Annotated in this window: 42 protein-coding genes, 4 tRNA genes and 1 riboswitch (2 of these 47 only partly in view); of the genes, 9 read left to right on the forward strand and 37 right to left on the reverse strand. The window is 59.1% G+C overall.

Annotated features, from left to right (window positions below; all coding sequences use genetic code 11):
• Positions 1-197 carry the 5' end (the start) of a helix-turn-helix domain-containing protein gene (locus tag ODJ80_RS04275; RefSeq protein ID WP_263041065.1) on the reverse strand. 889 nt of this gene lie to the left of the window's left edge, so 197 of the gene's 1,086 nt are visible here — the first part of the coding sequence; its start codon is at positions 195-197; the stop codon falls past the left edge of the window.
• 297 nt (positions 198-494) lie between these two features.
• Positions 495-656: riboswitch (M-box (ykoK) riboswitch) on the forward strand.
• A gap of 457 nt (positions 657-1,113) precedes the next feature.
• Here ODJ80_RS04275 and mgtA point away from each other — a divergent pair.
• Positions 1,114-3,816 carry a magnesium-translocating P-type ATPase gene (mgtA, locus tag ODJ80_RS04280; protein WP_263041066.1) on the forward strand — a complete coding sequence of 901 codons (2,703 nt, stop codon included), beginning with the start codon at positions 1,114-1,116 and terminating at the stop codon, positions 3,814-3,816.
• Between the two features lie 104 nt (positions 3,817-3,920).
• On the opposite strand, the gene ODJ80_RS04285 is transcribed toward mgtA, so the two are convergent.
• Complete coding sequence (locus ODJ80_RS04285) at positions 3,921-13,478, reverse strand: S-layer homology domain-containing protein (protein WP_263041067.1); 9,558 nt, start codon at positions 13,476-13,478, stop codon at positions 3,921-3,923.
• A gap of 298 nt (positions 13,479-13,776) precedes the next feature.
• On the opposite strand from ODJ80_RS04285, the gene ODJ80_RS04290 reads away from it, so the two are divergent.
• Positions 13,777-14,991 (forward strand): IS110 family transposase, encoded by a 1,215-nt coding sequence (locus ODJ80_RS04290; protein ID WP_263041068.1) that lies wholly within the window; start codon positions 13,777-13,779, stop codon positions 14,989-14,991.
• Positions 14,992-15,084: 93 nt separating this feature from the next.
• Here ODJ80_RS04290 and ODJ80_RS04295 read toward each other — a convergent pair whose 3' ends face one another.
• The 20 genes from ODJ80_RS04295 to ODJ80_RS04395 form a co-directional block, all read right to left on the reverse strand.
• Entirely contained in the window at positions 15,085-15,435 is a 351-nt protein-coding gene (locus tag ODJ80_RS04295; protein WP_263041069.1) for a hypothetical protein, read from the reverse strand.
• 421 nt (positions 15,436-15,856) lie between these two features.
• Positions 15,857-16,666: a hypothetical protein gene (locus tag ODJ80_RS04300; RefSeq protein WP_263041070.1), complete on the reverse strand. Its 810-nt coding sequence runs from the start codon at positions 16,664-16,666 to the stop codon at positions 15,857-15,859.
• The gene (locus ODJ80_RS04305; RefSeq protein WP_178862814.1) at positions 16,663-16,875 is read right to left on the reverse strand and encodes a hypothetical protein; all 213 of its coding nucleotides are present in this window, start codon (positions 16,873-16,875) and stop codon (positions 16,663-16,665) included. The genes ODJ80_RS04300 and ODJ80_RS04305 overlap by 4 nt, the downstream gene beginning before the upstream one ends.
• Complete coding sequence (locus ODJ80_RS04310; protein WP_178862812.1) at positions 16,872-18,368, reverse strand: TRAFAC clade GTPase domain-containing protein; 1,497 nt, start codon at positions 18,366-18,368, stop codon at positions 16,872-16,874. Before ODJ80_RS04310 ends, ODJ80_RS04305 begins: the two co-directional genes overlap by 4 nt.
• A 6-nt stretch (positions 18,369-18,374) precedes the next feature.
• Positions 18,375-19,403 carry a transglutaminase domain-containing protein gene (locus ODJ80_RS04315; RefSeq protein WP_263041071.1) on the reverse strand — a complete coding sequence of 343 codons (1,029 nt, stop codon included), beginning with the start codon at positions 19,401-19,403 and terminating at the stop codon, positions 18,375-18,377.
• 138 nt (positions 19,404-19,541) lie between these two features.
• Positions 19,542-22,193 carry a GAP1-N2 domain-containing protein gene (locus ODJ80_RS04320; RefSeq protein ID WP_263041072.1) on the reverse strand — a complete coding sequence of 884 codons (2,652 nt, stop codon included), beginning with the start codon at positions 22,191-22,193 and terminating at the stop codon, positions 19,542-19,544.
• Between the two features lie 32 nt (positions 22,194-22,225).
• Positions 22,226-22,699, reverse strand: a complete 474-nt coding sequence (yidD, locus tag ODJ80_RS04325) for a membrane protein insertion efficiency factor YidD (protein ID WP_263041073.1) — start codon at positions 22,697-22,699, stop codon at positions 22,226-22,228.
• Between the two features lie 59 nt (positions 22,700-22,758).
• On the reverse strand, positions 22,759-22,980 hold the full coding sequence (locus ODJ80_RS04330; RefSeq protein ID WP_263041074.1) for a DUF4177 domain-containing protein: 222 nt from the start codon (positions 22,978-22,980) through the stop codon (positions 22,759-22,761).
• A gap of 51 nt (positions 22,981-23,031) precedes the next feature.
• Positions 23,032-24,243 (reverse strand): hypothetical protein, encoded by a 1,212-nt coding sequence (locus ODJ80_RS04335; RefSeq protein WP_178862804.1) that lies wholly within the window; start codon positions 24,241-24,243, stop codon positions 23,032-23,034.
• Positions 24,244-24,254: 11 nt separating this feature from the next.
• A complete protein-coding gene (locus ODJ80_RS04340; protein WP_263041075.1) occupies positions 24,255-27,269 on the reverse strand; it encodes a zinc ribbon domain-containing protein in 3,015 nt (1,004 codons plus the stop codon).
• A gap of 37 nt (positions 27,270-27,306) precedes the next feature.
• Positions 27,307-29,409: an Hsp70 family protein gene (locus tag ODJ80_RS04345; RefSeq protein ID WP_263041076.1), complete on the reverse strand. Its 2,103-nt coding sequence runs from the start codon at positions 29,407-29,409 to the stop codon at positions 27,307-27,309.
• Positions 29,410-29,493: 84 nt separating this feature from the next.
• Positions 29,494-31,143, reverse strand: a complete 1,650-nt coding sequence (locus ODJ80_RS04350) for an Hsp70 family protein (protein ID WP_263041077.1) — start codon at positions 31,141-31,143, stop codon at positions 29,494-29,496.
• The gene (grpE, locus tag ODJ80_RS04355; RefSeq protein WP_263041078.1) at positions 31,136-31,915 is read right to left on the reverse strand and encodes a nucleotide exchange factor GrpE; all 780 of its coding nucleotides are present in this window, start codon (positions 31,913-31,915) and stop codon (positions 31,136-31,138) included. Before grpE ends, ODJ80_RS04350 begins: the two co-directional genes overlap by 8 nt.
• A gap of 24 nt (positions 31,916-31,939) precedes the next feature.
• Positions 31,940-33,418: a TRAFAC clade GTPase domain-containing protein gene (locus ODJ80_RS04360; RefSeq protein WP_263041079.1), complete on the reverse strand. Its 1,479-nt coding sequence runs from the start codon at positions 33,416-33,418 to the stop codon at positions 31,940-31,942.
• 81 nt (positions 33,419-33,499) lie between these two features.
• Positions 33,500-33,703 (reverse strand): hypothetical protein, encoded by a 204-nt coding sequence (locus tag ODJ80_RS04365; RefSeq protein ID WP_178862792.1) that lies wholly within the window; start codon positions 33,701-33,703, stop codon positions 33,500-33,502.
• Positions 33,704-33,774: 71 nt separating this feature from the next.
• Positions 33,775-34,407, reverse strand: coding sequence for a Crp/Fnr family transcriptional regulator (locus ODJ80_RS04370; protein ID WP_178862790.1), 633 nt, complete (start codon positions 34,405-34,407; stop codon positions 33,775-33,777).
• A gap of 350 nt (positions 34,408-34,757) precedes the next feature.
• Positions 34,758-35,930 (reverse strand): aminotransferase class I/II-fold pyridoxal phosphate-dependent enzyme, encoded by a 1,173-nt coding sequence (locus ODJ80_RS04375; RefSeq protein WP_263041080.1) that lies wholly within the window; start codon positions 35,928-35,930, stop codon positions 34,758-34,760.
• Positions 35,931-36,155: 225 nt separating this feature from the next.
• Entirely contained in the window at positions 36,156-37,457 is a 1,302-nt protein-coding gene (locus tag ODJ80_RS04380; protein ID WP_263041081.1) for an MFS transporter, read from the reverse strand.
• 185 nt (positions 37,458-37,642) lie between these two features.
• Positions 37,643-38,848 carry a LuxR C-terminal-related transcriptional regulator gene (locus tag ODJ80_RS14080; RefSeq protein WP_317619861.1) on the reverse strand — a complete coding sequence of 402 codons (1,206 nt, stop codon included), beginning with the start codon at positions 38,846-38,848 and terminating at the stop codon, positions 37,643-37,645.
• Positions 38,849-39,020: 172 nt separating this feature from the next.
• The gene (locus tag ODJ80_RS04395; RefSeq protein WP_263041082.1) at positions 39,021-39,803 is read right to left on the reverse strand and encodes a MerR family transcriptional regulator; all 783 of its coding nucleotides are present in this window, start codon (positions 39,801-39,803) and stop codon (positions 39,021-39,023) included.
• 214 nt (positions 39,804-40,017) lie between these two features.
• On the opposite strand from ODJ80_RS04395, the gene ODJ80_RS04400 reads away from it, so the two are divergent.
• The 6 genes from ODJ80_RS04400 to ODJ80_RS04425 all read left to right on the forward strand — a co-directional run bounded on the left by ODJ80_RS04400 (position 40,018) and on the right by ODJ80_RS04425 (position 44,484).
• Positions 40,018-40,197 carry a hypothetical protein gene (locus ODJ80_RS04400; RefSeq protein WP_263041083.1) on the forward strand — a complete coding sequence of 60 codons (180 nt, stop codon included), beginning with the start codon at positions 40,018-40,020 and terminating at the stop codon, positions 40,195-40,197.
• A gap of 1 nt (position 40,198) precedes the next feature.
• Positions 40,199-40,861, forward strand: coding sequence for a DUF4097 domain-containing protein (locus tag ODJ80_RS04405; RefSeq protein WP_263041084.1), 663 nt, complete (start codon positions 40,199-40,201; stop codon positions 40,859-40,861).
• Between the two features lie 79 nt (positions 40,862-40,940).
• Positions 40,941-41,618: a response regulator transcription factor gene (locus tag ODJ80_RS04410; protein WP_263041085.1), complete on the forward strand. Its 678-nt coding sequence runs from the start codon at positions 40,941-40,943 to the stop codon at positions 41,616-41,618.
• Between the two features lie 82 nt (positions 41,619-41,700).
• Positions 41,701-42,615, forward strand: coding sequence for an ABC transporter ATP-binding protein (locus ODJ80_RS04415; protein WP_263041086.1), 915 nt, complete (start codon positions 41,701-41,703; stop codon positions 42,613-42,615).
• The gene (locus ODJ80_RS04420; protein WP_263041087.1) at positions 42,608-43,510 is read left to right on the forward strand and encodes an ABC transporter permease; all 903 of its coding nucleotides are present in this window, start codon (positions 42,608-42,610) and stop codon (positions 43,508-43,510) included. Before ODJ80_RS04415 ends, ODJ80_RS04420 begins: the two co-directional genes overlap by 8 nt.
• 101 nt (positions 43,511-43,611) lie before the next feature.
• Positions 43,612-44,484 carry a sensor histidine kinase gene (locus ODJ80_RS04425; RefSeq protein WP_263041088.1) on the forward strand — a complete coding sequence of 291 codons (873 nt, stop codon included), beginning with the start codon at positions 43,612-43,614 and terminating at the stop codon, positions 44,482-44,484.
• 123 nt (positions 44,485-44,607) lie between these two features.
• Here ODJ80_RS04425 and ODJ80_RS04430 read toward each other — a convergent pair whose 3' ends face one another.
• The 8 genes from ODJ80_RS04430 to ODJ80_RS04465 form a co-directional block, all read right to left on the reverse strand.
• Entirely contained in the window at positions 44,608-45,060 is a 453-nt protein-coding gene (locus ODJ80_RS04430; protein ID WP_263041089.1) for a low molecular weight protein-tyrosine-phosphatase, read from the reverse strand.
• Between the two features lie 199 nt (positions 45,061-45,259).
• Positions 45,260-45,335: transfer RNA gene (locus tag ODJ80_RS04435), tRNA-Gln, on the reverse strand.
• Between the two features lie 52 nt (positions 45,336-45,387).
• A tRNA-His gene (locus tag ODJ80_RS04440) sits at positions 45,388-45,464 on the reverse strand.
• 5 nt (positions 45,465-45,469) lie between these two features.
• A tRNA-Arg gene (locus ODJ80_RS04445) sits at positions 45,470-45,546 on the reverse strand.
• 330 nt (positions 45,547-45,876) lie between these two features.
• Positions 45,877-45,950 (reverse strand) — tRNA-Gly (locus ODJ80_RS04450).
• 147 nt (positions 45,951-46,097) lie between these two features.
• Positions 46,098-48,371 carry an ATP-dependent Clp protease ATP-binding subunit gene (locus tag ODJ80_RS04455; RefSeq protein WP_263041090.1) on the reverse strand — a complete coding sequence of 758 codons (2,274 nt, stop codon included), beginning with the start codon at positions 48,369-48,371 and terminating at the stop codon, positions 46,098-46,100.
• Between the two features lie 115 nt (positions 48,372-48,486).
• Complete coding sequence (locus ODJ80_RS04460; RefSeq protein ID WP_263041091.1) at positions 48,487-49,134, reverse strand: CDP-alcohol phosphatidyltransferase family protein; 648 nt, start codon at positions 49,132-49,134, stop codon at positions 48,487-48,489.
• A gap of 111 nt (positions 49,135-49,245) precedes the next feature.
• A complete protein-coding gene (locus tag ODJ80_RS04465; RefSeq protein WP_263041092.1) occupies positions 49,246-49,944 on the reverse strand; it encodes a CvpA family protein in 699 nt (232 codons plus the stop codon).
• A gap of 197 nt (positions 49,945-50,141) precedes the next feature.
• On the opposite strand from ODJ80_RS04465, the gene ODJ80_RS04470 reads away from it, so the two are divergent.
• The gene (locus tag ODJ80_RS04470; protein ID WP_263041093.1) at positions 50,142-50,894 is read left to right on the forward strand and encodes a 4Fe-4S binding protein; all 753 of its coding nucleotides are present in this window, start codon (positions 50,142-50,144) and stop codon (positions 50,892-50,894) included.
• Positions 50,895-50,963: 69 nt separating this feature from the next.
• On the opposite strand, the gene ODJ80_RS04475 is transcribed toward ODJ80_RS04470, so the two are convergent.
• The 7 genes from ODJ80_RS04475 to glmM all read right to left on the reverse strand — a co-directional run.
• Complete coding sequence (locus ODJ80_RS04475) at positions 50,964-52,253, reverse strand: DUF5711 family protein (RefSeq protein ID WP_263041094.1); 1,290 nt, start codon at positions 52,251-52,253, stop codon at positions 50,964-50,966.
• A 42-nt stretch (positions 52,254-52,295) separates the two neighbouring features.
• Positions 52,296-53,036 carry a tRNA pseudouridine(38-40) synthase TruA gene (gene truA / locus ODJ80_RS04480; RefSeq protein WP_263041095.1) on the reverse strand — a complete coding sequence of 247 codons (741 nt, stop codon included), beginning with the start codon at positions 53,034-53,036 and terminating at the stop codon, positions 52,296-52,298.
• 12 nt (positions 53,037-53,048) lie between these two features.
• On the reverse strand, positions 53,049-53,867 hold the full coding sequence (locus ODJ80_RS04485; protein WP_178862758.1) for an energy-coupling factor transporter transmembrane component T family protein: 819 nt from the start codon (positions 53,865-53,867) through the stop codon (positions 53,049-53,051).
• Positions 53,864-54,730, reverse strand: coding sequence for an energy-coupling factor transporter ATPase (locus ODJ80_RS04490; RefSeq protein ID WP_263041096.1), 867 nt, complete (start codon positions 54,728-54,730; stop codon positions 53,864-53,866). Before ODJ80_RS04490 ends, ODJ80_RS04485 begins: the two co-directional genes overlap by 4 nt.
• A gap of 33 nt (positions 54,731-54,763) precedes the next feature.
• The gene (locus ODJ80_RS04495) at positions 54,764-55,615 is read right to left on the reverse strand and encodes an energy-coupling factor transporter ATPase (protein WP_178862754.1); all 852 of its coding nucleotides are present in this window, start codon (positions 55,613-55,615) and stop codon (positions 54,764-54,766) included.
• A 593-nt stretch (positions 55,616-56,208) separates the two neighbouring features.
• Positions 56,209-57,081, reverse strand: a complete 873-nt coding sequence (locus tag ODJ80_RS04500) for a class I SAM-dependent methyltransferase (RefSeq protein WP_178862752.1) — start codon at positions 57,079-57,081, stop codon at positions 56,209-56,211.
• A gap of 55 nt (positions 57,082-57,136) precedes the next feature.
• A protein-coding gene (gene glmM, locus ODJ80_RS04505; RefSeq protein ID WP_263041097.1) for a phosphoglucosamine mutase crosses the window boundary here: on the reverse strand, positions 57,137-57,671 show its 3' end. The gene runs 818 nt beyond the window's last position; only the last 535 of its 1,353 coding nucleotides appear in the window; its start codon lies off the right edge, out of view — the gene reads right to left on this strand; its stop codon occupies positions 57,137-57,139.

Raw genomic sequence — 57,671 nt, forward strand, 5'->3', positions numbered from 1 at the left:
TAGCCCAAAAGCACGTCCACGCTGGTCTCGAAGAAATCTGCCAGCTCCAAAATAATGCTGATATCCGGGGTGGAGGAACCGGACTCCCACTTGGACACTGCGCCCACGGTGACGCCCATGGCCTCTGCCAGCTGCTCCTGGGTGAGGCCCCGCCTCTTGCGGAACTCCCGCAGCTTTTGGGCTAACAACACTTTCATACCGCACTCTCCTTTCTGGTTACAGCCCCAGTATACCGCCTTTTGGGGCCGTTGAACAGGGAGAAATCTTCCATTTAGGAAAGTTTTTATTTTACCAATCGGAAAATTTTGAAAGCCTTCTGCGGGTTCTTCCCGCCCAAGGGGCAAGGTGGGAACTGGAACGCCCCTGTGCCGCACACCTCTTGTGGGAAACTTTCCGCCTTTTGGGATTTTCGCTGCAGCCCGGATCAAACGGTGTGGATGATAGGGCTGGAAATCTGAAAAGGCCTTGACAAGCCAGTAAAACCATGCTACAGTAAAATCGTTCGGTAGGTAAGGCTCCTACAGGGATACGGGCTGTTGCCGCGAAATGGTGGAGACACCATCAGCTGGTTTGAACAGGGTACATCGAGCGCAAGGTGTATCATAACACAGCTTCACCGCCCTGCAGAGTTAAAGCTCAAACGAATGTACACGAGGCATCTGGCTCCCGTATGTTCACCGGACATACGGGAGCTTTTATTATTCAAAAAAGGAGGCGCCAGCAATGGAACACAGTTCACGCAACAGGATTTTTTCAAAACGATGGGGACCCAGCAACCGCGGGCGCCTGCGCCCGTAGCGGATTTTCCGCTTTTACCGGCCATCGTTTTTGGGGATTCCTAAAGGCGGTGGCCTTTTTCTGCCCTTTTTGGGGAAAACAACGCCCTGCGGGCGATGAGATAGATACTTTTTTACAAGTGAGGTGAAAGGAATGGACACGGGAAGCAGTAACAGTGCAACCACGCTGGAACGAAGAGGGGAACCCCGCAGGAGGGCCGGGCTTTGCCGCCCGTTCCTTTCCCTGTAGGCCGCCAAAAAGGCGGGCCCTTCTTCCCTGCACTGTACCCCTTCCAATGCGCACCGCGCAAATTTTTCAATTTGGAGGTACAGAACCATGAAGAAGATTGTGAAGAACGTATGGATTGCGGGTGGCAGCGGGGCCAGGGGCCGGGCTAACACCATTTATGAGCGCCTTTTCTGGGCTGCCGCCCAGGAAGAAACTGCGCTTCTGGCTCGGTACGGCACTGCCGCCACCGGCCTGACCCCCGAACAGGTGGAGCGCTCCCGGGAGGAGCACGGCAGCAACGTGCTCACCTATGGAAAGCGGGAATCCGTGGCAAAGCGCCTGTTTTCTGCCTTTATCAACCCCTTTACGGTGATTCTGCTGGCGCTGGCGGTGATTTCCGCCGTCACAGACATTGCCCTGGCCAGCCCGGGGGAGAAAAACTACGCCACGGTCCTTATCATCGCCACCATGGTGCTGCTCTCTGGGGGGCTGCGCTTTGTCCAGGAGACACGCAGCGGCAACGTGGCGGACAAGCTGCTGGGGATGCTCCACACCACCGCCTGCGTGGAACGATCGGGCCAAAAGGCGGAAATCCCCCTGGAGGAAATCGTGGCGGGCGACCTGGTGTACCTCTCCGCCGGGGACATGATCCCCGCTGACCTACGGATCCTCTGCGCCAAAGATCTGTTCCTCAGCCAGTCCGCCCTGACAGGGGAGAGTGAGGCCGTGGAAAAGCTGGGGACAGCCGTTTCACAGAAGGCGGCCTTGACAGACACGGCAAACCTGGCCTTTTTGGGAAGCAACGTGGTCAGCGGCAGCGCGAAAGCCCTGGTGCTGGCCGTGGGCAACAACACCATGCTGGGGCGGATGGCCAAGGAGCTGAACACCAAGCCCCCCAAGACCACCTTTGAGAAGGGCGTCAATTCTGTTTCCTGGGTGCTGATCCGGTTTATGCTGCTGATGGTACCGGTGGTGCTGCTTGTCAACGGGTTTACCAAAGGGGATTGGATGCAGGCTTCGCTGTTCGCCATTTCCATTGCTGTGGGCCTGACTCCGGAAATGCTGCCCATGATCGTCACTGCCTCCCTGGCCAAGGGCGCCCTGGCCATGAGCAAGCAGAAGGTCATCATCAAAAATTTAAACTCCATCCAGAACCTGGGCTCGATGGACATTCTCTGCACGGACAAGACCGGCACCCTCACGCAGGATAAGGTGGTGCTGGAGTACCACCTGAACGTGGACGGAAAAGAGGACGACAGGGTGCTGCGCCACGCCTTTCTGAACAGCTACTTCCAGACGGGGCTGAAAAACCTGATTGACCTGGCGGTCATCCAGAAGCAGGAAGAGCTGGGCGCCCATGACCTGGTGGAAAAGTACACCAAGGTGGACGAAATCCCCTTCGATTTCCAGCGCCGCCGGATGAGCGTGGTGGTCCAAGACCGGGAGGGGAAAACCCAGCTGGTCACCAAGGGCGCCGTAGAAGAGATGCTGCAGTGCTGCGCTTGGGCCGAGTGCGGCGGCCGGGTTCTGCCCCTGGAAGAAGGGGTGCGCCGGCGGGTGCTGGCAAAGGCCGGCGAGCTGAACGGCCAGGGCATGCGGGTCATTGCTGTGGCCCAAAAGACCAACCCCTCCCCGGCGGGGCAGTTCTCTGTGGAGGACGAACGGGGCATGGTGCTCCTTGGCTTTCTGGCCCTGCTGGACCCGCCTAAGGCCACCGCCCAAGCGGCCATTCAAGCCTTGCAGGAATACGGCGTCTCGGTGAAAATCCTCACCGGGGACAACGAGAAAGTCACCCAGGCCATCTGCCGGCAAGTGGGGCTGCCTGTGGAGCGCATCCTGCTGGGCACGGATTTAGAGAGCCTGGACGACCAAACGCTGGGGCGGCTGGCGGAGGACATCACAGTGTTTGCCAAGCTCTCTCCCGAGCAGAAGGCGCGGGTGGTGCGCATCCTGCGGGAAAAGGGCCACACTGTGGGCTATATGGGCGACGGCATCAACGACGCGGCTGCCATGAAGGCCGCAGACGTGGGCGTCTCGGTGGACACTGCTGTGGACATTGCCAAGGAGACCGCCTCGGTAGTGCTGTTGGAAAAGGATCTGATGGTGCTGGAGCAGGGCGTGCTGGAGGGCCGGAAGACCTATGCCAACATGATGAAGTACATCAAGATAACGGCCTCCTCCAACTTTGGCAACATGTTCTCCGTGCTGGCGGCCAGCGCCTTCCTGCCCTTCTTGCCCATGGCCTCTTTGCACCTGATTTTGCTGAATCTGATCTATGATGTCTGCTGCACCGCCCTCTCTTGGGACAACGTGGACCCAGCATATCTAAAGGTCCCCAGAAGGTGGGAAGCCAAGGGAATTGGCCGGTTTATGCTGTGGATAGGGCCGATTAGTTCCCTGTTTGACATTGCCACCTATCTGCTGCTGTACTTTGTACTGTGCCCCCTGGCCACCGGCGGCCAGCTGTACACCCAGCTGGCGGACCCCGCCGCCCAGGCGCTGTATGTGGCCCTGTTCCAGACAGGGTGGTTTGTGGAATCCATGTGGACCCAGACGCTGGTCATCCACATGCTGCGCACAGAGAAACTCCCCTTTGCCCGGAGCCGGGCCTCCGTGCCGGTGGCGCTGCTCTCCTTGGCGGGGATTGCCCTGGTGACGGCCATCCCCTTTACGCCCCTGGCGGCTCCCCTGGAAATGGCCGCCCTGCCCCCGGTGTACTTTCTGCTGCTGGGGATGGTTGTGCTGGGATATATGGCGCTGGTGACGGTGGTAAAGAAAAGGTATATCCGCCGGTATGGCCAGTGGCTGTAGCCGCGGCGCTGCCACAAATTTCACCCGCGCGGGCTGCCTAGCCCCCTACAAAAGCGAAGGCCGGGATTGCTCCCGGCCTTCGCGCGTTTCATTTGTTTGGGGTCTCAATCTTCCACAACTTTCAAATCAAAGTTCTTCATAATGCTGGCCGCCTGGGCGCGGGTGGTATTGCCCTGGGGATCAATGGTGCCATTGTCATGGCCGTTGATCAGGCCCTTGCCATTTGCCCAGCTTAGGGCGGTCTCCGCCCAATCGCTGATGGCTCCCGCATCCGGGAACTGGGTCAGGTCTCCTCCGGCGGTCAAGTCATAGCCCTTAAACTTGGCGTAGTTGTACATCATCTGGGCGAACTCCTCGCGGGTGACCAGCTTCTCCGGCCCGAAGGTGCCGTCATCGTAACCGGCCACCACGTTGTTCTGAGCGGCCCAGGCAATGGCCTCCAGGGCCCAGTGGCCGGCGGTATCGGTAAAGGGCGCCTCTGCGGTTTCTTCCGGTTTGCCCTCCAGGTTGTGCAGAATCTGCACCACCTGGCCGCGGGTCAAGCTGCCGTTGGGCTGGAATGCTGTGGCGCTGACCCCCGCCATAATACCATGCTCCACCACATAGTCCACGGCTTCATGGTACCAGGCGTTCAGCTCCACGTCTGTCAGGTGTGCGGAGGGGCACAGCTCGCCGCCGTCGCAGCGGAAGGTGACGGCGATGGTCACGCTCTCACCGGGCTGGGTGAAGCCCCAGATGCCGTCGCTGTTTTCCGTGAGTTCCACCTGGCTGCCGTCGGGCCGGGTGACTGTGACCTCCCCCACTTCATAGCCCTCGTCGGGCTGGGCGGTGATGGTCACTGTATCGCCCTGGCGGGGATGGGTGGGATCGACGGTCACGGTGCCGTGCTCGGTTTCGAGGATGGTGGGGGGATAGGTCGTTTCCCCGCCGCCACCGCCGCTCCGGGTCAGATGCAGATGGTACGTCTTTTCCCCCATGGTCACCGTGATGGTGCTGCTGCCGGTGGGGATGGGGACTTGGACGCTTCCCACGCCGGTGCTCTGCTCTTCTCCGTTTATTGTGACCTTTTCGCTGCTGCTGAAGATCACGGTCGTGGAAGCGGGGGCATCGCCCTGCAGGGTGTAGGTGTATTCATTGGATTTATCCGGATCTTCCTCAACAAAGTCGCTCAGATCCACGTCGATGTTGGAGAATTGAAGCTGGGTCTCTGTGCTTCCCGCGGGAACATACAGCAGGATCACATCGGTGCCCTTCTCCTGGAAGTCCACGGGGATCTGCTTGTTTTGCTCGCAGGTGAGCTTTGTGTCCTCTGTGACTGTGTGGGTATCCAGAGTGTTGCCGTTCTCGTCCAGCAGGAGAGCCACCAGGGTGCCGCTATCCGCCTGGTCCTGGAGGGAGTTGTTCTTCAAGGTCACGGTGGCTGTGGTCGTATCATCGCTGTTGTCCAGGACCACATCCAGCGCGGTCATTTCCCCTGTGCGGGCATAGGCGCCCGTGAGCAGGACGGCCGACTGATTGTCGCCGCTGTGGTACTCGGGCAGGCGTTTGCTCCCGCTCTGGGTCCCAATCGTCCCCTCTGCCCAGGCGTCGGCGTACAGGTAGACGCCGCTTTCCGGGATCTCCTTCTCGCAGAGGGTGTCTTTCACATAACTGCCCACGTCGTAGGTCAGCACCAGGGTGTAGCTGCCTGCGTCGATGCGGGCCAGATCATTGCCGGAGATCGTAATGGCGTCGCTGGTAGTGCTGCCGTTATAGGTCACGCTGGCTTCTTCCTCCAACATGCTGTCGGTGTAGAAGCCCACCTTGACCGTCCGGCCGCTGTCTGCCAGCGGGGCGTCGGAGGTGTTGTAGAGGGTGACAGCAATGGTGCGCTTGCCCTCGTTTTCCTCCAGCACCTTCATCTGGGAGATGCCGATATCCGGGTAGTTCAGATAGACGGTGCCGCTCTGGTCAGTGATATTGTTCCCGGCAATGGTGTACTTCACATTGCTCACAGCCTCGTCAATCCCGTGGTACACCGTCAGGGTGGCGCTCTCATTGGGGGCAAGGGCCTCCTCCAGAGTGGCGGTCTCCTCTTCTTCTTCCAGGGTGACAGTCAGGTCCGTCACCTCGTTCACGCCGGTGTTGCGGACGGTGAACTGGATGGGGGTCAGGCTCTCCGCCATCAGGTTGGCGTAGTCCACCCCGATGGCCTCCACCTCCAGGCCGTAGGCCTCGAAGTTGTGGGTGGCGGTGTAGAGCTTGGTCTCCTCGCCGGGGAGGGTGACGGTGCCTTCATCGCTTGGGATAGTTTCCGGGTTAGTCTGGTCATAGTAGGTGGCCTGGATTACCGCCTTGATGGGATGCTGGGAGTTATCGGCATACGATGTCTCCACATAGGCGTCGAAGTGGTCCAGCAGGGTGTTTTCCGGCAGCTCCGCCACCACCTGGGGCGCAGTCAGCCAGAAGTCATCCACAATGTAGTCGTCATCCGTATCCTCCGCCAGCAGGCGGACCGCCTTCAGCTGGCTGTGGGCCGCTGTCATCAGGCGATTTGTAGTCTCGTCGCTGACGGTCTCGCTCCACAGGATGGTCAGGTTATCTACGTAGCCACTGCCTGAGGTGCGGCTGGTCCACACGCGGGCAAAGCGGAAGTCGCCGCCGATGTTGGCCTGGCCGCTGCTGGTGAGGGCGGACAGGGAGGCAGGGAAGGTGTTGGACATGACGCCATTCTCATCCACCGCCAGCAGCTGGATGTCGCTGACGCCCTCCCGCTGGCTGTGCCAGCCCAGGATGAAGCGCTGATCGGACATTCCTGAAGTCAAATGCAGGGAGAGTGCCGCCACCTGGGGGTTCTCGTCCAGAGTTTTGTCGCTGGTGACCAGCATGGAAGTGCCCAAGCTGCCGTCGCTCTTCACGATGGTGTAGCCGATCTCCTGGCCGGAGCCGTCCGACGCTTCGGTATTGCGGTCCAAGGTGTACACCGCCATGGCGGTGCCGTCGTTCAGCATGGCGGCCTGAAGACCCTTGACGGAGCCGTTGGCGCCGTTGTAGAGCATCTTAGGCTCGCTCCAGGTGCCGTCATAATAGCTGTACATGATCTGGTCCTGGGAGGAGAAGTCCATCAGGCCGCCCTCCGGATCGGCGCTGTACACGCTGCGCCAGAACACGATGGCGTTGCCTTTGCCGTTGACCGCTACCGCGGGGGCCAGGTCGGGGGTGGCGTTGGTGGTCAGGCGGGTAGTGGTCCAACTGCCGTTGTCGTAGTAGCCTTGCCTCTTTGACCAGACCGAGACCATGATCTCGGAGCTGTTCATCAGCAGGTTCTGCTCCTCCGCTGTGATCTCAGCGCCAGCGTCCTTGCCGGGGATCTGAGCGCTCTGGCGCACCCAGGCCGCTGCCGCGGTGGCGTTGCCGCCTGTGTAGTCCGTTTTGAGGACGCCCGCGATATCCACGTCGCTGTCGCCGTAGCCCTCAAAGCCGCCATCAGGGAATTCCTGAGAAGTGCCGTAGCTGCCGTCATCGTTCAACAAGCTGTAGTGGGCCCGGCTGTCGTAAATGCTGTCGCTGTTGCCGTCGCTGATGTAGGCCAGCACCTTCCCGTCGTCGCTGAGTTCGGGGAAGGAGGCGGGGTTTGCGTTGGTCTGGAGATTTTTTACTCCGTTTTTCTCATCCAGGCTGAACAGGGACATACGGGCTTGGGTGTTGCCCCAAGTGCGGGCGTACTGCTCCAGGTAGTCCCGGCTCTGCAGGGTGGCGGTGGAGGACACCTCCCGCAGGCCGCTTGCCGCGGCCGCGTACTGGCGGCTCTGGCTGTCCAGGCCGGTGCCGGTGTTCTCCCAGTAGCTGTCGATCTCATTCCAGTCATTGAAGGGCTTCCCATAGCCAAAGGAGCCGGAGGCCAGCACCTTTTCGTAGGAGATCAAAGCGAACACGGCCTTGAACTTGATGCCCACCTCGCTCTGGATATCCAGATATTGGCCATTGGTCTGCCGCTGGGCTTCCTCCGCCAGATACTCCCGCGAGAGGAAGCGGTTCTGGCTGTTCACGTCCAGCTTGCCGAACAGGCCGATCTTCAGGGCGATGAGGGAGTAGTCGAAGCCAAAGCCGCCGAAAGCCTCCACATAGGCCCGCAGACGCAGCTCGGTGAGGAAATCGGTGACAGCGGTGGCCTCGGAGTCGCTCCACTCCAGGCCTTCCTGTTCACTGTACCGGGTGGCGGCCTGAAGGCTCAGCTGCATGGCGCCGCCCACCTCAAAGCTGCCGGTGACCGGCACGATGCCCACCACGGTGTTCACGTTAAAGCCGAATTCCATGCCTACACCGGCGGTAAAGCCGCCGCCTTTGGTGTAGACCTCCCAATCGCCGGAGGTCCGGTTATAGCGGATCTCCGCCTCGTAATAGCCTTCCAGCTGCACACCGAAGTCAAAGCCTGCCACATCGGACAGCCGGTTGCTCTGGTAGGGATCGTAGGCGGCCATGGGGTCATAGGTGCCGTTGGCCATCTGCTGGAGGTCGCCCACACTGGGCATATCCGTCTCCAGGCCCTTGGTCATAAAGTTGGCGCTGACCGCCACGCCGTTCTTGTACTCCACATCCTTCAGGTCCAAGCTGTCATAGCCAGCCCAGATGAGGGCGTTGAAGACACTGGGGTCCTCGCTGGGGGTGATGAGCATTTGGAACACGCTGGTGTTCACGGGGCCTGTCAGCTTTCCCAAGTCGCCCATCAGGGTATCGAGAATGCTGCTGCCGCCGTTGCCAAAGTTGATATTGTTCGTGTCCCAGCCGCTGGAGTCCATCAAGGTGGCCACCATGCCGGTGACGTTCTCATCCTCTTCCACAGATTTAACATCGGTCAAGTCGATGGCCCTAAAAGGCATGGTGCGCTCCTGCACCAGGGCGCCGTCCTGGGTAAGGCGTGTCTTGAGGCCCACGTCTTCCCCATCGGGGATCCACCCGGAAGTGGTCATGGTCTCCTCAGTGAGGGTCAGGGTGTTCTCCACCACGGGCATGGAGGTGAAGGGGTAGCGCTCCGCGCCCGTGGGCACCTGGGCCTCGGGGCTGTAGTCGTTCTCATCCACCATGGTCAGGGAGTAAGAGGCCCCGTCGCCGCTCTCGCCCCACAGGAGCATGTCGGTGGTGAGCACCGCTTCTTGGAAGTTGTAGTTGGGGCCCACAAAGCCCGTGGAATAGCGGGTGTCGATGAGGGTGCCGTCCTCCAGGTCATAGTCGATGACCTGCCGTGCCACAAAGGGTTTGTTCGCCTCGCCCTGGGGCACTTTCTCCAGCACCACCACGCCGGAAGCGGTGCGCATCTCCTGCATGGGGCTGACGGTGCCGTCCACCATCTGGAACAGGGGGTAATAGGCATCGTCCGCAATGTCGCGGACCTCCAGCACATACTGGATCTTGTCCTCGGCGGTGGGAAGGCTGTCCTTGGTCTCCCCCGCCTCTTCGGACCAGAACTGGGTGAAGTCGAAGTAGACGGTGAGCTTGCCGTTTTCGTCGGTGGTGAACTCGGTGTCCTGCTGCTCCTCTCCGGCAGCACCGATATCGTTACGGGTGGTGCCCAGGCCGGCGGTCTCGCAGAAATACCCGTTCTTGTACACGCCGCCCCGAACGATCACTTCAGAGCCGGCCAGGGGCGAACCATCGGGCTTTACGAGGGTCAGCTCTGCCTTGGCTGCCTCCCGCAGGCGGAAGGTGTTCAGGGGGTAGAGCTGAAGTTTTCTGGCGTCTCCCTCGCCGGACTGGAGGTCGTAGTTGTAGATGGTGCCCAGGTACTCCGTGATCTCGCCATCCTCAGTGACCTCAGAGTTGAGCCACACGTCGCTGGCGATGCCGCTGGGCTCGTAGAGGGCCAGCACGCCTTCGCTGTTGGTGGTCACGGTCTGCTCCTCGTCATCGCCGTTGGTATAGCGCAGGGTGGTCTTCACCGCCGGGGTCACCTGGAACAGGTAGAACTGGTCCCGCAGCGTATCGGCTGTGACCTTGATACTGGCCTTCATGTCCGTGGCGGCGTGGGTGGCAGTGATGGTCGCCTCGCCGCCCTCCACGGTGGCGATGCCCATTTTCAGCTCGGGCAGGTAGGTGTCAAAGTCGAAGAGCTGGATGTCCTCGTACAGGCCGCCCTGCTTGTAGTTGACGGAGATCTCCTCGTTGTCAGTGGCCCACTGGATGCCGTCCTTAAAGGAGTTCCAGTCGTAAGCGCCGTAGTTGATGCCGATGTAATCCAGCAGGCCCAGCTCCTGCCGCATGGACAGGATCTCCTGGGTGGTCTTGGAGGCAACCGTTTCGTTGTTCTCCGCAGTCAAATCCTGGACCTTCTCGGTGTTGTCCAGCGTCAGGGAATCAATTTCCTCATCCTCGCTGTTCACGATCTGCAACGCGTCGGCGTTGTAGACATACAGGGGGAAGGAATCGGTGCTGGGGGACTCCTCCCCGGGATTTGTCACCGACAGCATGACCTGGTAGGTGTCCTTCAAATTGCCCTCAGCCACTTGGCTCAGGTTCAGCGTGTAGGTGCCGGAACCGCTGGAGAGGGTCTCATTGCAAACCTTCTCGGAAGTGCTGTCCTCCGTCACCCGCAGGATGGTGAGGGTGGCAGTCTGTCTGGTATAATTTTCCAGAGACCAACCGATCTCCACAGGGCCCTCATCGTCCTTCAGGTAGAGGCTCTCGGGCCGGGTGAGCACTGCGGTGGCGGGCTCGGGATGTACCACGATCCACGCCAGGGCGGAAAGCCGGACGTCCTCGCCGGACCCATTGGGATGGGGCATGGACACCCGCACGGTGTAGGCGGGGGTTTCCCCCGAAGAGAGCTGGCTCAGCACGTTCTCCGGGATCAGGACGCTGTTCTGGTCCTTGGCGGCGGTGTAGGTCTGGACCGCCGTTTTGCCTTCAAGCTCCGCTTCCGTTTTATAATTGCCATAGAACACCTCAATGGTGTACTGGAAGTCCGCGCCCGGGGCAAACTGGGACGCGTTGGAGCTCCACAGCACGGTGGCGGCGGCCTTCTGCCGCACCACGATGGTGGAGGCCCCCTGCGGGATTACTAGGGCAATGGATTCGCCCGCAACGACCGTATAAGTTTGGGATTTCCCGGTTTTATCGTCACTGTCATCATCCGGCGTGCCGTTGTCAGCGGTGAAGGTGAAGGTCACCTCTCCCACCTTCCGCCCCGTCAGGGTGACTTTGCCGGAGTAGTCGTCTTCCGTGGTGATGGTGGCGATGGCCGTGTCGCTGCTGGACCAAGTGCCGCTCTGGCTGCTGGCCAGGGTGGAGCCGTCGGGGCCGTACACCGTGGCTTTCAGGGTGGGGCGGACGGTATCCGCCAGGGAGAGCTCGTAGTCTCCCCCGCTGTTATCCGTGACCGTCACGGTGGCAGCCTGCACAAGGGCGGACACGGAAAAGCTGTCTTGCAGGGCCGTGTTGTAGGACAGGTCCACCCAATTCGGATCTTCCCGCGTGCCCTCGTTGGCCTGGAGGGTGACGGTGTAGGTCATTGCGTCGTTCTGGGCCGCCACGGCGAAGGGCTGGGTGGCAAAGCCGTCCTCGTTCACATAGACCTGCTGGATTTCAGTCACCTTCCCATTCCCATCGGTGACCACCGCCTGGAAGGGCACTTCTTGGGCCTCGCCGCTGGCGTTCTGATGATAACCGGCGTATTTGTTTTTATACGCCTCTTCCTCCGACAGGGTGACGGTCACGGTGGCCTGGCCGTTTTCATAGGCGGCGCTGAGGCCGGTGGCCGCGTCCCGCATCCGGGCGCTCTCCAAGGTGGCACCAGAAGCGGGCTCGCCGATGATCTCCGCCGCATTGCCGAAGATATCCGTGATGCCGGTGAGAGAGGTGATGGTCACCTGCTTGCCGTCCACCTTCTGCACCGGGTACCAGAACATCAGCTGGTTGCCCGCCTTGCTCATGTGGAGGTCATTGGGGGTGAACTCCTTGTCGTTGATGGTGATTTTGGCATCGTCTTTTACATACACCAGCTCGTCAAAGGTGAGCACCACCGGCACCAGCTGGCCGGGGCGGTAGGTGCCGGACGGGGTGGTGGCGGATTTCAGGGTGGGGGCTTTCCCGTCGTTTATCAGCTCCACCGCGGTGTCTCTGAGCATTCCGTAATTGTATACCTCCGCGCCATACCCAGCCCCAGGATAAAATATGCCGCCTCGCACCTCCAGCCTTTCTGGTACGGCATTCGTTCCCAGTTTGGTGGAGGCTTCGAATTGCAGGGATGTTGTTATCTGGTCAATATTATTGACATTGATATCTTCAGATGAATAATCCATGCCATAGTTGATAGTTTTCAGGTCGACCCGGTCGACACCCTCTTCCCCTCCTTCCGGCAGGAAGTACATATTCGGCGTATAGCCCTGGGAACTACCTTCATAGTTCCACGCCCTCGCAGTTATGGTGCTGTTACAGCGCGCAGACAAGTTCCCCACCGTAAGGCTGAACTTCACAACGTCATCGCCAACAGCATCGACACTGGTATATCCCTTCGCTCCCTGGAGAAACCCGATAAACTCATTGATCGTCTCTATGGTGGCGGTGGGCTTATCATTTGTAATACCCAGTGCCTCGTTGGAACTGCTGCTCACTTCAGTCAGGAACTCAAAGTAGACATCTGCGCTCTTGTGATTATTCTGATTTTCAACAGTGTCAGAGTATAGACTTAGCGGCGATGTCCACTCAGCCTGCATCCACTTGGTGGACAGGTCGGGAACATCCACGGTTTTGGTCAGCCGCAGGGTGTGGGAATCGGATTGCTGGCCGCCGCTCTCAAACACAAACCCCTGGGCATTGGAGAAGTGCACGGCCCCGGCCAGTTCGCCGTAGGCATAGTCGGGCACGTCCGGTGTGCTGCTGGATACATTAACCGTTAACGGCACGCCTTTGTAAACCGATTGGTCATTTAAGGTTGCCGTGTAGGTCAGCGTAGCCGTAGGATCGCTTTCGCTCAGTTGGGCAGTTACCGATTGGGTGACGCCCGTCATGGTGGCGCCCAGGGTCACATTGACTGTGATCCCTTCCAGCAGGCCCGGGTCCAGCGTGACGGTCACGGAGTATTCTTGATTCGCTCTGGCCGGTATGGACAAAGTCTGTTCCCCGGAATCCACATCAGCTGCTGTAAAGTTATTTACGTTTACAGATGGCACATTGGCGTGGGTGTCCCCCACCGCTGCGCTTTGAAACGCGATGCCGGCGGTCTGGAGCTGGGTGACCAGGCTGTTCAGGTTTTCGCGGGCCTCCCCATCAAAGGTCTTTCCGGAGAAGTAGGTCTCCTGAAGGTGCTGCAGCTCCCGCTCAATGGCGATCACCGTCTTGAGGTCCCCCAGGGCAATGGGCACGCCGTCCGCATAGGCCACCTGGCTCAAGTCGGCAGAGGGGTCCTCCAGCAGGGCCTCCATCTCCTCCAGGGTGTACTGCTTGCCGTCCAGGTCGATGGTCTGGTCGGTAATCAGGTTTCCGTCTTCATCCAAAAGGCCCATGCTGTCCAGCAGCGCCAGGGCTTCTTCGGGACTTTCGCCTGTAAAGCTTTGCAGCTTTTCAAGCAAGGTTTCGTTTTGCTCTGGCGCGTTGTTCAGCAGGCCGCCCACAGCGGCCAGGGCCGATACCGGAAGCATGGTAAGCACCATGCACAGGCACAGCAGCACTGCCAAAATGCGCTTTTTCATTCTTTCTTCTCCTCCTATTACAATATATTTACGGTTCAAGGCACGGCAGCCAGCCGTGTTTTTTTCCGCATCGTTGCCAAAGCTGTTAGAATGAGAGCGTCTTGGCCTGATGCTCACCTCCAAGGACCAAAGCGTCCGCAGAAAAGTCCGTCAGCCAGCCTCTCATTCGCAGCGTTCGATTTATGCAGGTTGTTGGCCACATTGGTGCGCCCGTGTCATCAAATAGATTGTACCGGCAATGATGGAAAAGGCTGGTCGCCAAAGACAAATCCACGATGAGGAGCGAGGAGCGATTCGCATGAACAATGTGGCAGGGATCGATGTTTCCAAAGGCAAGAGTGTAGTATCTGTTCTCCGTCCCTTTGGGGAAGTGGTGGCAAAGCCGTTTTCTGTTGGTCACACCGGCAGTGAACTCAAGGAGCTGGCAGACTACTTGAAAAGCCTGGACGGTGAGACGCGGGTAGTCATGGAGCACACCGGGCGCTACTATGAGCCGGTGGCCCGCTTTCTCCATGAGGAGGGCATCTTTGTTAGCGCGGTCAATCCTAAGCTCATTAAAGACTACGGAAACAACACCCTGCGAAAAGTGAAAACAGACAAGGCAGACGCCAGGAAGATTGCCCGCTATGGGCTTGACAACTGGGTGGAATTGCGCCAACATACACCCATGGACACGATTCGTATGCAGCTGAAAACGCTGAACCGGCAGCAAGGTCTGTACTCCAAAACCAAGACGATGATGAAAAACAACCTCATCGCCCTCCTGGATCAGACCTATCCCGGTGTTAACGCCCTGTTTGACAGCCCTGTCCGAGAGGATGGCAGCCAGAAATGGGTGGACTTTGCCATGGCCTTTTGGCACGTGGACTGTGTGCGGGCTATGAGCCTCACTGCCTTTTCCGAGCGCTACCGCAAGTGGTGTAAACGCCACGGCTACAACTTCAGCCAGAGCCGGGCCGTGGAGATCTACACGGACGCCCAGGATCTCATCGCCATGCTCCCAAAAGACGCCTTGACCAAAACCATAATCCGACAGGCCATTGACGCGCTGAACGCCGTTTCCAAATCTCTGGAGCAGCTCAAGGCTGAAATGCGTACTCTGGCCGCCCAGCTCCCGGAATATCCCGTTGTTATGGCTATGCGCGGCGTAGGCGATTCTCTCGGCCCCCAACTCATGGCGGAGATTGGGGATGTGACCAGGTTCACACACCGGGGAGCCATTACCGCCTTTGCCGGTGTTGACCCGGGCGCTGACCAGTCCGGCGCCCACGAGGCCAAAAGCAACCACACTTCCAAAAGCGGGCCGCCGGAGCTACGCCGCGCCCTGTTCTTGGTTATGGACTGCCTGCTGAAAACACAACCGGAAGACGACCCGGTGTACCGCTTCATGGACAAGAAACGCTCAGAAGGCAAGCCGTACCTGGTCTATATGACAGCCGGGGCCAACAAGTTTCTGCGCATCTACTACGGCCGGGTAAAGGAGCATTTGGCTTCTCTGGAAAACGCTGATTGACCACTTTCATTCTCTTTCAATTTGACCGGCGCTTGCGCGGCGGTTCTTTTCTCATACCCTTTTTTCGCCTTCTCCTGTGCCTGCAAATTTTTCTCATTTTCCTATTGATTTTTTATTTGCAGACTTTTCTGGAAGTACCCTTCGCAGGGCCGGGTGGCCACACACACCCAACAGCGTGCCGGGGGTCTGGCGGTAATAGTTGCAAGAGCCGCAGTCCTCCATTCCATCCGGCTGCAAATCCGCATGGGGGCAGGCGTCCTCAATGGTCAGTAGCACCCGTTCTCCCGCCGGGGTGTAAACCGGCTTTTCAATCAAATCCGGGAACGCGTCCAGATAGACTCTGCACCTCTGGTCATAGGTTTGGGGTACATCAATCAAGGCGCCCTCGATGTTATACCGCCAAATTCTTTTGGCCGCTGCCATTTCATCGCCTCCTTTGCGCATCGGCTGGCCCTTCCCGCCGCGTCCGGCTTTACGGCGCGTTTTGGGCAGGGAAACGCCACGGCTCCATCTTTCAGGTAAAGTATAGCAGAGAAAAAATCATTGCGCTATTACCCATTTTCCCCCCTAAAATGGGGGGAGGCCCGCAGCAAAATCTGCGGGCCTCCCCCTGTTTGTGAAAGCTCTCCTGCGGCTTATCCAGAACCCTCCCGCCCCGGGGGCAAAGCCCCTGCGCCATTTCGCCCCGGGATAGGCTTCTCCGGCGGTTTTTCGCCGCGGCGAGATAATTTCACAGTTCATTCTTCACCAATATTTGATTTTTTATTTATTATGCGGAATAGCGCACAGTTTCAGGGGTTGCCAACAAGGCGCTGGAAAAATATTTTTTTCCAGCGCCTCCCCTTCTGCCCCTTCCCGCAGTGGATTAAGCGGGCTGGGCTTTCTCCTCTTTCACGGTAAGGACCGCCTTTTCAAACACAATGGCAAAGCCCAGCACTGCCAGGAAGATGACCCCATCCATGGCAAACTGCGACAGGTAGCCCAGAACGCCCTCCACTGTGTAGGGAAGCTCCTTGAGCGGGGTGCCATAAACCATCATCTGTGCCAGGGGCACCAAATACACGGCCACCCGCAGGAACATGTGGAAGCCGAAGTACCAAATCCATCCGGTGTAGAAGTACTTCCGCCCGCTGATTACAGCGCAGACAACCGCCGCCAGCAGCACCCGCATGCCCAGTAAAATTAGAGAGAGGCGGCCCATGTGGGGCAGTACCATGTAATTCAGGAAGGAAAGGGCGCCGTGCGTGGCCAGGCCAAACAAGAAGGCGTAGCCCGGCGTTCCCCGGTAGCAGGAGCAGATCACCAGCGTGAGCAAAAAACCAGAGATAATGTTATCCGGCGCGGGGAACAGCAGCTGATAGCGCGAGTATGTGACGCTTTGATGAAAGACCCCGTTGAGGAAGTCCATCAAAATGCCGCAGCTGTTGATTACCGCCACAAAGGGCACCACCTTGAAAAAGCCCGTGCGCTTGTCCCCTTCCTTGCCGGTGGCAAAGAATACAATTGCCAGGAACGCAAGGCCCACCAGAAACCCTGTAACCGAAAAATATGTGGTGAACAGCCGCTCATAGTATTCCCCGGTGATGAAGTAAGCGTGCCCCAAAAGATAATTGCGGGCAAGGGCCTCCAGCTGTTCCAGCAGCCCTTGCAGCCGCGAAAGGATGGACTCCATCATTTCTTTTTCCTCCTCCCATACACCGCCTTATACACGGAAAACGTGTTGCGCACCGCCACGAAGAACCCCACTAAAATCCCCACTGCCACCATCAGCACAGCAGCCAGGGGGATGACCGCTGAGGCAAGATCGTACAAGACGTGGGTACCAACCATAATAAGGCCCGCCACCACGACAAACAGCACAATCATAATAATTGTTTCAATCATGCCTGCGCCTCCTTTCCGGCCAGCGCTCTCTCATCAACCGGTGTTTTGCCATATTGCCCCGAAACCCACAGCGAAGCCAGCCGTTTGTCCGCCAGGGAACAAATCCACTCCACAGGCTCCAGCACCCCCTTGGGATTGTAGGGCCCGGCGTTCCGGGTGTGACCGATGGCGCTTGCGGCAAAAAACCGGTTTTCCGAAAACTTCATCTCAATGGCGTTTACAAAACCGCCCATCTCGTTTTCCCGCAGGAATTTCCGGCAGAGGTAATCCACGGCGTCGTTCGCGTTGAGCTGGGCCTGGGGATAGAGCATTTGCAGCTCCTCCACCTTTTCCTCTGAAAAGTTCTCCGCAAGGTTTGCGGAATCCGTCTTTCCGATAACCACCGCCAAGGGCACCTTGGCCATTTTCTGGTCAGAGAGGCCTGTGACCTCCCGCAGCTTATTGAGGAAAACATTGATTACACCGTTGATATCGGCCTTGCCGATTCCCGCCCGGTCCTCTGGGGTCAGCTGGGATTCATACTGGGCCCGCACCGTGGGGATGGCAAAGGGGTCAATCATAAAAATAATCCCCTGGCAGTATTCGTACTGCTGCTGCACCTCATTTTCATCGTTGTTCGTGAACACCTCTCCGGCGATATCATAGATATGCACCAGCCGCTCGGGCTGCAGTGATTTATGCTTGATAAAGAAGCTCAGGGAAACAGAGCTGGTCTGGGAAAGATCTTGCGGGCGGGCGGTCATGCGTGTACTGCCATGGGCAAAGTCCGCCTTGATTTCCCCATAGATATCCTCCTTGGCTTGGTTATAAAACTCAATTTCCAGCCCTTTCTGCGGCGCCACAAACTCAATAAAGCGCTTGGCAAAGGCGGTGATATAGGCCGTCTTTCCCACCGAGCGTCCCCCCACCACAGGGATGCACAGGGGCCGGCTCTCACGGTCGTTCAGGTAGGTGGTGCGGCCCCGCTGCAAACAGTTGGGGCAGATTGCCTGCAGCTTTTTCCGCCCGTTGAAAAAGGCCGTGGGCAGCTTGCGGCCGCAGGAACAGGTGCGCCGCAGAATCCCATACATGCCCGGGGTCAGGTTGGTGTGCTGGGCCCCGCAGTCCGGGCACAAGTAGGTGGGAATAAGAAACTTGCTCTTGCACTCGTTGCAAGCTGTAAAGATCTTTTTCCGCATGAGATAGAGCCTATCGAACAGCCATACCGCAGAAAACCCAATGTATACCAGCACAAAGAACAAACTGACCACAGCGACCATCACCAGGCTGATGAGGGCGAAAAACACCGTGCCGAAAGAGACCACCGAAAGGGCGCAGAACAGCTTGAATATCCCCTTGAAGGACATCAGGCCCTTCTCAGTAAAAGAGTCATAATATTTTTTCGCCGTAGATGCATTTTTCCGCCAGGAAAGGCGTATGGCGTCCCCAATGTCCTTGTATCCCTGGCCAAAAAAATAGCTCTTTTTTGCAGGCTGCGCATTTTTCTTACTCATTGTTTTCTACACCTCTTCCAATTTCCCAAAAAAGCAGCGGGTGCTCCCATTCCATCGGAAGCGGACCGCCCCCCGGCGGCCTGCAGCGGCAGCGGAACGGGAAAGCATCTGCCCTAAATACTGCTCTGCCGGTTCAGGGACAGGGATTCCCGGGGCCAGCCTGGCCCGCACAACCCGCTGCCTGCTTCGGGCAATGCGGGTAAAGAGCTCCTCCAGCTGGGTCAGGTTATTGGCGTAGCAGCGGCTCCGCCAATAGTATGACATATCTCCCCGGGGACAGAGGGGCGCCTCCGCCGGGTCCCAAAGATGATCCCCGCTGACGGTGTCATCGTCCACACAAAAGTATTCATAGGAATACTCGCCGCTTTTTTCTTTCTTGTTCAGATCCCAGGTGGGGTCCACATGGTAATAGCCGCTTCGCAGGCGGATGATGTTCCAGGCGTGATTACCATATCCCTCCGCCGCAAAAGTGGCCCTCCCTCCCACCACCGTGCAAGGGAAGCCCATGCGCTGGGCCAGCAGGCAGAACGCAGCGGCGATCCCATCGCACACGCCCTTTCCCTGGACCAACGTCCCATAGGCAGTGTGGGCCATGGGGCTGGGACCTCTTCCCAAGCGGCGGCAAGCCTGCAGTTCCCGCAGATCGTAGGCCATAGTGTCCTGCATGTATTCGTAGATACACAGAAGCCTGTCGTAATCTGTCAGGGGGTTCCACCGGTCAATCCGCCCCAAGGCAGCCCTCACCCGGCCCTCCAGCTCTTGGGCCATCCGCATTGCACGTTGGGGAGGCACCGCTCCGCACAGGCGGATTTCCTGCCCTCCCAGAAAGGTGGATGTCACCCGCAGCTGGGTTTTATCAAAATAAGCGATATGGGGGGTATCGCCCAAAACAGCCTGTGCCACCTTCATCGCGTCCACCCCGCGGCCCTCTTCTCCCAGCTCCACCCTGTCACCATATCGCGCGAAGACCTGTTGGAAGTGCCGGTATACCTGTTGCTCCCCTGGGGAGAGCAGCCCATATCGAATTCTTTCCATAAACACCCCCTGCCTGCGGTGCAAGCGGCTGCGCCACAGCTCCGCCCCGCCGTCCTCTCCGACAGACCTGCACAAACAAGGTTCATTCCTTCCAGGGCCAGGCGCAGCCCCTCTTCCATCCGCCCCTTCCCTGGAAAACTAAGGCTTGTCCTTTCTCCATTTGAACAGGTTGGTCAAGTTTTCCAGAATGGGGCTGGCAGAAGCCGCCTCTTCCCGCACCCTCTCCCACATGCGAATAGAGGCCCTGTCCCGGCCATACACCGTCCGCACAGAATCATCCAGCTCAGCCAATTTCTGCTTGTTCAACCGGCCCACTGCCTTGCCCACGCTTTGCAGCACCTGAGGGGTTCCCCGCTGGAAAACCAAGCTGAGAAACACACAGAACATGGGGTAATCCCGACTGTCCCGGCCGCTCCGGCCCTGCTTTAAAAAAATCCGGGCGCACTGGGAAAAGAACAGGGGCTCCACCGCCGCAGGCATGCGGAACAGCCCGAACAAGTCTTGTATATCCCGGCCATTCCCGCACATAGAGCAGCCTCGGGGCAGCACCCAGCTGAAATACTCCTCTGCCTCTCTCTGAGAAAGCCCCCCCAGGTCTGCCCCGCCGGTCTGGAGCATCTGGCACAGGGTATCCTTTGCCTCGCCAATCTGCCCCGGCTTTCCGCAGGCTTCCAGCACCATTCCCGCCAGCAATAGGGAAAGCCGCCCCTCTATGGGCCTGCCCATCCGGTGGAGGTAGGTGTAAGCTGTCTGGATAAAGCGCTCGTTCTCCCGGGAAGGACCGGCAAAGGGAATCTCGCACGCCAGCTCCTGTACCAGCCGCTCCCCAAAGGGCGCCCCGCTCCCAGAGTCCGCCAGTGTCTGAAACAATTCCACCGCGGCGGCGCGGCTTGCCTTGCGGTCAAACCGGCGCAGCCGCTCGTAGTAACACTCCATCACCGGCCCGGCATAGGCGGCATAGGCGGCATAGGCAGAACCTTGCGCCACGAATTCCCGGTAGTGATCCTGGAAAGTACGCTGGCATTCTTCCAGCTCCCGCGCCTGGGCCATAGCTTGGCTGTAAAGCTGGAACACCATCTCGTACCGCTGCTCCCTCATCAACAGCGCCATAGCCTGCCTCCGGCCCTCTGCCGGCGCCCCGGCCATTCGCTGCTCCACGTGGCGCCACATGGCCTCTGCGCCCTGCTCTCCGCCGGGCTGGTCCAGCAGGACCCCTTCCAAATTCAGGGCCATGCTCACCAGATGATCCCACTGGCCGGCAAAGCCGTCCAGAATCTGCTGGACAAGGTATTGGCCGTTCGCGGCGCTTTGGGCAGCCACCACCTGCACCAGACCGCAGTAGGTTTGGCCCAGAGGGGTGTCGGGCAGCAGCTGTTCCACAGAAAGGTCCTGATCCTTTACATAGGCCGTGACAACCCGGGGGATAAAGGCCAGCTTCCACAAAGCCCCGCTGTCCTTCATAGCGGCGAACAGCTTTTCCCGGTTGCTCTCTTCCATCAGCTGGGTAGCCAGGGAGAACCCTCCCCCCTGGCAAAGGGAGTCCAACGCCTGATAGAAGGCCAAAAAGCCCTCCTCTCCCTCTTGGCTGTACAGAAAATCCCACAGCACCCGGTCCACAAGCAGCTCTCGGATTTGGGCGCGAAGCCCCTCGTCCACGACAGAGTAAAGGCTCATGGAAAAGCGGGCCGCCTTTAGCAGCAGGGGCGCCTCCAGCTCCAGCAAACATTCCCTTTGAGAGAGAATATTTTCCAACACCTGGGACTTTTCGCCGGGCAGCCCATATTCCACGGCAAATTTCAAAGCTCCTTCTAGTTCCTCCCCGGCCAGGCTTGTCAGCCCATCGGAAAGCAAGGTGTACAGGCAATAGGCCTCTACCAACTGGCTTCCTGCTTTGGCGTAGGAGTAGCCCTCGGTCAGAAAGCGGTGGAAATCCTCCAGGCTGTCGTAGGAAAAGGACAGGGAGGTTTCCAAAAAGTCATAATAGCGGCCGTCCTTCTCAAGTTCTGGGCAGCTATCCCCCAACAGGTCAAACACAAAGTGCTGGCGGGCGCTTTCCGGGCCAAACCGCGTACCCTGAGGAACCACCCCGCAGATCTGCGAGGCGGAAAGGGAGGGGTCGAAGGCATAGGTGGTAAAATTCAAATCCAGTGCCGCGGGAAGGGGAAGCGTGTACTCCACGGCGGCAATCCAAAGGAGAATGTTCTCCGGCTCATCGCAGATGAGCAGCCGCTTTCTCTCTGTCTCAAAGGAAAGCACTGCGCACACCATATTTTTCAGAATCTCCATCCGCCCTTCCACGCCCAGGAACTCCACCACACGGTCTATGTCCACCGCATAGCCGCGCTCCAGTACCGGGGCAGGCAGATACTCTGGCCGCTGGGGATTGTTTACCTCCTCATACTCCATGTGGTCCCGCAGCAGGCCGCTGCCGTAAAACTCGCAAGGATAGTGGAGCATATCCTCCCTGCCAGCCACCACCACATGGCTGAGATGGTTTCCAAACCGCCCGGCACTACCCATATAGTCCCGTCCCAAATAGGTGTTCAGGGCCAGGGCGCAAGCGCCGTTTTCCAGCCTGCGATAGGTAAAGGAACGAGGCATGGTACGGGCCAGCTCTTCTGTCATCACCACGCCAGGCTCCAGCGCCGGCGGCTGATAGGTGAACAGGCTCTTCACCTCGTCACTGCCGGCCCCTTGAAAGCCAGCATCATAGGAATACACCTGCTGGCCGTCATTCACGCCGTCAATGCCCCGCATGCACGAGGTATAGATAATTTGATGAACGCTCATCGCATTTCCCCCATTCCGGTTTTGATATAGGGTCAGGGATCGTCAAATCCGCCTCCGTGGACATTGCACCGGCGTAGGCGGTCCACTCCCTTTCGCAGGCCTCTTATCAGGCCATATTTTTCCAGGGAGAGAATCATATATTGAGAGCAGGAGGGCTCGAACCGGCACTTGTTCCGAAGGCAAGCAGGGGCATAGCGCTGGTAAATGCGGATTGCCCCGATGATCCCCCGTTTTAGGCAGGCCAAGCCATACAAAGCCAGCAGAACCGCCCCCAAAACCAGGCAGGCTTTCTCAGAAAGCCCCAAACTGTAGGCCAGGCCCAGCAGGGCCGCTGTAAAAACAAAGGGCAGAACTGTCCAGGCAAAAACCCTTCCCCAGTGAACCGGGGGCCGCTCTAAGACGCGGACATAGGCGCTGCTGCGGGGATCCCGCTCATCCTGCCACAGCTCTCGGGCAAGCCCTTCTATATCGCTCAAACGCTCCTCTCCAAACTCAATGGCTTTCAAAAAGCAAATCCTCCTTCAAAAAAAAGAAACCCACACATAAGCCCAGTCAGACGGTGTTTTTAGATGTCCTTTTCAAAAATGAGCATGTAGTAATTCACGGGGATAGCCTGTTGCAAGCAGCCGGGCTTTTCCGTAACGGTAATCGTCTCCATGGAATGGTAGGCCCAGCCGCCGGCGGCCTCCCGGTTGATAATGTCTGCGAACAGATTGAACGCGCTCTGGGTATCACCCTTGCCAACATTGATATTTTTCGGTCCTGCAACTGCTTTGTACTGTTTCATAAAGAAATTCCTCCCTTTTCCGACGGGCTTATGTGTGAGGTCCTAGCAGTATTACTTGGCCTTAATGACCCCATTCTCCTTTAAGATCCACAAAAACGGGTCTTCAATTCGGTGGGGGCGGGGCCGCTGGATCTTTCCGGATTTCTCCTCCGGATTATTGTGCAGCCCCAAGGCGGAAACCGCAAAGTATGAAAAATCGCTGTAGTTCGTTTCCAGCTGGGAGATAAAGGCATCTGCGTCCCACTCGTGGAGCAGGGCCTGGATTTCTGCGTTGACATTGTGCCAGTCCGCCATATTGAACCGCTTTTCCGCGCAATGGGGGCTGGGGCTGTGCACGGTGCAGTCCTGGGGGACAAGGGCCTGGATCGCGTCGAATTTTGAGAACACCGCCGCTACGGGAATGTCAATCTTCGCGGTCTCGGGCAGGCTGCGGTCATGGCGGATCAGGTTGGAAACACGGGTCATAATATCGTCGGCCTTGGCCGCCTGGTGCCAGTCGATGGCAGCCGCCCTTCGCACCGTGGATTCATCCAGCTGAGAGACCACCGCCGGAATCTGCATGGGGTCCAGCAGAAAGACAATGCCGGCCGATTTACAGATATACTTGTTCACCGTGCTCATGGTGTCCTCATCGTTCAAGTCCTCGCCGGCCGTATCGAAAAACACAAATGTAAAGCTTTCGATGGCCTCCTTGAAAAGCCCCTTGTGCTTTAACTTCAGTTTAAAGATCAGTGGGCGGTAGGCACCATTGTCCACATTCTGCACGCTGCTCTGGGTCAGGCCCAGCTTTACGTTGTTGTCATAAAGGCTGCTGCCAAAGTTGGTCTGCCATCTTTGGTAGCTGTCTGCAAAACCCTCCAGAGAGCCCCCAAAACTAACTGCGATGCGGTCGCGCAGCTCCTTGATGATAACGCCGACAAAATGGCTCTTTCCCGTGGCGCGGGACCCCACCACCGAGATAATCATGTCCTTCCCGGTCAGGGTGCTTTCCGGCAACTCGTTGTGGCAGGAAGGGCACACCCGCTTGTAGGTAACTGTCCCGCACTGGGGGCACTTTGCCGAAGGCGTTCCGTTGTATCCGTTTGGCGGAGAGAACACCGGCTTGCCCCGCTTGGGCATTTTCAGATTGCCATTCTCATAGCGGGTCATTTCCACGTCGTCCACATCGTTGCAGCGGCGGTTGATGCAGCGGAACTGCACCTCGCTGAGCTTGTGCTTTTCAAAACAATAGGGACAGATAAAGGTGGATTTCATAAATCCCATAGGTGATCCTCCTAACTGATTTTATAGCTGGAGCCCAGCTTGATTTGAAGCTGCCCCCGGTTTGTTTCGGCCTCGTCCCTAAAAAACGCCTTTATATAGGTATCCCGGGAAAGGCCCTTGGGAAGGGGGACCTGAACCCGCAGGGAGTCGTTGACATGCTGTGAGGGGATGGCATGGAACAGCTGGGCGGAAGCCTTGAACATGGGGGCGTTCCCCACAGCATACATCACGTCGATGTCCGGCAGGTCAAACTCCCGCCCCCCTGCGGTAAACTCCAGCTGCACGCTGCTGCCTCCGAAGATTTTTCTGCTTACGGCAATAGAATAGGTAATGCTTGTGCGGGGGCTGTTGTCAAAGAGGTAATCGGCCCCAAAAGAGTAATCCTTTTCCCCATCCCGCTTAAATTCGGCGAAAACAGAGAGGTAGTACTTTCTCTCGTCCATCGTATCCAACACCAGGGAGCTGGTGAGCTGATACTGCTTTATGGGGATATACTTGCGCACCGTCTTTACATCGCTGATATCAGTGGGAAATTGGTCGAACCGGTAGAGCACCACAAACCCACTGGCATCTTTGGGAGGGTCGATAAAAATATGGATCTTCCCATTGATGGGCCGCGCTTCCCGTACGGTCACCGTCTCCCCCAGGCTTGCCCGGGCCAGGGAGCCGAACACCGCCGAACCGGACATGAGCACTACCGCCACAAGATACAGCAGCCCGCCGCCCTGGTGGCGGAAGCAGGCGCCCCGCTCCCCGGCCTTCAGCTTCTGCTGGGACGGGCGGGAAAGGGGAAGCAGCTGCAGAGGCTGCATTTCCCGTTCCAGGGCTTCTAAGGAGACCACGTCCCCCAGCTCATAGGACGGCTTTTGAGCGGCACAGTACAGGCGCACCTCCATTCCTTCCTCCTGATACCAGTAGGCTTCAAAATTCCCGTCCTGAGAGGGCTTCACCCGGAGGGAATCCACCGGCTGGGGCGGACGGTCCGGCACCCCGGAAACAACCACCCCGGGGGTCACGCATTTCTTTCCATTTACCCCATAAGTCAGCCGCACATGGAACTGATAGACCGTGCCGTTTTGCAGGCCGGACACCAGGTAGCCGCCTGCCTGAGAGGCGGCTAAAAGCGCTTTGCCAGGTGGGGAGATTTGGCTGATTTCGGCAGTTGCCCCTTTCGGAAGAAGGTCCCAATTGAGCTGCAGTGTGCCGTCCGCAGCCGCCGCGGTGACATTCTTCACCTCAAACAGGTTGACAGCCGGCTGGAAGTCCCCCTTGGCGCCCTGGGAAAAAAGCCCCGCACGTTCGGCAAACACGTTGTAATAGTAGGAAACGCCGGGCAGAATGTCCTTGTCCGAATAGGAATCCCCGCTGCCCCGGAAGATCACCTCGCCGTCGGCCAGGTGCTGCACCCAGCCACTTTCGCTGCGGACAACAGTATATTTGACAGACCTGTCGCTGCCGCCCACCCAAGAAATGATATTGACCCTTGCCCGTGGGTCTGTCCGCACGGCAAAGCCTGTGGCAGGGGCTGGCGGCGGCATCAGTTCCCGCACACCGGGCAAATCCACGCACAGCTCATATGCCTGGGCGCAAAGCTCCAGGACATCCCGCTCCAGCTTGGCGGCTTTGGCCTTTTGAAGCAGGAGCTGGGCCTTTTCCACGGCCTGGGCAATCTCCTCCTCCATCCCGGCGTCCTGGTATCCAGGGAAAAGCTTTTGAAGGGCGGCGTACTGCCGCTGGGCTTCCCAATAGCGGCGGTCCTTCATGGCGCTGCGCAGCTTGGCCACCTCGCCGCCCACCCGCTTCTCATATTCTGCCAGCTGGCCTTGCAGAGCCTGAATGCGGCTGTTGCCCGGCCAATACCGGTGAGCATCGGAGAGGTGGGCCCTTGCCACGGGAAAATCCAGCGTCCGCATGGCATACTCAGCCTGTTCGCACAGGGCCATGGCCTTGTCCAGATTTTCAAAGCGGAACCCGCATTTGCACACGTTGATGCTGGCATCGTTTTCTGCGCCGCACTTGGGGCATTTGATCATCAGCTCCAATCCGCAGCTGCTGCAAACCTTCCTCCCATCGGAAACATCGTTGATGCAGCCGCACCGGCACACCTTGATATTCCCGCTCTTTCCGGAACTGGCCTCCGCCAGGGAGAAAACAAGTTTTTCCACCTTGCAGAAAGCCACAAACAGTTCCTCCGCCTGAACCCTGTCCCGGAAGATTTGGGTCAGCTGGCCCACATAATCCCTGCACTGCTCCTGGGCAAGCTCACCGGAGATATCCGCTACGCTTTTGGCCTGGTCGAGAATCGCCTTGCGCTGGGTATATTCCAAGTATCTGTCATAGGTCTCCTTGCTGGTTTCATCGGCAAAGGTCAGCTCGCACTGGCCACACAGCTTAGAGCCCGTGCCGCTGACGCTGTCGTGCTTTTTAAACTCCCCTTTCTTCTCAATAGCACGCTGCTTCAGCTTATCATAGGGGAGGCGGTTGGCATCTTTGATCGTGGTGCCCATGTAGAGGAACTGGTACAAATCCCCTGCGTGGAAGGTCTCAAGCATCTGCCGCAGCCCATCAAAAACCGCCGCCTTTGGCGGCTTTGTCTTGTAATACTTGTCATAAACAGCCTGATAGTCCTTGCCGGCCGCAGCCGCTTCCAGCCGGATCCCCAATTTGGCGGCTCGGCCCTTTACCACATCGGGAGAGAGTTTTTTATTTTTTGAGAGCTTATCCACTTCTGTGGGGGTAATATATCCCTTGCGCCCAATCGTCTTAAGCAGCTTGTCCACCGGGCCATACACAATGTCACAGGCTTCGGCGGCCAACTGCTTCCGGATATTGGCTGGGCCGATCATATCCTTGCGGATCTGGGGAATCGCCTGGTTCCAGGCCCGGCACTGGGCCCCTATTTTAAAATCGTTGAAATGGGCCGACCAGAACTTAGAGCGCTCTATCAGCCTTTCCTCGATCTTCTGTTCATCCTCCACTGGAGGGTCAAAGCTCAGCTCCAGAACGATATACCAGTTTTCAGCCATAGAAACCCTTCCTGTTCTTTGAGAAAATCGCAAAACCTTACAGCACGCTGAGCCCGGCCGAGCCCTCCCCAATGGCTTGGGCGATCTTAGAGAAGGTGCTGCCCAGCTGAGAAAGATCCGTCAGCGCGGCAAAATCGTCTGTTGAGGCAATCTTCTTTAGAAAATCATAATCCGCGCTTCCAAAGCCCAGCGCCATCACTTCCATTTCGGAGCGATGGCACCTTTCCGCAGCATCCACCGCGTATGAAGTGTTGCTCCAGCAGCCATCTGTAAGCACCACAATATACCGCACGTCGCTTTCCCTTTTCCGCAGCATGCCGTAAGCGGCGGTAAAGGGCTGCGCCTCGTTGCACACGCCCACATCCACCTCCGCCAGGCCGGAAATAACCTGCCTCACCCTGCCGAAATCCCCGGTTAGGGGAAGCACCTCCCGCACTTGGTCGGCAAAGGCGACAATCCCAATGCGTGCGGTGTCCTCATCCATCTGATCCACAAAATCCTGCATGGCCGCAATGGCCTTGCGGGTGGGGTCGCCGCACATACTGCCAGAGAGGTCAATCGCCAACACCACATCCACCGCCGGCGCCTTTCCCCCGCCTTGGTGCTCCCGGGGGGAGAGGTCGGTCCAGCTCATATTCTCCGGGACGGGCTCCACCTTGACGGGAAGCGTTTTTCCCGTTTCCTTCTGCCGCGCAGAAACCTGCACCACTCCGTCCGCCGTGTACTGGTAGGTCACCTCGATGACAGAGTTGGGCGGGTCTGTGCGCTGGATTTTAGAGATGACATACTTGTGGAGAATGGTGTTGTCCAGGGGGCGGCGGAACTCTCCCTGGAGCACATAGACCTCCAACTCATTTCCTTTGGATCGTGTGCGCAGGTGGAAGGGCTTGGTGTTGGCAGCGGGGATTTGGGTGTTTTTGCGAATGATGACGCTGTTGATATACTCCTCCCCGTCGGGGCTAATGGAGATCATGCCCAAGGAATGGGCTGTCACATCCAACACGGCCTTGGCGCCCTGGACCAGCAGACCGCCGCCCTTTCTCCGGCCAAACAGCCCGCCCAGGGCAGGCACTGCCTCGCCTTTTTCCGTGATGTTCGCCCGGATCGCCGCGCCCAAGGCCACAGCCTCGTCCACATTGACGCCGCCAAGCGGGGGTTTCCCGCACATTTCGGTGACGTAATCCCGGATCATGCGCATGCGGGTGGAGCCGCCTACCAGGATGACACCATCCACCTGGGCCCAAGTCATCTCCACCGACTCCAGCAACCGCTGGGTCACGTCCTTGGTGGTGCCCAACAGGAATTGGGAGACAGATTCAAAAATCTCCTCGGTGATCTCCACAGTTCCCCTGATTCCCTGGTACGCAATGGGGACGCTGACCTGATCCCGGGAGGTAAGCTGCTTTTTCACGCTCTCTGCCGTCACCAGCAGCGAAGCCACCATCTCCGGATCCTCTGTCAGATCCACACCATAGCTCTCTAAAAATTCGCCGGCCAGATAGCGGGCAATGCAGTCATCCCAGTCCTTGCCCCCCAGTTCATGGTTGCCGTCGCTGCCCAGAATGCGGATCTCCTTCCGTTTGATGCGCGCCAAAGTCACATCAAACGTACCGCCGCCCAGATCGTAGATCAGCACAGTCTGCTCTTCCGCCCGCTCTGTCAGCCCATAGGCAAAGGCAGCTGCCGTTGGCTCGTTAATAATGGCAATTACCTCCAGGCCGGCCCGCCTTCCCGCCTCGATGGTGGCGGAGCGCTCCTTGTGGGTGAAATAGGCGGGCACGGTGATGACCGCCCCTTCGATCGACTCTCCCGTCTGGCGCTGCGCCTCGTCCTTCAGCTCCCGCAGCAGGATGGCGGACAAATCCGTGGCATCATAGCTCTTTCCCAGAATATCTACCGAGAACATGTCCTTTCCCATGCTGCGCTTAAAGAAAGCCACGGCGTTGGGGTCCCCCACCGCCTGCATATTCTTTGCGTCTTCACCAAACAGGACGCTCCCATCTTGCCGGAAGCACAGCACAGAGGGGGTGATCGCCGCGCCAAAGCTGTTTTTAATGACCACCGGCTTCCCCGTGCCCGGGTCTATGCGGGCCACCGCGCTGAAAGTTGTCCCTAAGTCAATCCCCACTCGAATCCCCATAGCAGCCACTCCTACGATACATAGTAAGTTTGCCTGCCATAAAAGCTGTCCTCTTATGACAGGCAAACGGTCCTTTCCGAAAGCTTATTCCACAGCAATGCCCTTTGACTTGGCCTTAGCCGCGGCAACCTCCTCCTTAGACATAATGGTGCCGGCGGTTGCCTGCATGGTGGCGTGGATCTCACGGTTTGTGGTCAAATCCCTTCCCGTCACCTCCAGAATTCCCTCTTTATTCAAGGTAAAGGTCACTTCAATTGGCGCGCCTGCAGGCAGGTTACCGGGCAGATCCAGGGTGGCGTTGCCCAAAATGAAATCGGTGTCCACATCGAAATACTCGTCGTGGAAATCGTTCTCAAACACCACCAGTTCCGCAGTCTCCTGGTTGGCATCCACCGTGCCAAACTGCCGGGTTACGCTGAGAGAGCCGCCGGGCATCAGTACATCCTTGATAATCATGTTACAGCACTTGTCCTCGCCATTGCGAACCACCTGGAGGGCGTAGCTCTTAGAAGTGACCACAGTGACCACCTCGTCCATCCGATGGCCCCGAAGGCCGGGAATTTCGTTGGTAGTGACAACGGCAGGCTCGCTGTATTTCTCGGCCTCCTCCCGGGTTTTCGTGTCAGTCATGTCCGCTTGCCCGGACTCAATCATCTCTTTCCACTGCTCCACCTTCACCTCGTAGGCTCCCAGAGCGTAGATGGCGGCACCCTTGGCCACAGCCTCATCCGGTTCCAAAATTTTGGGCTCCATGCCGTATTTCTCCGTCAAAATTTTAGTCACCTGGGGCATACGGGTAGAGCCGCCCACCAGCAGAATCTCGTCAATGGTGTAGCCCCTCTCGGCTGCCAAAGCAATGGCCGCATCGGTTTTCTCAATGGACTCATTGAGAAGGGCCTCCGTAATTTCATCAAAAGTCTGCCGGGTGATCTCCACACGTGCCCGCAGGCCGGCGGCGTCCATCATCACCGGCACCTTCTCCCGGGTGCTCAGCTGCTGCTTGGCCTTTTCAGCCTTCAGCCGCAGGTCCTGCTGGGCGTACTCGTCAAAGTCCCCGTCAAAACCTGTTTCCGAGCAGAACTCAGAGGCAAGGTACTGCATCACGGCGTCATCCCAGTTTTTGCCGCCCAGCTCGTGGTTGCCGTCGGAGCAAACCATTTCGATCTTGCCGGGACTGACGTGCATAACCGTCACATCGAAGGTGCCGCCGCCCAGGTCATACACCAGCACGGTCTTCTCGCCCTGCTCCTTGGCACAGCCGTAATAGAGGGCCGCGGCGGTGGGCTCGCTGATGATCTCGATAACATTCAAGCCGGCAATCTCGCCAGCGTTTTTGGTGGCGGTTCGTTCAGCCGTGCCGAAGTAGGCCGGGCAGGTGATGACCACGTCCTTCACCTCGGCGTCAATCAGCTTAGAGGCATCCCCCGCAAGCTTGCGGAGAATGTAAGAGGAGGCCTCCTCAGGGCTGACGTCCTCCCCATTGTAGCTGATGGCAAAATTGCTTTTTCCCATCAGGGTTTTGACCAGAGAGACCGTGTTCTGGGGGTCGATGACAGCGTTCTCCTTGGCAACTTGGCCCACCACCACCTGGGTAGGGCTTGCAAAATTCACCACCGAGGGGGTAGTGTTGGTGCCCTCTTGGTTGTTGATAACCGTGGCCCGGCCGGTTTCATCCACATAGGCAATGCAGGAATAGGTGGTTCCCAAATCAATTCCAAAAACATATTTAGCCATTGTTCATTCCCTCACTTTTCTCGCTTTTCTCAGTCTCCTGAACAGGTTTCTCATAGGTGTAAACCGCCACTTTCTCAGGGGAAAGGGTTCGGCCGTTGTAACTGTACCCATCAGAAAGGGAGGCCGCCACTTTGCCATGGAGCTCCTCCTCTCCGGTAGGAACCTTCTTTACCACCCGCTGCCGCAGGGGGGCAAAGGGCTCCCCAGGGGCGGTGTCATAAACCTCCACTTCGTTGCGCTCCAAAATATCCTGCAAATCCAGGGCATACCCGGCAAAAATCTTGTTGGGGATATCCTGCTGGCCCGCGGGCCTTTCCAAATAGACAGCGGCCATGCGCCGGATGCTGTCCCGCACCTGGATGACATCCAGCAGGATGGGGCGCACCAGCTGGGCATAGAGCCCTTCCCGGTGCTTTTGCAGCTCGTGGTGCATTTGGTCCACAATCTTCTCCTCGTGATCCGTGTGAAGGATCCGGGACTGGAAGAGAGCCTGCAGCTCCTCCACCTTTTGAAGGAGTTGCTTCTGCGCTTCCAACACCTCCTGCAGGGAAGGGCCGGCTGGGCATTCCGGCGGGCAGGGAGGCTCTTCCGCGCCCTGCCCTTGGTCAAGGACAGCTTCTTCTGGGCAGGACTCTTCCTCTGGGGAAGCTGCCTCCTCTTCCGGTGCGTCTTCCTGCGCCAGGAGAGGGGGCTCCCCATCGGGCACTTCGTTTTTCGCGGCCTCCTCCAGGGGCAGGGAGGGTTGTTCCTGGAACAGGTCAAACTCTTTCATCTCTCTTACGACCTCCTTATCCTTTCAATATTGGGCAGGGCCGGCGCTTAGGGGCTTTTTGGGAAATACATGCTCGCCCCACAACTGGCCCAGCTTGGGGTCCGCGTTTTGAATCAGCCACTCCATGGGCGGGAGCACGCCCTCCGGCCGATAGGGGCCTTTTCCCCGGCTGTGGCCAATGGCGCTGCAGGCAAAAAAGCGGTTGTTTTTGAACTGCAGGGAAATATTGTTCAAAAAGCTCTCCATGCCATTTTCCCGCAGGAATTTGCGGCAAAGATAGTCCTGTGTGTTGAAGAAATCGGTAAACACCTGGGGCTGGGCTTTCATCAGTTTTTCCACCGCCCGCTGGCCCACGTCCTGGTCCAGCCCGGCGGAATCAATTTTGCTGATAACCACCGCAAGAGGCACTGTGGACATGCTGCTGTCAGAAAGCCCTGTGACCTCCCGCAGCTTATTGAGGAAGGAATCAATGACGTCGTTTAAATCAGCCCTGCCAATACCTGCTAGATCCTCTGGGGAAAGGAGCTCCTCATACTGGAAACGGACCTCCGGGATGGCAAAGGGGTCCAGGATAAAGACAATGCCCTGGCAGTATTCGTACTGCTGCTGCACCTCATTTTCATCGTTGTTCGTGAACACCTCTCCGGCGATATCATAGATGTGCACCAGCCGCTCGGGAGAGAGGCTGGCGTGCTTTACGAAAAAGCTGAAGGACACGGCGCTGGCCAGCTTCACATCTTGGGGGCGGTCTGTTATGCGGGTGTTCCCCGTTTGAAAATCCTGCACAATCTCCTGGTAGATTCTTTCTTTCCTGCCGTTATAAAACTCCGTCTCCAGCCCCTTCTGCGGGGCCACGGTTTCAAGGAACTCTTTGGAGAATGCGGTGATGAAGGCCGTCTTTCCCACCGAACGGCCTCCCACCACAGGGATGCAGAGTGGACGGCTTTCCCGGTCGGCAAGGCGGTGCCCACATCGAGGACACTCGGCCTCCAGATTTTTTCTCCCGTTAAAAAAGGTGGTGGGGAGCTTTTCCCCGCAGCTGCATGTGCGCCGCAGAATCCCATATACGCCAGGGGTCAAATTGGTGTGCTTTGCGCCGCACCTGGGGCACAGGTAGGTGGGGATCAGACTTTTCTTCTTACACTCATGGCAGGCGGTAAAAATCCGTTTATGTACCAGATAGAGGCGGTCCACCGCCCAAATTGCGGTAAAGCCCAGGTAGAGAACGGCCATAAAGACCACCAGCACCAGCACATTCACCAGGGTGATGGCCGCCGTAATCAAAGAGCCGCACACCACCACAGCCGCCATGGCCAGAATGTTGGCAATGGCTAAAAAGACCCGAGCCGTTACGCCCTTATCCCCTAAGCCATTCAAATGGTCCCGATACCGCTGGATCGAAGCGCCGTTTCGGGTCCAGGCGCCTTTGATGGTAGCTGCTATATCCTGATATCCTTTTTCAAAAAAATAACTTTTTCGCGCTGGCTGCGCCGCTGCCGCCATGGTTTTTCCCCCTTTTTTACAGGCAATAAAGAATATCGCCGTATCCCAAAGGGCTACGGCTGATATTCCGTCAGCTGGATATTACAGCTTCTTGGTGTTGCTGTCGATCATATTTTCTTTAAAGGACCTGCCGTAGTTGAGCACCGCTGTGCCGCCGCCCCACAGGATTCCCGCCCCGCCAGCCACCATGGCCAGAAGGGAGGCAATCATCACAATGCAGTAAACCACAACCACAATCAAAACGATCACGAAAATCACAGCGATGATACCGCCCCAATCATCCATAGCGCTCTCCTCCCTTCATCCGCCGCAGAAAAGCGCGGCGGGCCCAGTTCACTTCCCATTCAATCTTTCGGTCAAGGACATCTGCAAGACAGCTGCATGCCGGGCGCGCGCTCCTCTGGAGCTACCCCATCCATCTGGCGCTCTGCGCTGCGAATCCGCGAAAGGGTGACCGGGGTCATCCCCAAAAAGGACGCCACATAGTGATGGTTCACCATGTCTATCACCCCGGGATACTTCCCCAGAAACCACCGGTACCGGTCCTTTGCAGAATATTGGGAAAGGATCATCTTGCTCTCCCAGTGGCGGCGCAGGGCCCTGCTTAAAAACTGGACGTAGAACCGCATCACAGCGGGGTGGTCCAAAAAAGGCATCAAGCGCGCCAACGGCATGGAGACCATGACCGTCTCCCGAAGGGCTTCCATGCTGATGACAGAAACCTCATTGAGCTCAAAGCTGGTCATCAGAGGGATCCCCGGGGAAAACTCAAAGCAGTCTGTGATGTCTTTTCCGGTGCAATCAGGAAAAAAACCGCGAACCAGCCCATGGACCATAATGTCCAAATTGGGGTTTACCTGCCCCATGCGCTGGAACACCTCGTTTTTAGGAACCAACCGCACTTTACTGTTTTCCACCAGGCAGGACAACAGCCTTTCATCTCTTACATAAAAGTGTTCTTGATAAAACCCAAATAAATCCATCTCCATAAGGCTGTTCCCCCTAGCCAGATACAATTCCCCCAAAATTGGATAATATGGTCAAATTCTGTCCCATATTACGCCGCTACTATACCCAAAAATTATACATCCACTCCACGGAAAATTCATTAACAAAAGATAAGCATAGATAATCTTTTTGTAAAAAAAATCGACTTTATAGCGAAAAAGGATATTTTTGGTCTAAAAACTCGTTGCTGCCGCCGCGCCGCACCAACCTGAATTATTCCCCCAGAAGGCTGTTTTTCCCATCAAAAAAGCTCTGGTCCATTTGGGCCAGAGCCATGCGGTTTGATTGGATGGGTTCCTCACCAGGGAAAGCCCGCTGCAGGGAACAGCCTTTAAGCCAGCAGCCCGCTGGCCCCTATGTATTGGGCAATCCGGGCCAGCTCCTGGGGCGGGCGCACCAGGGCAAAGCGCACATACCCCTCTCCCAAAGAGCCAAAGGCGGCGCCCGGGGTACACACCACGCCGCAGGCGTCCACCAAAGCCTCGCAGAAGGCCGCAGAACGGCCTTCCCAGCGCTTTGGCAGCTTGGCAAAGACAAACATGGTGCCCTGGCTGTCCTCCACCGGCCACCCCGCCTCTCGCAGGCCATTGCACAGGGCGTCCCGGCGCTTGCGGTACTCCTGGCACTGGTCCAGCACGTATTGCCGCGGAACGCGGAGGGCTTCCACTGCCGCCAGCTGCAGGGGCAGGAAAATGCCAAAATCCAGCTGAGAGCGCAGCAGGCTCAAAGCGGACACCAGCTCCCGGTTTCCCACAAAAAAGGAAAGCCGGGCGCCCGTCAAGTTAAAGGACTTACTCAAAGAGAAGAACTCCGCGCCCACCTCTTTTGCCCCGGGGATGGACAGGAAAGAAAAGCCGCTGCCCTCTGTGAACACAATATCGGAATAGGCGTTGTCGTTGATAATGTAGAAATGATAGCGTTTGGCGTACGCAATCAGTTCCTCATAGAAGGAACGGGGGGCGATGGCGCCGGTAGGGTTGGAGGGATAGGAGGTGACGATGTACTTTGTCCGCCTCCAAGTCTCCGGAGGGATGGCCTCCAGCCGGGGAAGGAAATGGTTCTCCCGGGTCATGGGGTAGAATTGCAGGTCCGCCTCCCCAAGCCAGGCCCCCGCCTCAAAAACAGGATAACCAGGGTTGGGCAGCAGCACCACGTCGCCGGGATTGCACAGGGCCATGCCCAAATGCCCCATCCCCTCTTGGGTGCCGTGAACGGCCACCACCTCTGTGCTGCCGTCGATGGCGGTGCCATAGCGGCGGAGGTAGTACTCTGCCACAGCCTGCCGCAGTTCCGGGTAATCACGCAGGGTATAGCGGTAGTTCTCCGGCTTCAGCGCCGCCTGAGAGAGCACCTGCATCACCTGCTCCGGCGGATGGAAGTCCGGCGTGCCCACGGAAAGGTTGAACACCTCCCGCCCCTGCTGCTGATATGCCACCACCTTGCGTTCAATGGAGGAGAAGATCCCCTCCTCAAAATGATCCAGCCGTTTTGCCTGTACCGACATGCTTTCTGCCTCCTATACCGACATGCCGGGGTCCAGCGCTCCCTGGAACCCCGGCAGGATTCTGTCCTTTTCTCGGGACGCTTTCTTAGGAAAGTGTACCCAGTTTTTTCAGGGTTGTCAACCGCTTTCAATCGGATACCCCTCCCCCCTGCCCGGGGTGCACCAGCGCAAAAAAGAGGGCCGCCCTGAAAAGCGGCCCCTTTAGACAAGGTTTTCTGCAGCTGTTTACTCTTTCGTAGAAACCAGCGTTTTCCTTCCCGCCAGCAGGATCGCCTCTCCCACCAGGAACAGGATGGCCAAGCTGATGACGCCGATGGAGTCCCGCCCGGTGAACTGGGTGAACAGCCCCACCAGCAGGGGCCCCAGCACCGCAGCGAACTTGCCAAAGATATCGAAAAACCCGAAGTACTCGTTGGAGCGCTCCGCGGGGATGAGCTTGCCGAAATAGCTGCGGGACAGGGCCTGGATGCCCCCCTGCACTGTGCCCACCAAAAAGGCCATGCACCAGAACAGGACCTGAGACAGAGCCAGGGCGCTTTCACTGTCGGGGTTCTGCTCGATATTGAATCCCATGAAGAAGCCCACCACCGTGATGACAAAGTACACGCCCACAGCCCCCCGCAGCAGCTGGATGGCGCCCACCTTCCCTGCCAGCCTGCCGAAAAGGATGGAGAAGGGCATGGCCACAATCTGGGTGACCAGCAGGGCCAGGATCATGCTCACTGTGTCCAGGCCCAGCTTCGTGCCATACGAGGTGGATACGGAGATGATGGTGTTCACCCCGTCGATGTAGAAGAAGTAGGCCAACAGGAACAAGAACACCCCTTTATGGGTAAAAATGTCCTTGGCGGTGGCCCACAGGTTTCGGAAGGTAGATTGCACCAGGCCTTTTTTCGCCTCCACATAATGGACCTGATGCACGTTCTTTAAAAAGGGTATGGAGAACACCAGCCACCACACGCTGGTGAGCAGGATGACCAGCTTAAAGGCCACCGGATTCTCCATGCCCATGACAAACAGGATGACAATGGCCAAGATAAAGGGGATGGTGCTGCCGCCGATATAGCCCATGGCGTAGCCCCAGGCAGAGACCCGGTCCATGCGCTCCCGGGTGGTCACGTCGGTTAAAAAGGCGTCGTAAAACAGGCAGGAGCCGGAAAACCCAATGTGGCTGATGACATACCCCACCAGCAGGCCCCGGTAATCATCTGTCAGGGCGGAGAACAGGGTAAAGGCCACGCCCAACACCAGGCAGGCCACGAACAGCCGCTTCTTATGGCCCTTGTGGTCGGCCAGAGAGCCCAGCACCGGGGCCAGCACCGCGCAGAGGAAGGTGGCCGCCGAGGTGCCGTAGGACCACAGCACCAAGTTGTCCGCCCCAGCGGCGGCGCACACATTGCCAAAGTAGATGGGGAACAGCACCGCCATAATGTTGGTGGCGTACACCGAGTTGGCCCAGTCGTAGAGAATCCAGCTCTTTTCTGTTTTTGTAAATTTTTTCGCGTTTTCTGAAGAGCCTGTTGCCATGAGACTTCATCCTTCCAAACAAGATGGTTTATACATATCATGCCATAGCTCCGTAAAAAACACAAGAAATTTTTGTAAAAACCGCGCTGTGGGATGGGGAGGCTTTCCAAAAGCTGGGGGCGCTTGGCAGCTTGAAAACAGGAAATAAAACAGAGAATGCCCACGGCCTTTCCCGCGGGCATCCCCTATCGCAGCATGTACTTTTTCAAATCCTTCCGATTCTCCACATCCAGCTTCCGCATCGCCTCGGAGATATGGTTTTTCACCGTGTTGACTGAAATATGCAGGTGCTCCGCAATCTCCTGGTTTGTCCAGCCCCGTGCCGCCAACATGGCGATTGCGAACTCGGTGGTGGTCAGGTCATCCGCTACATCATGGCCTGTCTCCGGGTTGTGCACTTTGCGCCAGCCCGCGGAAAAGCGATAGGTAATCGCGATGATCCGCTTAAAATCCTCCGGCCATTTTGGCTTAATCACCGCCTCCAGCATGGCGCCCAAAAGCCCATGGTGCTCCCCAAAGCCCTCAATCAAGTCATCCGGCTGGGCAATCTTCCATGCCGCCAGCAGATGGGCCTGCGCCTGGTCCGGCTTTTTCAGGCTCATGTAGTCCATCACCGCAACCAAATGCAGGTAGATTGCGGGAATGGGGTAACTGGCCGCCCCCATGGCAAGGGTGGCCTCCACCATGCCGGCGCTGGGGCCGTACTCCTCCTTTAGGTAGAGGTAATGGGCCTGCACATACAGGGCAAAGGCCCTCAGCCCCGGGGGCAGCAGGGGAAGAAAGCTCTCCACGTCTGGCATGGTTTCCGGCAGCGGCAGATGGAGCAGCACCGCAGCGGCGGACGCCACAAAGGCCGAGGCTGCCCGGAACTGGGACAGCTGTTCCCCCGCGGCAGACAGAAAAGCCCTCAATTCTCCCAGGGCAAACCGGGCCCGCGAAATCTCCCCAAGGGACAAGCTGGCATAGGCATAGATCAAACAGGCGGAGAGGCGCGCTCCCATATCGGAGTGCGTCAGATAGGCCTCCGCCTCCTGTGCCGCTGCCCCAGCCTGTCCGCTGAAATAGTGGTACTCCGCCAACGCGATATCCCTTTGCGGGCCAGCGGGCATGGCCTCCACCGCCTCCAGGCAGTGTCCCGGCTGGAAAGGGGTGTTCATCAGGGGCATCAAACTTGCGTGGTCCAGCAGGCCGCCCATCAGGCTTGCTGCGCCGTCCGCCGGCTGGCCCTGGGTTTTGCGGGGGTCCTTGGGCTTCTCCGCATTGGCAGGAACAGCCCAGGACTTTCCAAATTTCTGTGCGCCCGGAATGCGCCCCTGCACACAGAACTGCTGCACCATACGGTCCGAGAGGTTCCACTTTTCGGCGGTTTCCTTCACGGTGAGGTATTCCATACCCTCATTCCTCCCTCTTTTTTCTAAATTATTATTATATGGATTCCGGCCCATTGCCGCAAGGGAAGATTATCACAAATCTTTTCCGTTTGGCCAAAACAGCCTTACACCGTCCGCTTTGGGGGACAAAGACCCCTCCACACGGAAGCCGGCCCTACCGCGTTGACCCATCCTATCCCCCAACATACACCTGCACCTCATAATTCCACTGCAAAATTCCTGAAACCACAATGAGCTGCACGGTAAAGGACGGCTCTTCTCCATACTCCTCCCGGGCCAGGCGCAGCAGCTCCTCCAAGGCTTTGCCCCTGGTTTCCTCGGTGCAGTGGGCGCACAGGTAACTCCCCTCTGGCAGCGTCTTGAGCCCCTCCAGTTCCGCATAGCGGGTGCACAGCGCAAACAGCCTGGCCCTTTCCCCCTCGGTGTAAATGCCGGCCAAGTCCTCAAAGGCAAACTTTTCCTTCCATCCCGCGGGGAGCTTCTCATAGAAATGCCCCAGGTAATTCCAAAGGTTTTCCAGGGTGGGCATTTCCAGGGTGTCCGAAAGCAGAATCACCCGCTGGGGGTACTCCTTAAGGAAGGCGCTGCGGGACTGGCGCTGCTGCTCCAAATTCCGCGCATAGTCCGCCTTGGCCAGCTGGATTTTCGCCTTGCTGAACTGCAGCGCGGCAATTTTCTCATCGGCCCTCTTCTCCGCCTGCTGGAAAAAGGCGATGATTTTCTCCAGGTCGTCGTACTCCAGCACCCGCTTGATCTCCTGCAGGGGCAGGTCCATCAGCTGCAGAGCCCGCACGGTGTTCAGGCGGACAATGTCCTGCTCCGTGTAATACCGGTAGCGGGTCCATTCGTCCTTTTTGCTGGGCTTCACCAAACCAATGCGGTCATAGTGGCGCAGGGTTTCGGCAGTGGTGTTGGCAGCCTTGGCAGCCTCTCCCACGGAAAAAAAGCGGTCCATCCATTATTCCCCCCTTGACCTTTGTGCTACACAAAGGTTTATACTTCATTTTAGCATCAGGCACCACAAAACGCAACGGCCAATTTTACGCCGCACAGGAGGATACGCTTGGGTTTTCCTGTACCAGCGGCCGGAACGCCACGCCGAAACCGCCACCCTCTGCCGCTTTATGGTGGACGGCCGGTTCCGGCAGGAGGGGCTGGAGGAAACAGCCTTGGAGCACATCCTGCGGGGGCTGAAAATCCAAGGGGTAAAGCAGGTGGAGGCCCTTTTGGAGCAGGAGGGCGGGCGCTCCCGGGCGCTGCTCCTGGCCTGCGGGTTCCGCCTGATGGAAGAAACCACACACACCACGCGCTATGTATGCCGCTTTGAAACACAGAATTGGAGGGAATAGTATGGTAAAGAAAATTGCATTTGCCCTGTGCCTGGGGCTGGGATGTCTCGTTCTGGCGGGCTGCTCCGGCAGCAGCGAGCCCTTTGAGGCCAAAACCTACACGCCGGAGGGGCAAGTTCAGGGCGTGCAGCTGGACGTGGAGGACCGGGAGGTGGAGGTGGCCCTCTCCCCCGATGGACAGGTGCACATTCAGTACAGGGAAAACAGCAAGGAGTTTTACGAGATTGCCCTCTCGGACGAAAAGGTGGTGACCATGACCAGCGCCGCCAACAAGGAGTGGACCGATTACATCGGGGTCAGCGCCGGCGGGGAGGACAGGAAAATCACGGTGCAGGTGCCCGACGGCCTCTTGGACAGCCTGGAGATTTCCACCACCAACGAGGATATCACCCTCCCAGAGCTGGCGGTGACGGGCAGCGTCTCCCTCTCCTCCAACGGCGGCAGCGTGCGCTTTGCCACTCTGTCCGTGGGAAGCAGCCTGCGCCTGCACGTCAAAAACGGGGACATCTCCGGCACAGTAGCGGGAAGCTATGACGATTATTCCATACAGTGCTCCGTCAAAAAAGGGGAGAGCACCCTTCCGGATTCCAAAACCGGTGGGGAAAAGACGCTGGAAGCCGCCTGCAACAACGGCAATGTGGAGATCGCCTTTGCGGGGGAGTAGCCCCTGCCCCCCACCCTTGACAACCGCTGCAAACTCCGCTAGGCTGTATACAGGCAAGCCGCGCAAAGGAGGAGTTGCTGTGAAAACCATCGCCATCATTGAGGACGACCAGACCATTGGGGATTTGCTGGAGGAGGTGCTGCAAAAGGAGGGCTTCCAGGTAAAGCGGGCCTACTCTGGGACAGAGGCGGTATACCTGCTCTCTCAGCAGCGGCCTGATCTGGCCCTGTTGGATTTGATGCTGCCCGGCCTCTCCGGGGAGGAGGTTCTGCCCCACCTTGCTGGGGTGCCGGTGATTGTGGTCAGCGCCAAGGTGGGGGTGGATGACAAGGTGAAGCTGCTGCTGGGCGGGGCGGCGGACTACCTGACCAAGCCCTTTGAGATTCCCGAGCTGCTGGCGCGCATCCAGGTGCAGCTGCGGAAGGGGAGCGCTCCCCTCTCCCCTGTGCTGCGGGCCGGGGACGTGGAGCTGGACACCATTAGCCGCCAAGTCACCGTGAGAGGCACACCCGTCCACCTGACCAAGACGGAGTACGCCATTTTGAAGCTGCTGCTCCAAAACCCAGGGCAGGCGGTGGCAAAGTCCGTGATTTTGGAGCGCATCAGCCTGGACACCCCGGACTGCACGGAATACTCCCTGAAGCAGCACGTGAGCAACCTGCGGAAAAAGCTCCGGGAGGCCGGGGGCAAGGAGTACATCCAGGCGGTGTGGGGCATTGGGTTCCGGCTAGACGGGGATGGCGCGGGAAAATCTTGACGGAATCTTTACCCTTTTCTTGACCGCTTTCTTGACGTTTCTCCGGTAGGATACTCCCATACCGAAAAGGAGGTATCTGAAAATGGAAGCTGTATTGCGAACCCAGGGCCTGTGCAAGCACTACCGGCGCTTTAAGGCCCTGGACGGGCTGGACATGGAGGTGCCCAGGGGCGCCATCTACGGCCTGGTGGGAAAAAACGGCGCAGGGAAAACCACCCTCATCCGGGTGGTGTGCGGCTTGCAGGCTCCCTCCGCCGGGAGCTACTCCCTGTATGGGGCAGGGCTGGGCGAGGCCAAACTGAACCGCGCCCGGCGGCGCATGGGCGCGGTGGTGGAGACTCCCTCCCTGTACCCGGACATGACGGCGGAGCAAAACCTGAAGCTGCAACACCGGGTGCTGGGGCTGCCGGATGACAAGGGCATCCCGGAGCTTTTGGAGCTGGCGGGCCTGGGGGACACGGGCAGGAAAAAGGCCGGGCACTTCTCTTTGGGGATGAAGCAGCGGCTGGGCATTGCCATCGCCCTGTGCGGGGACCCGGACTTTCTGGTGCTGGACGAGCCCATCAACGGCCTGGACCCCCAGGGCATTGTGGAGATGCGGGAGCTGATTTTAAAGCTGAACCGGGAGCGGCAAATCACCGTGCTGATCTCCTCCCACATTCTGGATGAGCTTTCCAAGCTGGCCACCCACTACGGGTTTATCGACGGCGGGCGGATGGTGAAGGAGGTCAGCGCCCAGGAACTGGAGGCCGCCTGCCGCAAGTGCGCCCGGGTAGAGGTGACCAGCGTCCCCGCCTTGTGCAGGGTGCTGGACGGCTGGCAGCTGGAATACAGCGTGGTGGACGGCGCCGCGGCGGATATCTACGGGGAGCTGAACATCACCGCCCTGGTGGACGCCCTGCGGCAAGAGGGCTGCAGCCTGCTTTCGGTGAAAGAGCGGGACGAGAGCCTGGAGAGCTACTATATCAATCTGGTGGGAGGTGAGCAGCATGAGTAACCTGCTTTCCGCCGGGATATACCGGCTGAAATACTCCAAACTGTTTTACATTCTTCTGGGGCTGCTTGTAGTGACGCTGACATTTTGTTATGTACAGGCCATTCCCCAAACGGTGTCGCTGGACGTCTCTCCCACGGAGGCGGTCACCCAAGAGGAGGGATACGTTACCGTGGAATATGAGGAACAGGCTTCTTTCTATCCTCTCAACTCCCTCTTTTTTCAATATGTGCTTTTCAATTTAATCTCTTGCGGCATATTTTGCCCCCTGTTTTTGAGTCACGAGTACAGCGACGGCGTTTTGCGCAACAAGCTGATTGTGGGGCGAAACAGAACCCAGATTTATCTGGGAAATTTGACAGTTAACGGGCTGTACGGCGCAGCGACGACGGTGGTAGGAATTTTGACCGGCCTTTGTGTGGGCATGCCGATGCTGAAGGGCTTTGGCGAAACAGAGCCTTCCACTTTGGTCATGTACGGGCTGTTCTCCCTGATAACCACCTGGGCCTGCGTATCCCTGTTCACGATGGTGGCAATGATTGTAGCAAACCGGGCGGTGGCCGCGGCCCTGTGCATTGTGCTTGCTTTTGGACTTTACTTTTTGGGCCAGTTTTTGACCATCGGACTGTCCCAGCCGGAGTTGCTCCAGGGAGGCCTGATTTGGGGGCCGGATGGAACCTTTCAAATGGCCGACCCCGCTCCCAATCCCAGCTATATCTCTGGGTTCAAGCGGCAGGTGTATCAGTTCCTGTACGAGCTGACCCCGGGCGGGCAGTGCTTCCAAATCGCCAATATGGGTGCGGAGACGCCCTGGCATCTGCCGGTGTACGCCGCCCTGTTCACTGCCCTGACCACCGCTGCCGGTCTTGCCATCTTCCAGCGGAAGGATGTAAAATAGGGCCATGGAATGGCTTTGCGGCGGGGCGGTGATGGGGCTGCTGCTGGCGCTGGCTGTGGGAGTCCGGCTGCTGGGGCGCCGGCGCAGATAGGAGGATGGCTATGGTTTGGGTGTTGGCGGCTGGTTTGGCCCTGTTGGCGCTGGGGCTGGGCTTAAAGGTTGCCCTGCTGCGCCACGGGATGAAAGCCCTGGGGCGGGACCTGGTGGAGCGCCGGGGGCAAGAAACCAACACGCTGCTTTCCCTGCCCTGCCGGGACAGGGAGCTGCGGCGGCTGGCCAGCGCTTTGAACCAGGAGCTGCGGGCCCTGCGGCAGGAGCGGCTGCGATACCAGCAGGGAGACAAGGAGCTGAAGGAGGCGGTGGTGAACATCTCCCACGACCTGCGCACGCCGCTGACGGCCATCTCCGGGTACTTGCAGCTGCTGCAAGGCCAGGACCTGCCCCCGGACACCCGGCGGTATCTGGAGCAGATTGAGAGCCGGACGGAGTCCATGAAGCGGCTGACTGAGGAGCTGTTCCGGTACTCGGTGGTGGTGTCGGAGGAGAATTTGGCCGGGGAGCCGGTGGACCTGCGCCGGGCGGTGGAGGAGGCGCTGCTCTCCTTTTACGGCGCCTTGGAGGGCCGGGGGATTGAACCCCAGGTGCGCCTGCCGGAAACACCGGTGATCCGCCAGCTGGACCCGGCGGCTGTGAACCGGGTGCTGGGGAACATCCTCACCAACGCCCTGAAATACAGCGCCGGGGATTTGGAGGTCACTTTGGAGGAAAGCGGGCGGCTGACCTTTTCCAACGCCGCGCCAGGGCTGGACCCGGTGGCGGCGGGGCGGCTGTTCGACCGGTTCTACACCGTGGAGGCGGCCCGGAACTCCACGGGGCTGGGGCTTTCCATCGCCAAGGAGCTGACCCAGCGCATGGGCGGGGAAATGGGCGCGGAGCTTCACAATGGCAGACTGACGGTGTGGCTGGAGCTTTAGCCCCGCTGTTCTCTCCGCGCAACCATCCAAGTCAATCCCATAATCAAAAACGCCCCGAGGGAATCCCTCAGGGCGTTTTTCGTGCCGGCCCACACCGGCGCATAGGCTGGCGGCGCAGCTTTTTCAGCCGCGCACCGCCGCCAGCAGGCCTTGGCAGCCTGCCAGGACATCTCTCCAAGTGGCCTCAAAATCCCCGGTGTACCAGGGGTCTGCCACCTGGCCCGGGCAATGGGTGTAGTCCAGCAGCAGATGGAGCTTGCCTTGGGGGTCTCCCCCACAGATGCGGCGCATGTTGCGGAGGTTGGCCTCATCCATACCGATCAACAGATCGTACTCCTTGTAATCCCCCGCTGTCATCTGCCGGGCCCGCTTTCCCTCGCAGCGGATGCCGTGCTCCCACAGCTTCCGGCGGGCAGGCGGGTACACGGGATTTCCCAGCTCTTCTGTGCTCGTGGCCGCGGAGGCAATCTGAAACTGCCCTTCAAGCCCCGCCTGCCTTACCAGGTCTTTCATCACAAACTCCGCCATCGGGCTGCGGCAGATATTGCCGTGGCAAACAAATAAAATCTTTGTCATCTTTTTTATATTCCTCCCTGCGCCCTCAGGCCGTAGGCTTCCGGCTCTCAGGCATTCTTTTTTGCGGCCCTCTTCATTTTATATCGGGCAGCGAAGGGCCTTCCCCCATCCAAATTTCCCTGGGCAAGGAACTTACAGATAAAAATTAAACGCACCCCACCATGCGTGGGGTGCGCGCTTCCGCAGCGGCGGCTGCCGCTGGCTGGGCTGGCGGGATTCGAACCCACGGGATGACGGAGTCAAAGTCCGTTGCCTTACCGCTTGGCGACAGCCCAGTATGGAGAACACGGAGCCTAATCCGAAAATTAAACTCCGTGTTCCGTTCAGTGGGGTGGAAGATGGGACTCGAACCCACGGTCTCCAGAGCCACAATCTGGCGCTTTAACCAACTAAGCTACATCCACCATATTGGCGCGCCAAAAGGGACTCGAACCCCTGGCCTACTGCTTAGAAGGCAGTTGCTCTATCCAGCTGAGCTATTGGCGCATCTGTAAGGGGGGCGTCTTTTGGCCCGCAAAACGTATTAATCCCCGTGCAAACGGGAGTTAAAAGCGACATTCCTTGCCGCTGTGACCTGGCGCAAAAAACGCGGGCCGCTATCCAGCGAACACCAAAGCGCTCATGCGCGCGGATCGGGTGCAGCGTCACGCTGCTGGAGCGGGTGATGGGAATCGCCAAGCGTTCCTACAGAACGCTTGATGGCTCACCTCCCGCACACTTTGTGTGCAGGACCCGTTCGCCACTCTGTCCTAAAAATGTCCCACCGGGACATTTTCTCAACGGCCAGACCCTCTCGGGTTCGATTTCCCCCATCCGTGGAGCGGGTGATGGGAATCGAACCCACACGACCAGCTTGGAAGGCTGGGGTTCTACCATTGAACTACACCCGCGCATTTTGCGACGGTGATTATTATAGCACAGACGCCGCCCCACGTCAAGGGATTTTTTCTGAGAAATCCCTTTGCAGCGGAAAACATGCTGTTCCTCCCTCAAGAAAGAAAAACAGGGATGCCAAACGGCATCCCCGCTCACTTTTCTCACATATAAGAGAGCCGCAGCTCCCCTTCTTCCACGGAGAGGTCCACACCCGCAATGGCGCCTTCGCCCCGCTCTACCAGGGCCATGGCCAGTTTATCCTCCACCATGCGGCGGATGTTGTTGCGCAGGTCCCGGGCACCGCTCTGCCCGTGGATGGACTTCTCTGCCAAATAGGCACAGGCCTCTGGCGTGTAGGTGAGGGCTATGCCCTTTTCCTGGAGAGTCCCCACGTATTCATCCAGCATCAGGGCGGCGATCTTCCTGTAGTCCTCCACATCCAGGGGACGGAACACAATCACCTCGTCAATGCGGCTGAGGAACTCTGGCCGGAGGAACTCACCCAGGGCCTTCATCACCTTTTCCCGGTTCATGTCCGCGGCGGTCTTATTAAAGCCCAGGGAATTTTCCCGGCGGTCGCTGCCCGCGTTAGAGGTCATCACGATAACGGTGTTCTCAAAATTCACCGTGCGGCCGTGGGCGTCGGTAATGCGGCCCTCGTCCAGGATTTGCAGCAGGATGTTCAGCACATCCGGGTGGGCCTTCTCAATCTCATCGAACAGCAGCACCGAGTAGGGCCGGCGGCGGACCTTCTCCGTCAGCTGGCCGGCCTCGTCGTAGCCCACATAGCCGGGCGGGGAGCCGATGATCTTAGAGACGGAGTGCTTCTCCATAAACTCGCTCATATCCAGGCGGATCAGGGTCTCTGGGGTGTCGAACAGCTCTTGGGAGAGCACCCGCACCAGCTCTGTCTTGCCGGTGCCGGTGGGGCCCACAAAGATGAACGAGGCCGGGTGCCGCCGGGGGCTGATCTGCACCCGGCTGCGGCGGATGGCCGCCGAGATGGCGGAAACCGCCTCGTCCTGGCCGATGATGTGCTTTTTCAGCACGTCCTCCAGGTTGGCCAGCTTCTTCAGCTCGTTCTCCTGCACCCGGGAAGCGGGGATGCCCGTCCACAGCTCGATCACCTTGGCCACGTCCCACTCTTCCACATTGGCAAAGACCCCCTCGCCCTTCAGCTTATCCAGGCTTTCCTCCAGGGTGGCAATGCGGTAATGGGTTTTGGCCAGCTCCTCATAGTCGATTTGGCTGCCATCCGTGGGGCTGGAGAGATCCTGCTCCCGGTTTTTTTCCTTGGACAGGGCCAGCTCCGTCTCGTCGTATTCCTCCAGCTTCTTGTTGCGCAGGGCGGCGCAGGCGCAAGCCTCGTCCAACAGGTCTATGGCCTTGTCCGGCAGGTAGCGGTCATTGATGTACCGCTCTGCCAGCACCACCATGCGGCGGCAGATCTGTTCAGACACCTTCACCCGGTGGTAGCTCTCGTAATAGCCCTTGATGCCCAGAAGGATCTGGACGGCGTCCTGGATGGAGGGCTCTGCCACCGTGACCGGCTGGAAGCGGCGCTCCAGGGCCGCGTCCTTCTCAATGTACTTCCGGTACTCGTTGAAGGTGGTGGCGCCGATGACCTGGATCTCCCCCCGGGAGAGGGCGGGCTTTAAGATGTTTGCGGCGTTCATGCTGCCCTCGGCGTCGCCGGTGCCCACCAGGTTGTGGACCTCGTCGATGAAGAGGATGACATTTCCATCGGCCTTCACCTCGTCCACCAAGCCCTTGATGCGGCTCTCAAACTGGCCCCGGAACTGGGTGCCCGCCACCAGGGCGGTCAAGTCCAGCAGCTGAACCTCCTTGTTGCGCAGCTTGGCAGGGACCTCCCCCCGGGCGATGCGCAGGGCAAGGCCCTCGGCCACGGCGGTTTTGCCCACGCCGGGCTCGCCGATGAGGCAGGGGTTGTTCTTGGTCCGGCGGGAAAGGATCTGCACCACCCGCTGGATCTCCTTCTCCCGGCCGATGATGTTGTCCAGCTCGCCGTTTCGGGCTTTGGCGGTCAAATCGGTGCAGAAGTTCTGGATGTGCTTGCGCTTCTTTTTGTGGAAGCTTTCTTTCTTCTGCTGGACGCCTGCCCCGCCGTAGCCGCCGTTTTCTCCCGGGCGGCCCCCCAGCATCTGGTCCACCGGCAGGGTGGCGGCGCCGCCGGGGGCGAACAGGTCCTCTTCCTCGTCATTGTCGTTGTTCAGGTTCATCAGCTCGGTCATCTGGGCGGTAGCCGCTTCCAGCTCCTCGTCGGTGATGCCCATTTTCTCCATAATATCATTGACCGGCTTGATGCCCAGCTCTCTGGCGCACACCAGGCAGAGCCCCTGGGTGGGCTGGCCGTCCACGCCGTTGGAAACAAACACAACGGCCGGCCTCTTTTTGCAGCGTGTACACATCAGCATGGTTTTCGTCCTTTCTAAACAGATAAGAAACAGCGTTCCAATTAAAGCGAACAATTATGAGCGCAGTATGAAAGAACCGTGAAAAAAGCGGAAACTCCCCCTTGGGGAGCTCGCATTAAGGACGTTTCCGCTTTTCCCGCACGGTCTTGGCCCGGATCTCATCGTGGAGAGAGAGCTCATACTGGGCGTCGTCCGAATGGAAGATTTCCCGGAAGATTTGGAAATACTTCACCGCGGAATAGATCATCATGGCCGCCGTAAGGATCAGCAGCACATTGGAGGCAATGGTAAAGGCAAGCCCCTTCACATGCAGGAAGCCATCCATCACCACAATGACGGCAACAGAGACGTAGAACATCACCGTGGCCACCTTGCCATACCACTGGGCGGCACAGGGGCGCTTCTGCTTTTTCAGCAGCACCACGGCGCCGCAGAGCATCACCAGCTCTTTGGCGATGAACACCAGAAGCACCGGTCCAATCACCGGGAACTTGACCGCCAGGCACAGGGCCACCACGCCCTGGGTCAGCTTGTCGGCCAGGGGGTCCAGCATCTTGCCCAGCTCAGTGACCTGGTTCAGCTTGCGGGCAATAAAGCCGTCCACACAGTCTGAAAGGCCGGAGAGCACAAGAAGCGCCACCGCCACCACCAGCTGGTCCTGCATAAAGTACCAGGCGAAAAAAGGGATAATCAAAATACGGAGTACAGACAGGGCGTTGGGCACCGTCAAATTCTGGTTGATCGGCTTTCTCTCTTTGGGCATGAACGGCCTTCCTCTCTTTTTCACGAATTTCACAGTCCTTATCAGCATAAGGGGAAACTCTCACAAATTCTTCAACCCGCTCCCAACGGGCAGGGCAATTTCAAAAGCGCTTTACTGGAACATGATGTCCAGGGGGTTCCAGTTGACCAGGGGCCCCGCCAAGGTCGACTGGCGCAGGGCGTCCTCCATTTGGGCCTGCATGTCAGAGGCCAGCATGGGGGTGAACACCTCCACCGCAGCCAGCAGAATCCACAGGCTGACCACAGCAAGCAGCAGCCCCAGCACACCGCCCAGCAGCGCATTCACCTGGCGCAGGATGGGCAGGTGGAAGGCAGTGGAAAGCACGCCGGCCAAAGCCCGCACCACCATCATAAGCAGGAAGAACAGCACGATGACCGCCAGCACCTTCAAAAAGCCCACAAAGACCGGCGAGAGGGCGTCGGCGATTGCGCTGGCCGCCTGGCTGCTTTGGTTTGCCAAAGAAGAGGCGATGGTCACATCGGTAACTCCCGCCTGCTCCAGCGCGCGGAGGATAAAGTCTGGCAGGGAGGAAAGCACCTGCTGCACCGCGGCCAAGGTGTCCCCGCTGCCAAAAGAAGTCAGGGACTCTCCAATGCGCTCCACCAGCGCCGGGCGGAACAGGGTGTCAAAAACCCACTGTGCCAGGGGCCCCCCCAGGGCAGAAGCCAGGCAGGCGGCGAGAACAGCCCCCAAAAAATGGGCGGCGGAACGGATCAATCCCCGGTAGGCTCCCACAACGATGAACACCACGCACACAGCTACAATTAAAATGTCCAGCACATAGCCCACAGGAAAGGCCCTCCCTTTTCTCAAAAAATGCCGCTTCATAAAATATAGCACAAACCCGGCCTTTTCACAACCCCCATCCCCCTTACGGAAATCTTAATTGCGCCACTTTTTCTTGCAAATTGGCCCTGTCGGCTCTATAATCAGGGGGAAGGACCTCTGCGTTTTTCACAGATTTAACAGAAAGGTCGTGTTTTCTCGTGGCTGTATACGCCGCTGTCTTTTCCCCCACCGGCACCTCCCGCAAAGGCGCCTGGGCCATGGCCTCTGCCCTGGGGGAGGCCCGCCTTCTGGATGTGACCCTCTCCCCGGCTGCCGCGCAGGTTTTCTCCCGGGAGGACCTGGTGGTCTTTGGCGCGCCGGTCTACGGGGGCCGGGTCTTTGCAGGGGCTTTAGAGCGCCTCTCCCCCCTGCAGGGGCAGGGGACCCCCTGCATCGTCACTGTCACCTACGGCAACCGGGACTTTGACGACGCCCTCCTGGAGCTGACGGACTTCTGCCGGGAGCGGGGGTTTGTCCCCCTTGCCGGGGCCGCCCTGGTGGGGGAGCACACCTACGGCTCCATCCAGGTGGGCCGTCCCACAGCGGAGGACCTGGAGCAGGACCGGGCCTTCGCCCTGGAGGCCTGGGACGACTGGAACGCCGGCTGGGAGGGCTTCTCTCCCCCGGGGAACCGCCCCTACCGGGAGGGGGGCAAGGGCGGCAGCTTTGTGCCCTCCACCCTGGAAAACTGCACCCGCTGCGGCCTGTGCCGGGACCAGTGCCCCATGGGGGCCATTGGGGAGGACTGCGTTTCCATTGACAGCAGCCGGTGCATCTCCTGCTTCCGGTGCGTCAAACGCTGCCCGGTCAAGGCCAAGGGCTGCTTTACCCCAGAGTACGAGAGCTTTGCCCAGGCCTTCTCCCAGCGCCTGAAGGAACCCCGGGAGAACCAGTACTTTCTGCCCCGGTAAAGGCACCCGATACATAAAAGAAAGGCAGGCATCCCAGTGCCTGCCTTTTGTTCTGTTTTTGGGGGGCTCTCAGCGAACCTGAATCCGCCGCACCTCGCTGACGCCCAGCACATAGGCGGTGCTCTCGCTGGAAAGGGCGATGCTCTGGGCATCGCTCCCCGCGTCCGCCCGGGCCAGCTCGCTGCCGGTGGAGGCGTCGTAGAGCACCAGCTCTTGGCCGATCAGCGCCCCCACCGTGCCGCCGGAAACGGACAGGGCCTGAATGCGGGCTTCCGCCTGAATCTCCACCGGGTCGCCCGCGTCCCGAAAGACCAGCAGGGTGCTGGCCCCCGCGTGCTCGTAGGCCGAGATGGAGACGTAGGCCTGCCCTCCCTCCAGCCGGAACGCCGTGGGAGAGCGGCCCTGGTAGCTGTACTCCGAGAAGGCCAGGTCCGAGGCCCGGGCCCACAGCAAAGAGCTGTCCCCCACAGCGTACAGCATGCCGTTTTCCCCCCAAGAGGCCCCCAGCAGCAGGTTGTCCCGGCTCTCATACTGGGTCACCGGATCGGCTTGGTCAAATTGGAACACCGTCACTTTCGAGACCAGCTCGCCCCCCTGGCTGCGGACCGTGCATACAATCCCGCTTGTGCCGTCCGCGCTGAGCGCCAGGGAGGTGATGTAATCCTGGGCAAAGCTGTAAGTAAACTGCACTTCGCCGGTTTCCAGGTAGACCGTCAGGTCAGAGGCGCCCTCCTTTCCCTGGGTGGCCAGGGCAAAGCGCCCGTTGGCGGCCACGGCCCCCGCCAGGATATCCTGCCCGGCAGAGTCTTCCAGCCGCACCTCTGTCCCAGAGGCTATCAGGTAGCCCGTGCTGCCCTGGTTATACAGCAGGTAGTTCCCGGCAGCCTCCTTCAGCACAGGCTGGTTCAGGCTGTGGCGCTGGGAGAAGAGCTCCTGCCCTGCGGGCCCCAGAACCGTGAAGGCCGTGTCGCTGAGCACCACCGCGTTGCCCCCATAGGAAGTGAAGTTCCCCTGGGACACATTCGAGCCGGTGATGGACACCGGGTAACCGTCTCCCCCCTGGGCCCCCATCACCTGGGTTTGCACCCAGCTCCAAATGTTCTGGGGGGTCAGGCTCTCCCGGTTGACCCAAAGGGCCAGCCCCAGCACCAGCACCACCAGCACCACGGCCGCCCGGTAAAAAGCCTTGGGAGCCTGCCAGGCCTTTTTCTGCCCAGCCTCTTCCTCCGGCTCCCCGTCATATTCCACGGCGGCCTTGGGGGCCTCTTCTGGGGTCTCCTCTTCCCGAAGGCTCTCCGGCTGGTGGTCCTTCAGCTGGATGATCTTCCGGCGGTTCCGTTTTTCGCTGTGCTTGGCCATAGCTTCCCTTCCTTTCCCGAGCCCCGGCAAGCGGGCCCTTGTTCAGTAAAACACCCGGTTGAGGTACAGCCCCCAGGCGGGGGCGGTGGGCCCGGCCGCCCGCCTGTCTTGGGCGGCCAGCACGCCGGGGATGTCCTCTGGGGCAAGTTTTCCCTGCTGCACCCGCAGCAAGGTGCCCACCATGATGCGCACCATGTTGTAGAGGAACCCGTCCGCCGCCACGGTGAACAGCACCATGTCCCCCTCCCGGGTGACCTGGGATTTTGTCACGGTACGGGTCAGATCCCCCTTTTCCCGCCGGTCCAGCGTGCAGAAAGAGGAAAAATCGTGGCGGCCCACATAGTGACGGGCGGCCCGGTCCAGCAGCGCCTCGTCGATGGGATACCAGTAGTGCAGGGCCCTCTGCCGCAGGAAGGGGTCCCGCACCGGGTGGTTCCAAATCTGATAGACATACTCCTTGCCCTTGCAGGAGTAGCGGGCGTGAAAGTCCAAAGGCACCTGCTCCACCGAGCGGACCGCCACGTCCTCCGGCAGGTAGTGGTTCAACGCCGCCAGCAGGCGCTCCGGCGGGATGGGGCTCTCTGTCTTCAGACTGACGCAGAACTCCCGGGCGTGTACGCCGGTGTCCGTGCGGGAGCAGGCCTTGATGTCCTCTGAAAGGCCGGTGATCTTCCCCAGGGCCTCTTGGAATACCTGCTGCACGGTCAGGGCGTTCTCTTGAATCTGCCAGCCGTGGTAGCGGCTGCCGTCATAGCAGAGCTTGATGAGAAAATTCCGCTGCATAGGGTCCTCCTTTTACAGCCGCACCGCCGGGGGCAGCAGCAGGTTCAGGGCGATGAAGGCCCCCAGCACGGCCACAGAGCCCAGCAGCACCCCCCAGTCGGAAGCGCCGAAGTGCAGGCTCTTCATCTTGGTGCGGCCCTCTCCCCCGTGGTAGCAGCGGCTTTCCATGGCGGTGGCCAGGTCATAGGCCCGGCGGAAGGCGGAGATGAACAGGGGGATAAGCACCGGCACCAGGGCCCGGATGCGCTGCACCAGGCCGCCGCTCTCCATGTCGGCGCCCCGGGCCTTTTGGGCGGCCATAATCTTGTCTGTCTCCTCCAGCAGGGTGGGCACAAACCGCAGGGCAATGGTCATCATCATGGCAAACTCATGCACCGGCACCCGCAATTTCGAGAGAGGCTTTAAAAGCCGCTCGATGGCGTCGGTGAGCTGGGTGGGAGAGGTGGTGAAGGTGAGCACCGAGCTGGCCAGAATCAGGGCCATGATGCGCACCGAGATGAACACGCAGTTCAAAATGCCGTTGCGGGTAATCTTCAAAAAGCCCCACTGCCACAGGGGGTCCCCGGTGCCGTAAAAGATGTTCAGCACGCCGGTGAACACCACCAGGAACAGGATGGGCTTCAGGCCCTTCAGGTACAGCCCCAGGGAGATTCGAGAGAGGGCCATGCCCGCCAAAATGTAGGCCACCGCCACAGCCAGAGAGCCGAAGTTCCCCGCCACAAACAGCAGCACAATGCCGTAGATGACCAGGCAGATCTTCAAGCGGGGGTCGGTGCGGTGCAGCAGGGACTTGCCCGGGAAATACTGGCCCAGGGTGATATCGGAGATCATCGCAGCTCCTCCTTCCGCTTTAAAATGGGGATCAGCTGCTGCAGGGCGCTGTCCACCGTCAGGGTAGAGGGGTCCACCGGCAGGCCCAGCTTTTGCAGCTCCTGCATGATCTTGGTGATCTGGGGCACCCGCAGGCCCATGGCCTCCAGCTGGGGGCCCCTCTCAAACACCTTCTTGGTCTCATCCAGCATGGCGGCGCGGCCCCCGTTCATCACCAAAATGCGGTCGGCGGTGCGGCCGATGTCCTCCATGCTGTGAGAGACCAGCAGCACGGTGTTGCCCCGGTTCTTGTGGTACTGGGTGATCTGGGCCAGCAGCACGTCCCGGCCCCGGGGGTCCAGGCCGGCGGTGGGCTCATCCAAAATGAGCACGTCCGGGTCCATGGCGATAACCCCGGCAATGGCCGCCCGGCGCTTCTCCCCGCCGGAGAGCTCGAAGGGGGACTTCCCCAGCAGCTCCTCCTTCAGGCCGGTGAAGTGGGCGGCCTCCCGGGCGCGGGACTCCGCCTCCTGGTCGGAGAGGCCCATATTTTTGGGGCCGAACATGATGTCCTTGAGCACCGTCTCCTCAAAGAGCTGGTACTCGGGGTACTGGAACACCATGCCCACCCGAAACCGCACGCTGCGGATCTTTTTCGGCTCGGCCCAGATGTCCTTGCCATCCAGCAGCACCTGGCCGCCGGTGGGCCGCAGCAGGCCGTTGAGCATTTGGATGAGGGTAGACTTTCCGCTGCCCGTGTGGCCGATCACCCCCAGAAGCTCTCCCTTCTCCACCTGGATGGAGACCTGCTCCACGGCGGCCTTCTCAAAGGGCGTGCCCACGCTGTAGCGGTACGCCAGGTCTTTTGTCTCAATGATCGGCAAAGCTTGTTTTCCCCTTTCCATTCCCGCCGGTTCTCAGCGGGCCTCTCCGGCCAGATACCGCCGGAACATGCCCACGCACTCCTCTACGCCCAGGGGCATGCCCGGCAGCTTGATGCCCGCGGCCGCCAGCCGGTAGCTGAGTTCTGTGGCCTGGGGCACGTCCAAATCGTGGCGCTTTAAAAACTCCACATCGGCAAAGACCTCTCGGGGCGTGCCGTCCCGCAGGATGTTCCCCTCGTCCATCACCACCACCCGGCCCGCCTGCACCGCCTCGTCCATATAGTGGGTGATGAGCACAATGGTGATGCCCTTCTCCCGGTTTAGGCGCTGGATGGTCTCCATCACCTCGGTGCGGCCCCGGGGGTCCAGCATGGCGGTGGGCTCGTCCAAAACGATGCACTTGGTCTCCATGGCGATGATGCCCGCGATGGCCACCCGCTGCTTCTGCCCGCCAGAGAGCTTGTGGGGGGCGTGCTCCCGGTACTGGTACATGTCCACGGCCTTGAGGGCGGCCTCCACCCGGCGGCGGATCTCCTCGGGGGGAACGCCCAGGTTTTCCGGGCCAAAGGCCACGTCCTCCTCCACCACGCCGGCCACCAGCTGGTTGTCCGGGTTTTGGAGCACCAGGCCCACCTGGCGGCGCACGTCCAGCTGGGTCTCCTCTACGCGGGTGTCGATGCCCCCCACCAGAACCCTGCCCGCGGTGGGCACCAGCATGCCGTTGAAGAGCTTGGCCATGGTGGACTTGCCGCAGCCGTTGTGCCCCAGCAGGGCCACAAACTCCCCCTCCTCGATGGACAGGTCCACGCCGTGGAGCACCTCCCGGGCGTCCACAGATTCCGGCTCATAGGAAAAGCGCACCTGTTGGGCTTCGATAAATGCCATGGTTTCACCTCACGTTTTTTAAAGCAGGGCGGGTGTCCACCGCTCCCTACTTGAGATCCAAAAGTGGTAAAGTACTGGAAAAACCCAGGTTTTATGCGGGGTTTGAACTTTACCACCCTGGTAAAGTACTTCCATTTAGCGGACAAGTACTCTACCACCGGGCTAAGTACTTTACCACCCTGGTATAGAATAAAACCCGCATGTTTCCTAGCTTTTTGAAGTACTTTACCACTTTCTTATTCCAGGCCCTGGGGCAACGGCTTTTGTGCTGTCCCAAGAGGGGGACATACGTCCCCCCTTTTTTGGAAGTAGGGGAAGGCAGGGGCGCTGGTGCCCGGTGGGCACCGTCCAGCGCCGACCGAGCCGGCAGGCGAGACCTGCGCCCCTTGCAACCCCGAAGGTCTTGGGGTTTCACCCCAAACCCCACAAGTTTTTTGAAAAAAACTTGACTAAAAACTTTTCCTTGTCTCCACCTAACCTGGGCGCGGGCCGCTTGTTCGCCGCTCTCAGCCAGCTCCGGCGCCTTTAAGCGCCGTTCGCGACTTGAGGGCGCAGGCACTGCGCCGCGGCCACGCGCCAGGCACTGGGCCCCCTTAGGCTTCGTAAATCGCCGTACTTCCGCAGGGCAGCACCAGGCCTGTGCTGGTCACCGGCAGGCCGATCTCGTCCGAGCTGACCCTGCCGCCGAACCGCTTTTGCAGCAGCACCCCCAGCAGATACTCCATCACCGAGGGGGACAGCCCTGTGGTGTAGGAGTTCAAAATAAAGAACAGGGGGTCCTCGCTCAAAATGGGCACGCACATCTGGATGAGGCCGTACAGCTGCTCCTCCAGCTTCCACACCTCGCCCCCCGGCCCCCTGCCGTAAGAGGGCGGGTCCATGATGATGCCGTCGTAGGTGCGGCCCCGGCGCTGCTCCCGCTGGACAAACTTCATGCAGTCATCCACCAGCCAGCGCACCGGCCTCTCCGCCAGAGAGCTGGCCTGGGCGTTCTCCTTAGCCCACTGCACCATGCCCTTGCTGGCGTCCACATGGGTAACCACGGCCCCGGCCTTCATGCAGGCCAGGGTGGCCGCCCCCGTGTACCCAAACAGGTTCAGCACCCGCACCGGGTCCTCCGGGGAACGGCGGGCCTCTTGAATCTTCTCCATGGCGAAGCGCCAGTTCACCGCCTGCTCGGGGAAGATGCCCGTGTGCTTAAAGCCCATGGTCTTTAAGCGGAAGGTCAGCCCCTCCCACTGGATCTTCCACACCTCTGGGACCTTTTTATAGTGGGTCCACTTGCCGCCCCCCGAGCTGGAGCGCTGGTACCGGGCGTGGGCCTGGCCCCAGCGGGGGTCCTTCTTTTCCCCGGACCAGATGATCTGGGGGTCCGGGCGGATGAGGAGGATGTCTCCCCACCGCTCTAACCGCTCCCCATCCAGGGTGTCGATGAGCTCATAGTCCTGCCACTGTGCCGCGCGCATCCTGTACCGCCTTTCTCCTCTGCATGACCGGCAGAGCGGGTGGCCCCGCCCTGTGTTATACCAATTCCTCCCGGATGACCTGGGCCACATCCTGGGCCAGCTTTTCAATGAGGGCTTCATCCTGGCCCTCCACCATCACCCGCAGCAGGGGCTCGGTGCCAGAGGGCCGCACGATAATCCGGCCGTCCCTGCCCAAGGTCTGGGCGGCCCTGTCGATGGCCTCCTTCACCTTGTGGTCGGTGTAGAAGGCCAGCTTCCCCTCGGGAGAGACCTGGATGTTCACCATGGTCTGGGGGAAGCGCTGCATCAGCGTGGCCAGAGAGGAGAGCTTCGCCTCCCGGCGGCGCAGCAGGCTCAACAGCTGGCAGGCCGTCAGCTGCCCATCGCCAGTGGTGGCAAAGTCCCGGAAGATCACATGGCCGCTCTGCTCGCCGCCAAAGTTGTAGCCGTCCAGGCGCATCTCCTCCAGCACATAGCGGTCGCCCACCTTGGTGGCCTCAAACTTCATGCCGTTCTCCTCGCAGAAGCGCTGGAAGCCCAGGTTAGTCATAATGGTGCCCACCACGGCGTTGCCAGCCAGCTTCCCCCGG

It is taken from the genome of Acutalibacter sp. LFL-21 (assembly GCF_025630755.1).
In the GTDB taxonomy this organism is placed as follows: domain Bacteria; phylum Bacillota; class Clostridia; order Oscillospirales; family Acutalibacteraceae; genus Acutalibacter; species Acutalibacter stercoravium.

Excerpts from the sequence above, each read along its gene's own strand:
- mgtA (WP_263041066.1), top strand. The coding sequence starts at position 1,114 with ATGAAGAAGATTGTGAAGAACGTATGGATTGCGGGTGGCAGCGGGGCC.
- ODJ80_RS04285 (WP_263041067.1), bottom strand. The coding sequence starts at position 13,478 with ATGAAAAAGCGCATTTTGGCAGTGCTGCTGTGCCTGTGCATGGTGCTT.
- ODJ80_RS04290 (WP_263041068.1), top strand. The coding sequence starts at position 13,777 with ATGAACAATGTGGCAGGGATCGATGTTTCCAAAGGCAAGAGTGTAGTA.
- ODJ80_RS04295 (WP_263041069.1), bottom strand. The coding sequence starts at position 15,435 with ATGCGCAAAGGAGGCGATGAAATGGCAGCGGCCAAAAGAATTTGGCGG.
- ODJ80_RS04300 (WP_263041070.1), bottom strand. The coding sequence starts at position 16,666 with ATGATGGAGTCCATCCTTTCGCGGCTGCAAGGGCTGCTGGAACAGCTG.
- ODJ80_RS04305 (WP_178862814.1), bottom strand. The coding sequence starts at position 16,875 with ATGATTGAAACAATTATTATGATTGTGCTGTTTGTCGTGGTGGCGGGC.
- ODJ80_RS04310 (WP_178862812.1), bottom strand. The coding sequence starts at position 18,368 with ATGAGTAAGAAAAATGCGCAGCCTGCAAAAAAGAGCTATTTTTTTGGC.
- ODJ80_RS04315 (WP_263041071.1), bottom strand. The coding sequence starts at position 19,403 with ATGGAAAGAATTCGATATGGGCTGCTCTCCCCAGGGGAGCAACAGGTA.
- ODJ80_RS04320 (WP_263041072.1), bottom strand. The coding sequence starts at position 22,193 with ATGAGCGTTCATCAAATTATCTATACCTCGTGCATGCGGGGCATTGAC.
- ODJ80_RS04330 (WP_263041074.1), bottom strand. The coding sequence starts at position 22,980 with ATGAAACAGTACAAAGCAGTTGCAGGACCGAAAAATATCAATGTTGGC.
- ODJ80_RS04335 (WP_178862804.1), bottom strand. The coding sequence starts at position 24,243 with ATGGGATTTATGAAATCCACCTTTATCTGTCCCTATTGTTTTGAAAAG.
- ODJ80_RS04340 (WP_263041075.1), bottom strand. The coding sequence starts at position 27,269 with ATGGCTGAAAACTGGTATATCGTTCTGGAGCTGAGCTTTGACCCTCCA.
- ODJ80_RS04345 (WP_263041076.1), bottom strand. The coding sequence starts at position 29,409 with ATGGGGATTCGAGTGGGGATTGACTTAGGGACAACTTTCAGCGCGGTG.
- ODJ80_RS04350 (WP_263041077.1), bottom strand. The coding sequence starts at position 31,143 with ATGGCTAAATATGTTTTTGGAATTGATTTGGGAACCACCTATTCCTGC.
- grpE (WP_263041078.1), bottom strand. The coding sequence starts at position 31,915 with ATGAAAGAGTTTGACCTGTTCCAGGAACAACCCTCCCTGCCCCTGGAG.
- ODJ80_RS04360 (WP_263041079.1), bottom strand. The coding sequence starts at position 33,418 with ATGGCGGCAGCGGCGCAGCCAGCGCGAAAAAGTTATTTTTTTGAAAAA.
- ODJ80_RS04365 (WP_178862792.1), bottom strand. The coding sequence starts at position 33,703 with ATGGATGATTGGGGCGGTATCATCGCTGTGATTTTCGTGATCGTTTTG.
- ODJ80_RS04370 (WP_178862790.1), bottom strand. The coding sequence starts at position 34,407 with ATGGAGATGGATTTATTTGGGTTTTATCAAGAACACTTTTATGTAAGA.
- ODJ80_RS04375 (WP_263041080.1), bottom strand. The coding sequence starts at position 35,930 with ATGTCGGTACAGGCAAAACGGCTGGATCATTTTGAGGAGGGGATCTTC.
- ODJ80_RS04380 (WP_263041081.1), bottom strand. The coding sequence starts at position 37,457 with ATGGCAACAGGCTCTTCAGAAAACGCGAAAAAATTTACAAAAACAGAA.
- ODJ80_RS14080 (WP_317619861.1), bottom strand. The coding sequence starts at position 38,848 with ATGGAATACCTCACCGTGAAGGAAACCGCCGAAAAGTGGAACCTCTCG.
- ODJ80_RS04395 (WP_263041082.1), bottom strand. The coding sequence starts at position 39,803 with ATGGACCGCTTTTTTTCCGTGGGAGAGGCTGCCAAGGCTGCCAACACC.
- ODJ80_RS04405 (WP_263041084.1), top strand. The coding sequence starts at position 40,199 with ATGGTAAAGAAAATTGCATTTGCCCTGTGCCTGGGGCTGGGATGTCTC.
- ODJ80_RS04415 (WP_263041086.1), top strand. The coding sequence starts at position 41,701 with ATGGAAGCTGTATTGCGAACCCAGGGCCTGTGCAAGCACTACCGGCGC.
- ODJ80_RS04420 (WP_263041087.1), top strand. The coding sequence starts at position 42,608 with ATGAGTAACCTGCTTTCCGCCGGGATATACCGGCTGAAATACTCCAAA.
- ODJ80_RS04425 (WP_263041088.1), top strand. The coding sequence starts at position 43,612 with ATGGTTTGGGTGTTGGCGGCTGGTTTGGCCCTGTTGGCGCTGGGGCTG.
- ODJ80_RS04430 (WP_263041089.1), bottom strand. The coding sequence starts at position 45,060 with ATGACAAAGATTTTATTTGTTTGCCACGGCAATATCTGCCGCAGCCCG.
- ODJ80_RS04455 (WP_263041090.1), bottom strand. The coding sequence starts at position 48,371 with ATGCTGATGTGTACACGCTGCAAAAAGAGGCCGGCCGTTGTGTTTGTT.
- ODJ80_RS04460 (WP_263041091.1), bottom strand. The coding sequence starts at position 49,134 with ATGCCCAAAGAGAGAAAGCCGATCAACCAGAATTTGACGGTGCCCAAC.
- ODJ80_RS04475 (WP_263041094.1), bottom strand. The coding sequence starts at position 52,253 with ATGGCCAAGCACAGCGAAAAACGGAACCGCCGGAAGATCATCCAGCTG.
- truA (WP_263041095.1), bottom strand. The coding sequence starts at position 53,036 with ATGCAGCGGAATTTTCTCATCAAGCTCTGCTATGACGGCAGCCGCTAC.
- ODJ80_RS04485 (WP_178862758.1), bottom strand. The coding sequence starts at position 53,867 with ATGATCTCCGATATCACCCTGGGCCAGTATTTCCCGGGCAAGTCCCTG.
- ODJ80_RS04495 (WP_178862754.1), bottom strand. The coding sequence starts at position 55,615 with ATGGCATTTATCGAAGCCCAACAGGTGCGCTTTTCCTATGAGCCGGAA.
- ODJ80_RS04500 (WP_178862752.1), bottom strand. The coding sequence starts at position 57,081 with ATGCGCGCGGCACAGTGGCAGGACTATGAGCTCATCGACACCCTGGAT.